This is a genomic window from Agromyces sp. Root81 (assembly GCF_001429165.1).
Lineage (GTDB): Bacteria > Actinomycetota > Actinomycetes > Actinomycetales > Microbacteriaceae > Agromyces.
The window spans coordinates 832,492-887,911 of record NZ_LMIR01000002.1; the positions used below are offsets into that span (position 1 = coordinate 832,492).

Annotated in this window: 58 protein-coding genes and 1 riboswitch (2 of these 59 running past the window's edge); of the genes, 29 read left to right on the forward strand and 29 right to left on the reverse strand. The window is 71.2% G+C overall.

Annotated features, from left to right (window positions below):
• From ASE14_RS08925 to ASE14_RS08940, 4 genes are all read left to right on the forward strand, one after another.
• Positions 1-88 carry the 3' end of a formate/nitrite transporter family protein gene (locus tag ASE14_RS08925; RefSeq protein WP_082600377.1) on the forward strand. Its footprint begins 824 nt before the window's first position, so the window shows 88 of its 912 coding nt (coding positions 825-912); its start codon lies off the left edge, out of view; it ends in the stop codon at positions 86-88.
• A 100-nt stretch (positions 89-188) separates the two neighbouring features.
• Positions 189-2,765 carry a nitrite reductase large subunit NirB gene (gene nirB / locus ASE14_RS08930; protein WP_200953298.1) on the forward strand — a complete coding sequence of 859 codons (2,577 nt, stop codon included), beginning with the start codon at positions 189-191 and terminating at the stop codon, positions 2,763-2,765.
• The gene (nirD, locus tag ASE14_RS08935) at positions 2,762-3,166 is read left to right on the forward strand and encodes a nitrite reductase small subunit NirD (protein WP_082600379.1); all 405 of its coding nucleotides are present in this window, start codon (positions 2,762-2,764) and stop codon (positions 3,164-3,166) included. The genes nirB and nirD overlap by 4 nt, the downstream gene beginning before the upstream one ends.
• The gene (locus ASE14_RS08940; protein ID WP_056653711.1) at positions 3,163-4,311 is read left to right on the forward strand and encodes a uroporphyrinogen-III synthase; all 1,149 of its coding nucleotides are present in this window, start codon (positions 3,163-3,165) and stop codon (positions 4,309-4,311) included. Before nirD ends, ASE14_RS08940 begins: the two co-directional genes overlap by 4 nt.
• 49 nt (positions 4,312-4,360) lie before the next feature.
• Here the strand turns inward: ASE14_RS08940 and ASE14_RS08945 are convergent, their stop codons facing one another.
• Positions 4,361-4,765, reverse strand: a complete 405-nt coding sequence (locus ASE14_RS08945; RefSeq protein ID WP_157372897.1) for a hypothetical protein — start codon at positions 4,763-4,765, stop codon at positions 4,361-4,363.
• Between the two features lie 22 nt (positions 4,766-4,787).
• Positions 4,788-5,153 (reverse strand): helix-turn-helix domain-containing protein, encoded by a 366-nt coding sequence (locus ASE14_RS08950; RefSeq protein WP_056653719.1) that lies wholly within the window; start codon positions 5,151-5,153, stop codon positions 4,788-4,790.
• A 100-nt stretch (positions 5,154-5,253) separates the two neighbouring features.
• On the opposite strand from ASE14_RS08950, the gene ASE14_RS08955 reads away from it, so the two are divergent.
• Together ASE14_RS08955 and ASE14_RS08960 are read left to right on the forward strand one after the other, a co-directional pair.
• On the forward strand, positions 5,254-6,132 hold the full coding sequence (locus ASE14_RS08955; protein WP_056653722.1) for an SDR family oxidoreductase: 879 nt from the start codon (positions 5,254-5,256) through the stop codon (positions 6,130-6,132).
• 108 nt (positions 6,133-6,240) lie between these two features.
• On the forward strand, positions 6,241-6,717 hold the full coding sequence (locus tag ASE14_RS08960) for a DUF4442 domain-containing protein (protein WP_056653725.1): 477 nt from the start codon (positions 6,241-6,243) through the stop codon (positions 6,715-6,717).
• Between the two features lie 57 nt (positions 6,718-6,774).
• On the opposite strand, the gene ASE14_RS08965 is transcribed toward ASE14_RS08960, so the two are convergent.
• From ASE14_RS08965 to ASE14_RS08975, 4 genes are all read right to left on the reverse strand, one after another.
• Positions 6,775-7,332 carry a dihydrofolate reductase family protein gene (locus ASE14_RS08965; protein WP_056656044.1) on the reverse strand — a complete coding sequence of 186 codons (558 nt, stop codon included), beginning with the start codon at positions 7,330-7,332 and terminating at the stop codon, positions 6,775-6,777.
• A gap of 123 nt (positions 7,333-7,455) precedes the next feature.
• The gene (locus ASE14_RS08970; protein WP_056653727.1) at positions 7,456-8,622 is read right to left on the reverse strand and encodes an RtcB family protein; all 1,167 of its coding nucleotides are present in this window, start codon (positions 8,620-8,622) and stop codon (positions 7,456-7,458) included.
• Positions 8,623-8,757: 135 nt separating this feature from the next.
• Positions 8,758-8,886 carry a hypothetical protein gene (locus ASE14_RS21340; RefSeq protein WP_255356078.1) on the reverse strand — a complete coding sequence of 43 codons (129 nt, stop codon included), beginning with the start codon at positions 8,884-8,886 and terminating at the stop codon, positions 8,758-8,760.
• Between the two features lie 111 nt (positions 8,887-8,997).
• Entirely contained in the window at positions 8,998-9,912 is a 915-nt protein-coding gene (locus tag ASE14_RS08975; RefSeq protein ID WP_157372898.1) for a DMT family transporter, read from the reverse strand.
• Between the two features lie 164 nt (positions 9,913-10,076).
• Here ASE14_RS08975 and ASE14_RS08980 point away from each other — a divergent pair, with 164 nt between their 5' ends.
• The 7 genes from ASE14_RS08980 to ASE14_RS09010 all read left to right on the forward strand — a co-directional run bounded on the left by ASE14_RS08980 (position 10,077) and on the right by ASE14_RS09010 (position 17,038).
• Positions 10,077-10,508, forward strand: a complete 432-nt coding sequence (locus ASE14_RS08980) for a hypothetical protein (RefSeq protein WP_157372899.1) — start codon at positions 10,077-10,079, stop codon at positions 10,506-10,508.
• A 147-nt stretch (positions 10,509-10,655) separates the two neighbouring features.
• Positions 10,656-11,633 (forward strand): fibronectin type III domain-containing protein, encoded by a 978-nt coding sequence (locus ASE14_RS08985; protein WP_056653732.1) that lies wholly within the window; start codon positions 10,656-10,658, stop codon positions 11,631-11,633.
• Between the two features lie 89 nt (positions 11,634-11,722).
• Positions 11,723-12,442, forward strand: coding sequence for a hypothetical protein (locus ASE14_RS08990; RefSeq protein WP_056653737.1), 720 nt, complete (start codon positions 11,723-11,725; stop codon positions 12,440-12,442).
• A gap of 62 nt (positions 12,443-12,504) precedes the next feature.
• Positions 12,505-12,617, forward strand: a riboswitch (TPP riboswitch).
• Complete coding sequence (gene thiM / locus ASE14_RS08995) at positions 12,608-13,492, forward strand: hydroxyethylthiazole kinase (protein ID WP_200953299.1); 885 nt, start codon at positions 12,608-12,610, stop codon at positions 13,490-13,492. It overlaps the preceding riboswitch by 10 nt.
• Positions 13,489-14,151 (forward strand): thiamine phosphate synthase, encoded by a 663-nt coding sequence (gene thiE, locus ASE14_RS21185; RefSeq protein ID WP_056653739.1) that lies wholly within the window; start codon positions 13,489-13,491, stop codon positions 14,149-14,151. The genes thiM and thiE overlap by 4 nt, the downstream gene beginning before the upstream one ends.
• Entirely contained in the window at positions 14,148-15,722 is a 1,575-nt protein-coding gene (locus ASE14_RS09005; RefSeq protein ID WP_235511154.1) for a bifunctional hydroxymethylpyrimidine kinase/phosphomethylpyrimidine kinase, read from the forward strand. The genes thiE and ASE14_RS09005 overlap by 4 nt, the downstream gene beginning before the upstream one ends.
• Entirely contained in the window at positions 15,719-17,038 is a 1,320-nt protein-coding gene (locus tag ASE14_RS09010) for an MFS transporter (protein ID WP_056653747.1), read from the forward strand. Before ASE14_RS09005 ends, ASE14_RS09010 begins: the two co-directional genes overlap by 4 nt.
• A 76-nt stretch (positions 17,039-17,114) precedes the next feature.
• Here ASE14_RS09010 and gap read toward each other — a convergent pair whose 3' ends face one another.
• The 3 genes from gap to ASE14_RS09025 all read right to left on the reverse strand — a co-directional run bounded on the left by gap (position 17,115) and on the right by ASE14_RS09025 (position 20,155).
• Positions 17,115-18,113, reverse strand: coding sequence for a type I glyceraldehyde-3-phosphate dehydrogenase (gene gap, locus ASE14_RS09015; protein ID WP_056653749.1), 999 nt, complete (start codon positions 18,111-18,113; stop codon positions 17,115-17,117).
• 159 nt (positions 18,114-18,272) lie between these two features.
• Positions 18,273-19,226 carry a GlxA family transcriptional regulator gene (locus tag ASE14_RS09020; protein ID WP_056653752.1) on the reverse strand — a complete coding sequence of 318 codons (954 nt, stop codon included), beginning with the start codon at positions 19,224-19,226 and terminating at the stop codon, positions 18,273-18,275.
• A complete protein-coding gene (locus ASE14_RS09025; protein WP_235511155.1) occupies positions 19,223-20,155 on the reverse strand; it encodes a 5'-3' exonuclease in 933 nt (310 codons plus the stop codon). Before ASE14_RS09025 ends, ASE14_RS09020 begins: the two co-directional genes overlap by 4 nt.
• Before the next feature lie 91 nt (positions 20,156-20,246).
• On the opposite strand from ASE14_RS09025, the gene ASE14_RS09030 reads away from it, so the two are divergent.
• Both ASE14_RS09030 and ASE14_RS09035 read left to right on the forward strand, forming a co-directional pair.
• On the forward strand, positions 20,247-22,154 hold the full coding sequence (locus ASE14_RS09030) for a BCCT family transporter (RefSeq protein WP_082600383.1): 1,908 nt from the start codon (positions 20,247-20,249) through the stop codon (positions 22,152-22,154).
• A 10-nt stretch (positions 22,155-22,164) separates the two neighbouring features.
• Positions 22,165-23,202: an aromatic acid exporter family protein gene (locus tag ASE14_RS09035; RefSeq protein ID WP_056653754.1), complete on the forward strand. Its 1,038-nt coding sequence runs from the start codon at positions 22,165-22,167 to the stop codon at positions 23,200-23,202.
• A 55-nt stretch (positions 23,203-23,257) separates the two neighbouring features.
• On the opposite strand, the gene ASE14_RS20485 is transcribed toward ASE14_RS09035, so the two are convergent.
• The 7 genes from ASE14_RS20485 to ASE14_RS09070 form a co-directional block, all read right to left on the reverse strand.
• A complete protein-coding gene (locus ASE14_RS20485; RefSeq protein WP_056653757.1) occupies positions 23,258-23,506 on the reverse strand; it encodes a hypothetical protein in 249 nt (82 codons plus the stop codon).
• Positions 23,507-23,639: 133 nt separating this feature from the next.
• Complete coding sequence (locus ASE14_RS09045) at positions 23,640-24,437, reverse strand: prolipoprotein diacylglyceryl transferase (protein WP_082600387.1); 798 nt, start codon at positions 24,435-24,437, stop codon at positions 23,640-23,642.
• A gap of 4 nt (positions 24,438-24,441) precedes the next feature.
• Positions 24,442-24,786, reverse strand: a complete 345-nt coding sequence (locus ASE14_RS09050) for a hypothetical protein (protein ID WP_082600389.1) — start codon at positions 24,784-24,786, stop codon at positions 24,442-24,444.
• A complete protein-coding gene (locus tag ASE14_RS09055; RefSeq protein WP_369816472.1) occupies positions 24,783-26,429 on the reverse strand; it encodes a radical SAM protein in 1,647 nt (548 codons plus the stop codon). Before ASE14_RS09055 ends, ASE14_RS09050 begins: the two co-directional genes overlap by 4 nt.
• Positions 26,430-26,461: 32 nt before the next feature.
• The gene (locus ASE14_RS09060; RefSeq protein ID WP_056653759.1) at positions 26,462-27,394 is read right to left on the reverse strand and encodes a phosphodiesterase; all 933 of its coding nucleotides are present in this window, start codon (positions 27,392-27,394) and stop codon (positions 26,462-26,464) included.
• Entirely contained in the window at positions 27,391-28,170 is a 780-nt protein-coding gene (locus ASE14_RS09065) for a tyrosine-protein phosphatase (protein WP_056653762.1), read from the reverse strand. The genes ASE14_RS09060 and ASE14_RS09065 overlap by 4 nt, the downstream gene beginning before the upstream one ends.
• Before the next feature lie 62 nt (positions 28,171-28,232).
• Entirely contained in the window at positions 28,233-29,669 is a 1,437-nt protein-coding gene (locus ASE14_RS09070; RefSeq protein WP_056653765.1) for an MFS transporter, read from the reverse strand.
• Between the two features lie 143 nt (positions 29,670-29,812).
• On the opposite strand from ASE14_RS09070, the gene ASE14_RS09075 reads away from it, so the two are divergent.
• Entirely contained in the window at positions 29,813-30,481 is a 669-nt protein-coding gene (locus tag ASE14_RS09075; protein WP_082600391.1) for a TetR/AcrR family transcriptional regulator, read from the forward strand.
• Here ASE14_RS09075 and ASE14_RS09080 read toward each other — a convergent pair.
• A complete protein-coding gene (locus ASE14_RS09080; RefSeq protein ID WP_157372900.1) occupies positions 30,478-30,699 on the reverse strand; it encodes a hypothetical protein in 222 nt (73 codons plus the stop codon). The genes ASE14_RS09075 and ASE14_RS09080 overlap by 4 nt on opposite strands.
• A gap of 115 nt (positions 30,700-30,814) precedes the next feature.
• On the opposite strand from ASE14_RS09080, the gene ASE14_RS09085 reads away from it, so the two are divergent.
• Together ASE14_RS09085 and ASE14_RS09090 are read left to right on the forward strand one after the other, a co-directional pair.
• Positions 30,815-31,864, forward strand: a complete 1,050-nt coding sequence (locus tag ASE14_RS09085; RefSeq protein ID WP_056653774.1) for a DUF2207 domain-containing protein — start codon at positions 30,815-30,817, stop codon at positions 31,862-31,864.
• A gap of 28 nt (positions 31,865-31,892) precedes the next feature.
• A complete protein-coding gene (locus tag ASE14_RS09090) occupies positions 31,893-32,588 on the forward strand; it encodes an alpha/beta family hydrolase (RefSeq protein ID WP_056653776.1) in 696 nt (231 codons plus the stop codon).
• Between the two features lie 22 nt (positions 32,589-32,610).
• Here ASE14_RS09090 and ASE14_RS09095 read toward each other — a convergent pair whose 3' ends face one another.
• Positions 32,611-32,844 carry a hypothetical protein gene (locus ASE14_RS09095; protein ID WP_157372901.1) on the reverse strand — a complete coding sequence of 78 codons (234 nt, stop codon included), beginning with the start codon at positions 32,842-32,844 and terminating at the stop codon, positions 32,611-32,613.
• 166 nt (positions 32,845-33,010) lie between these two features.
• Here ASE14_RS09095 and ASE14_RS09100 point away from each other — a divergent pair, with 166 nt between their 5' ends.
• From ASE14_RS09100 to ASE14_RS09110, 3 genes are read left to right on the forward strand one after another with little or no spacing between them, the layout of a single operon-like run.
• A complete protein-coding gene (locus ASE14_RS09100) occupies positions 33,011-33,415 on the forward strand; it encodes a group 1 truncated hemoglobin (RefSeq protein WP_056653781.1) in 405 nt (134 codons plus the stop codon).
• Between the two features lie 4 nt (positions 33,416-33,419).
• Positions 33,420-34,610 (forward strand): globin domain-containing protein, encoded by a 1,191-nt coding sequence (locus ASE14_RS09105; protein WP_056653784.1) that lies wholly within the window; start codon positions 33,420-33,422, stop codon positions 34,608-34,610.
• Positions 34,607-35,371 carry a DivIVA domain-containing protein gene (locus ASE14_RS09110; RefSeq protein WP_056653787.1) on the forward strand — a complete coding sequence of 255 codons (765 nt, stop codon included), beginning with the start codon at positions 34,607-34,609 and terminating at the stop codon, positions 35,369-35,371. The genes ASE14_RS09105 and ASE14_RS09110 overlap by 4 nt, the downstream gene beginning before the upstream one ends.
• 90 nt (positions 35,372-35,461) lie before the next feature.
• Here the strand turns inward: ASE14_RS09110 and ASE14_RS09115 are convergent, their stop codons facing one another.
• The 3 genes from ASE14_RS09115 to ASE14_RS09125 form a co-directional block, all read right to left on the reverse strand.
• Positions 35,462-36,262: an SDR family oxidoreductase gene (locus tag ASE14_RS09115; protein WP_056653790.1), complete on the reverse strand. Its 801-nt coding sequence runs from the start codon at positions 36,260-36,262 to the stop codon at positions 35,462-35,464.
• 178 nt (positions 36,263-36,440) lie between these two features.
• Positions 36,441-38,849 carry an excinuclease ABC subunit UvrA gene (locus ASE14_RS09120; protein ID WP_082600395.1) on the reverse strand — a complete coding sequence of 803 codons (2,409 nt, stop codon included), beginning with the start codon at positions 38,847-38,849 and terminating at the stop codon, positions 36,441-36,443.
• 135 nt (positions 38,850-38,984) lie between these two features.
• Positions 38,985-39,227 carry a hypothetical protein gene (locus ASE14_RS09125; RefSeq protein ID WP_056653793.1) on the reverse strand — a complete coding sequence of 81 codons (243 nt, stop codon included), beginning with the start codon at positions 39,225-39,227 and terminating at the stop codon, positions 38,985-38,987.
• Positions 39,228-39,347: 120 nt separating this feature from the next.
• Between ASE14_RS09125 and ASE14_RS09130 the strand changes: the two genes are divergently transcribed.
• Positions 39,348-39,692 (forward strand): PadR family transcriptional regulator, encoded by a 345-nt coding sequence (locus ASE14_RS09130; RefSeq protein ID WP_056653796.1) that lies wholly within the window; start codon positions 39,348-39,350, stop codon positions 39,690-39,692.
• Position 39,693: 1 nt separating this feature from the next.
• Positions 39,694-40,737, forward strand: a complete 1,044-nt coding sequence (locus ASE14_RS09135) for a hypothetical protein (protein ID WP_056653798.1) — start codon at positions 39,694-39,696, stop codon at positions 40,735-40,737.
• A gap of 20 nt (positions 40,738-40,757) precedes the next feature.
• Here ASE14_RS09135 and ASE14_RS09140 read toward each other — a convergent pair whose 3' ends face one another.
• From ASE14_RS09140 to ASE14_RS09150, 3 genes are read right to left on the reverse strand one after another with little or no spacing between them, the layout of a single operon-like run.
• On the reverse strand, positions 40,758-41,129 hold the full coding sequence (locus tag ASE14_RS09140; RefSeq protein ID WP_157372902.1) for an HNH endonuclease: 372 nt from the start codon (positions 41,127-41,129) through the stop codon (positions 40,758-40,760).
• A gap of 50 nt (positions 41,130-41,179) precedes the next feature.
• The gene (locus ASE14_RS09145; RefSeq protein WP_056653800.1) at positions 41,180-42,895 is read right to left on the reverse strand and encodes an amidase; all 1,716 of its coding nucleotides are present in this window, start codon (positions 42,893-42,895) and stop codon (positions 41,180-41,182) included.
• On the reverse strand, positions 42,895-43,926 hold the full coding sequence (locus ASE14_RS09150; RefSeq protein ID WP_056656070.1) for an agmatine/peptidylarginine deiminase: 1,032 nt from the start codon (positions 43,924-43,926) through the stop codon (positions 42,895-42,897). Before ASE14_RS09150 ends, ASE14_RS09145 begins: the two co-directional genes overlap by 1 nt.
• A gap of 111 nt (positions 43,927-44,037) precedes the next feature.
• Between ASE14_RS09150 and ASE14_RS09155 the strand changes: the two genes are divergently transcribed.
• Positions 44,038-44,664: a TetR/AcrR family transcriptional regulator gene (locus tag ASE14_RS09155; protein ID WP_056653803.1), complete on the forward strand. Its 627-nt coding sequence runs from the start codon at positions 44,038-44,040 to the stop codon at positions 44,662-44,664.
• Between the two features lie 49 nt (positions 44,665-44,713).
• Entirely contained in the window at positions 44,714-48,292 is a 3,579-nt protein-coding gene (locus tag ASE14_RS09160; RefSeq protein ID WP_056653806.1) for a bifunctional RecB family nuclease/DEAD/DEAH box helicase, read from the forward strand.
• 29 nt (positions 48,293-48,321) lie between these two features.
• Here ASE14_RS09160 and ASE14_RS09165 read toward each other — a convergent pair whose 3' ends face one another.
• Complete coding sequence (locus tag ASE14_RS09165; RefSeq protein WP_056653809.1) at positions 48,322-48,780, reverse strand: PPOX class F420-dependent oxidoreductase; 459 nt, start codon at positions 48,778-48,780, stop codon at positions 48,322-48,324.
• Between the two features lie 103 nt (positions 48,781-48,883).
• Positions 48,884-49,315, reverse strand: coding sequence for a YdeI/OmpD-associated family protein (locus tag ASE14_RS09170; protein WP_056653811.1), 432 nt, complete (start codon positions 49,313-49,315; stop codon positions 48,884-48,886).
• Positions 49,316-49,501: 186 nt separating this feature from the next.
• Between ASE14_RS09170 and ASE14_RS09175 the strand changes: the two genes are divergently transcribed.
• From ASE14_RS09175 to ASE14_RS09185, 3 genes are all read left to right on the forward strand, one after another.
• Positions 49,502-51,109: an HNH endonuclease signature motif containing protein gene (locus tag ASE14_RS09175; RefSeq protein ID WP_056653814.1), complete on the forward strand. Its 1,608-nt coding sequence runs from the start codon at positions 49,502-49,504 to the stop codon at positions 51,107-51,109.
• Positions 51,110-51,308: 199 nt separating this feature from the next.
• Positions 51,309-51,584 carry a glutaredoxin domain-containing protein gene (locus ASE14_RS09180; protein WP_056653817.1) on the forward strand — a complete coding sequence of 92 codons (276 nt, stop codon included), beginning with the start codon at positions 51,309-51,311 and terminating at the stop codon, positions 51,582-51,584.
• 173 nt (positions 51,585-51,757) lie between these two features.
• Entirely contained in the window at positions 51,758-52,354 is a 597-nt protein-coding gene (locus ASE14_RS09185; protein ID WP_056653819.1) for a hypothetical protein, read from the forward strand.
• Here ASE14_RS09185 and ASE14_RS09190 read toward each other — a convergent pair.
• Positions 52,297-53,295 carry an LLM class F420-dependent oxidoreductase gene (locus ASE14_RS09190; RefSeq protein WP_056656072.1) on the reverse strand — a complete coding sequence of 333 codons (999 nt, stop codon included), beginning with the start codon at positions 53,293-53,295 and terminating at the stop codon, positions 52,297-52,299. The two genes, ASE14_RS09185 and ASE14_RS09190, sit on opposite strands and share 58 nt — an antisense overlap.
• A gap of 133 nt (positions 53,296-53,428) precedes the next feature.
• On the opposite strand from ASE14_RS09190, the gene ASE14_RS09195 reads away from it, so the two are divergent.
• A complete protein-coding gene (locus ASE14_RS09195) occupies positions 53,429-53,776 on the forward strand; it encodes a hypothetical protein (protein ID WP_056653821.1) in 348 nt (115 codons plus the stop codon).
• Positions 53,777-53,828: 52 nt separating this feature from the next.
• Here ASE14_RS09195 and ASE14_RS09200 read toward each other — a convergent pair whose 3' ends face one another.
• Entirely contained in the window at positions 53,829-55,013 is a 1,185-nt protein-coding gene (locus tag ASE14_RS09200; protein ID WP_157372903.1) for a hypothetical protein, read from the reverse strand.
• A gap of 82 nt (positions 55,014-55,095) precedes the next feature.
• Positions 55,096-55,420, reverse strand: the final stretch of a protein-coding gene (locus tag ASE14_RS09205) for an FAD-binding oxidoreductase (protein ID WP_235511156.1). Its footprint extends 1,118 nt past the window's final position; the window shows 325 of its 1,443 coding nt (coding positions 1,119-1,443); the start codon falls outside the window, past its right edge — the gene reads right to left on this strand; it ends in the stop codon at positions 55,096-55,098.

A 55,420-nucleotide genomic window follows, 5' to 3' on the forward strand; every position in this document is an offset into this window, starting at 1 on the left:
GGGGTGGCGCCGCAAGGCCGCGCCGGTCGCGGAGCCGGCGCAGGTCGCAACGGCCGAGGTCCGCGAGACGACGCCCGTCGGCGCATAGCCGCGATTCGTTCGAGAGGAGCAGCAGCATGCGATTCACCGCAACCAGCCGGAAACACAACGCTGACGAGGGCGCAACACCGGACGCCTACGGTAACGCCATGACCACCGATGGCGACGACACGCGGATCGTCGTCGCCGGCGCCGGAATGGTCGCGCATCGCTTCCTCGAGAGCCTGCTCAGCCGGGGTGGCCCCGAATGGCGCGTCACCCTGATCGGCGATGAGCCGCGGCATCCGTACGACCGTGTGGGCCTGACCTCGTTCTTCGCCGGTTCGTCGCCCGACGACCTCGAGCTCGAGCGCGCTCACGTCGACGACGAACGCGTGCGGTTCCTCCGCGGCGACACGGTCGCGCGCATCGACCGGGCGGCAAGCCGCGTCACGACCCGCAGCGGCGTGAGCGTGGCCTACGACCACCTGGTGCTGGCGACCGGGTCGTACGCCGCCCGTCTCGCGGTCGACGGCTACGACCACGACGGATGCTTCGTCTACCGCACGCTCGACGATGTCGAGTCGCTCGAGGCGTTCGTCCGTCGCCGTTCGGCCGAGCTCGGCCGACCGCTCGTCGGCACGGTCATCGGCGGCGGCCTGCTCGGCCTCGAGGCGGCGGGCGCGCTGCAGGGCCTCGAGGTGGACTGCACGGTCGTGCAGTCGTCGGACCGGCTGATGTCGGCGCAGCTCGACCGCCCGGCGGGCGACGCGCTCCGACGATTGATCGAAGCACGCGGCATCCGTGTCGAGACCGAATCGGTCACGACCCGGCTCGACGCCGACCGCAGCGGCCAGGTCATCGGCCTGGAGTTCCGCGACGGCACGTACGCGCAGACCGACGTCGTCGTCTTCACCGTCGGCGTGCGCCCGCGCGACGAGCTCGCCCGGGGCGCCGAGCTCGACGTGCACCCGCGGGGCGGCGTGGTGATCGATGCCGCATGCCGCACCTCCGACCCGCGCATCTCGGCGATCGGCGAGGTCGCGAACTTCGACGGCATGTGCGTCGGCCTGGTGGCACCCGGGTACGCGATGGCCGAGGTCGCCGCGACCCGCCTTCTCGGCGGAGTGGCCGCGTTCCCCGGCTACGACCTCTCGACGAAGCTGAAGCTCTCGGGCGTCGACGTGGCGAGCTTCGGCGACGCGTTCGCCGAGACATCCGGTGCCCTCGATGTCGTCTACGCCGACCCGGTCGCGGGCGTCTACAAGAAGCTCGTACTCTCCGACGACGCGAAGACCCTGCTCGGCGGCATCCTCGTGGGCGACGCGTCGGCGTACGGGTCGCTCCGCCCACTCGTGGGCGGAGCGCTCGGCGGCGACCCCGTGGCGTACCTCGTGCCGTCGGGCGGCGTCGCGGCATCGACCGGCGAGCTCCCCGACGCCGCGCTCGTGTGCTCCTGCAACAGCGTCACCGCCGGCACGATCCGCACCGCGGTGCACGAGCAGGGCTGCACGGATGTCTCGGCGGTGAAGTCGTGCACGAAGGCCGGGGCGGCGTGCGGCTCGTGCGTGATGATGGTCAAGCAGATCGTCGGCGCGGAGCTGGCGAAGTCGGGGGCAGCGCTCAGCACCGCGCTCTGCGAGCACTTCGAACTGTCGCGCCGCGAGCTCTTCGACGCCGTGCGCGTCTCTGGCCTCTCGACGTTCAGCGCCGTCATCGCGCGGTTCGGCACCGGGCGCGGCTGCGATATCTGCAAGCCCGTGCTCGCCAGCATCCTGTCGACGCTCACCGGCACCCACGTGCTCGACGGCGAGAACGCGACCCTGCAGGACACGAACGACCACGTCATGGCGAACCTGCAGAAGGACGGCAGCTACTCGGTCGTCCCGCGCATCCCGGGCGGCGAGGTCACCCCCGAAGGGCTCCTCGTGATCGGCGAGGTCGCGCGGGACTTCGGGCTGTACACGAAGATCACGGGCGGTCAGCGCATCGACATGTTCGGTGCACGGCTGGAGCAGCTTCCCGACATCTGGCGGCGTCTCGTCGACGCCGGCTTCGAGTCCGGGCACGCGTACGGCAAGTCGCTGCGCACCGTGAAATCCTGCGTCGGTTCGACATGGTGCCGCTTCGGCGTGCAGGACGCTGTGGGCCTGGCGGTACAGCTCGAGCTGCGGTACCGCGGGCTGCGATCGCCGCACAAGCTCAAGCTCGGCGTCTCCGGCTGCGCCCGCGAGTGCGCCGAGGCGCGCGGCAAGGACGTGGGCGTCATCGCGACCGAGGCCGGCTGGAACATGTACATCGGCGGCAACGGCGGGTTCACGCCGCGTCACGCGGTGCTGCTCGCCGAGGGGCTGGACGACGACGAACTGCTCACCGCCATCGACCGGTTCCTGATGTACTACGTCTTCACGGCCGACCGGTTGCAGCGCACCGCACCGTGGTTCGAAGCACTCGATGGCGGCATCGACGGCCTGCGGGGCGTGATCTTCGACGATCGCCTCGGCATCTGCGCCGACCTCGACGCCGCGATGGCCCGCCACGTCGACACCTACGAAGACGAGTGGCGAGCCACGCTCGACGACCCCGAGAAGCTGCGCCGGTTCGCGTCGTTCGTGAACGCACCGACCACGCCCGACCCCTCGCTCGCGTACACCGCCGAGCGAGGGCAGCCCCGCCCGGCAACCGACGCCGAGCGCCTGGGCTCGGGCGTGCCCATCGCCGGAACGACACTGGAGGTACGCCGATGACGCTCATGGACTCCCCCACCCCGCTCGCGCCCGGGATCGGGCTCGCGTCGAGTGAGCCCGTGACCGACTGGGTGCGCGTGTGCGACGTCGCCGACCTCGAGGTCGAACGCGGCCGCGCGGCACTGCTCGGCGACGCGCAGATCGCGCTCTTCCTGCTGCACGACGGGCGCGTGCACGCGGTGTCGAACTTCGATCCCTACAGCCGGGCCAACGTCATCTCCCGCGGCATCGTCGGCTCCCGCGCGGATCGACCAACCGTCGCCTCGCCGATGTACAAGCAGGTCTTCGACCTCCGCACTGGAGCGTGTCTCGACACGCAGGGCAAGGAGCCGATGTCGCTGCCGACCTGGCCAGTGGCGGTGGACGGCCGCCGAGTGCTCGTGCAGTCGGTGTCGCAGTGACCTCTCCCGCACGTCCCGCCCTCTCGGCGACGCTCGCCGGCTGCACGATCGTCATCACCGTCGATCGTCGCTCCCTCGAGCTCGCCGCCGCCCTGGAGCGGCATGGCGCGAACGTGCGGCACGCACCCGCACTCACGATCGTTCCCCACATCGACGACGAGGCGCTGGTCGCGGCGACGTGGAGCCTCATCTCCCAGCCACCGGATGTCGTCGTCGTGACGACCGGCGTCGGCTTCCGCGGATGGATGGAGGCGGCCGACGAGGCGGGGCTGCTCGACGAGCTGCACACCGCGCTCTCGGGCGCGCAGCTCGTGGCGCGCGGGCCGAAGGCGCGCGGAGCGATCCAGCAGGCCGGGTTGACCGCTGACTGGGTCGCCGAGTCCGAGACGTCCGCCGAGCTCGGCGAGTTCCTGTTGGCCGAAGGCCTGGCCGGTCGCCGGGTCGCCGTGCAGCACCACGGTTCGGGCGCCGACGGGCTCGACGAGCTCTTCACGGGGGCTGGCGCCGACGTGGTCAGTCTCACGGTCTATCGCTGGGGCCCTCCGCCCGACCCCGCCGCGGTGTCGAAGTCGGTGGTCGCAACGGCTCAGGGCGAGGTCGACGTGGTGGTGTTCACCTCGGCCCCCGGCGCCGCCGAGTGGCTCACGGCCGCCGGGCGGGAAGGGGCGCTGCCCGACATCGTCGCCCGCTCCGACGCCGGGATGCTGCTGATCGCGGCCGTCGGTCCGATCACCGCGGGGCCCCTCGTCGTAGCGGGCATCACGCCGCTCGTGGCCGAGCGGGGCAGGCTGGGATCGCTCGTCCGCGCCGTCGTCACGTATTTCGGCGGCGGCCGGGCACCCGCGCTCGACACGACCGCCGGTCGACTCGAGATCCGAAGCACCGGTGTCGTGCTCGACGGCGGCTTCACCCCGCTCTCCCGCACCGGTGTCGCCGTGATCAGTCGGCTCTTCCAGGCGCAGGGTGATGTCGTCTCGCGACCGCAGCTCCTCTCGACCCTGCCGCGCTCCGGTGCGAATGCGCACGCGCTCGAGGTGGCGATCGCGCGCGTCAGGGAAGCGCTCGGCACGCCGTCGCTCATCAGGACCGTCGTCAAGCGCGGGTATCGGCTCGACGTCGACGACTCATTCGAGGACGCGCAGTGACCTCACGCGAATCGCGGGGCGTCGCGACGCTCCCGGCCGATACCGACGGTCAGCGTCCGAGTCGGTGCCGCTCCTGACCGATGAGCGACTGCAGGTACGTCACGCGGTTGAACACGTCCATGCGTTGGACCTCGTCGGCCACGGGGATGTTCTCGACATAGGACTGCCCGCCGGGCCCCCAGACGGTGACCGTGATGTACCCCGCGATGCGGCTCTCTCGTGCAAGGAGGAAGAGCAGGCTGAGGAGGAAGAACCAGATGAACAGCACCACCATGACGATCGCCCACGCCGGAGTGTGCGTCGTCACCTGCGTCTGATCCGCGGTCGAGACGTTGACCTCGGCGATCGGCCAGGTGCCACCCGGCGTCACCACATGGTGCTGCGTCGCATGGATGTTGCTGAGCGACACGAGGAAGGGAGCGGGCTGCTGCGGGGCGCCATGAGCAAGAGTCACGGTCACGACAGTACTGGTCGAGTCAGCGCTCGCGCACGATCCCGTCGGCCCGCATCGCCACCCACTGCACGAGCGGCAGCATGTGCTCCATGAGCTCCCGGCCGAGATCGGTGAGCGCGTACTCGACCCGCGGCGGCACCTCGGGATAGGAGGTGCGCACCACGATGCCGTCTGCCTCGAGGGTTCGCAGCGTCGAGGCGAGCATCTTCTCGCTGATGCCGTCGACCTCGCGGCGCAGCTCACCCCAGCGGTGCGTGCCATCGGTGAGTGCGAGCAGCACGAGCACGCCCCACTTGCTCATGATGTGGTCGAGCACGACGCGTGTGGGGCATCCGTCGGTGAAGACTTCGCCCGATGTTTCCCGGATCTCCGCAAGACTTACCACCATGTGGGTACCTTACTTCAAAGTGGGTACCACTGCGAGGGAAGGTTGGCGCGAGGCATCCGGTTGCCACTTGGTGACCGCAACCGGAAGGAACACCCGCACCATGACCATCCTCGTCACCGCCGCCTCGGGCCAGCTCGGCCGCCTCGTCGTCGACTCGCTGCTCGCCCGCGGCGCCGCCCCTGCCGACGTCGTGGCGAGCGCCCGCGACACCTCGAAGCTCGAGCAGTTCGCGGCCCGCGGCATCCGTACCGTCGAACTCGACTACGCGCGCCCCGAGACGATCGCCGCCGCCCTCGACGGGGTCGACACCGTGCTGCTCGTCTCCGGATCCGAGCCCGGCAACCGCGCCGCCCTGCACCAGAACGTCATCGACGCCGCGAAGGCCGCCGGCGTCACGAAGCTCGTGTACACGAGCGTGGCCGGGGCCGCGACCGCCGACTTCGTGCTCGCCCCCGACCACAAGGCCACCGAAGCGGCGATCGCCGCCTCGGGCGTTCCCGCCGTGATCGTGCGCCACAACTGGTACACCGAGAACTACGCAGCGGATGTCTCGCGCGCCGCCTCGACCGGCGTGATCGCCGCCTCCACGGCCGACGGGCGCGTCGCGAGCGCCACCCGCGCCGACCTCGCCGAGGGCGCCGCCGTCGTGCTGCTCGAAGACGGCCACCTCGGCCGGACCTACGAGTTCGGCGGCGACGTCGCCTGGAACTACGACGAGCTCGCGGCCGCGGCATCCGAGATCGTCGGCCGTGCCGTGACCTACACGCCGCTCACCACCGCGGAGCACGTGGCCGCGCTCGAGTCGGCCGGCCTCGACGCCGGCACCGCGGGCTTCGTCGCCGCGATCGACGACGGCATCGCGCGCGGTGTGCTGAGCGAGACGGATGGCACGCTCTCCCGCCTGCTCGGCCGCCCGACGACCTCCCTCGTCGACGGCCTGCGCGCGGTCGTCGCCGTCGAGGACGACGCCGCGGCCTGATCGCATCGTGGGGCGCACGACTCGTGGCGCCCCGCCGACGGGTCACTCGCTTGTCGATGCCCGACAAGCCGCTCGCGACATCCGGGCGGGCGCGCCAGACTCGTCTGCATGCCCGTGACACCTCGACGCCTCGCCATCGGCATGAGCCTGTGGATTCCGAACCTGTTCAGCGGCATCCGGGTGAAGCGATTCGCCCCCGACTGGACGAGCGCGACGGTGGAACTCCACATCAACGTCTTCACCCGCAATTACGTGAAGACCGCGTTCGGCGGCTCGATGTCGGCGATGACCGACCCCTACTTCTTCATGCTCGTGATGCACCAGATCGGACGCGACTACATCGTCTGGGACACCCGCGGCGAGATCGAGTTCGTCAAGCCTGGCCGAGGGGTGCTGACCGCGCAGTTCGCGGTGTCGCCCGAGAAGACGGCCGAGCTGCGCGAGCGCGCCCGCGGCGGAGCGAAGGTGCTCGAGTGGTTCGAGACCGAGATCACCGACCGGGACGGCGACGTCGTCGCACGGGTGCGCCGCGAGGTCTACGTGCGCGAGAAGAAGCGGGTGAGCGCAACCGACTCGGCCCCGTAGACGCTCGGACCGAGCGACCACGGGGCCGGAAGAGCTGACGGATGCCGCGGCATCCGCTCAGCGCTTGACGTCGTAGACCTGCTTGATGATGCCGTTCGAGTAGGCCTCGCACTCGACGAGGTCGAGGTGCGTGTACGGGTCGCCGTCGCCGAAGAGACGCTTGCCGTCGCCGAGCAGCACCGGGAAGACGAGCAGGTGGTACCGGTCGACGAGGCCGGCCGCTGCGAGGCCCTTCGCGAGGGTGGCGCTGCCGTGCACGATGATGGGCGCGCCGTCGCCCTCCTTGAGCTTCGCGACGTCGTCGAGCGAGCGCAGCACGTGCGTGTTGTTCCACTCGGGGTCGGACAGGGTGCTCGAGACGACGTACTTCGGCATCGCGTTGTACTCGGCGAAGTCGTCGACCATCGTGGGCCAGACCGGCGCGAACTCGTCGTAGCTGACGCGGCCGATGAGCATCGCGCCCGCCTCGAGCTGCTCCCGGCCCTTCAGCTCGTAGGCCTCCTCGACGAAGGGGACGTCCGTGAAAGTCCAGCCGGCCCGCGGGTGCGAGCCGCCGCCGGGCGAGTCGATGACGCCGTCGAGGCTGATGAACTCGGTGACGATGAGGGTGCGCATGATCGTGATTCCTTCCGAGTCGGTATCTCCGCTCTCATTCTGGCGTCGAACGGGAGTGCGTCGGATCGACATCGGGAAGAAAACGGATGTCCCGACTCTCGTCGAGCCGGGACATCCGGTGTTTCAGTCGCCCTTCACGTTGACGAGCTGCCGCAGTGTGTGACGGACCTTCACGAGCGACGCGGCATCCGTCATCACCCGGTCGATCGGCTTGTACGCCTGCGGGATCTCGTCGATGAACGCGTCGGTGTCACGGAACTCGATGCCCGTCATCGCCTCGCGCAACTGCTCATGCGTGAAGGTCTGCCGCGCCTTCGTCCGCGAGAACGAACGTCCAGCGCCGTGCGGCGAGGAGTTCAGCGACATCGGGTTGCCGAGTCCCTCGACGACGTACGACGCGGTGCCCATCGAGCCCGGGATGAGTCCGGGCCGACCGGCGTCCGCCTGGATGGCCCCCTTGCGCGACACCCACACCCGCTTGCCGAAGTGCTCCTCGCTCTCGGTGAAGTTGTGGTGGCAGTTGATGCGCTCCAGCTCCTGCACCGGTGCGCCGACCCACTCGCCGACCTGCCGGATGACGCGGTCCATCATCTCCTCGCGGTTGAGGAGGGCGAAGTGCTGCGCCCACCTGAGCTCGCGGATGTACTTCGTGAACTCGGGCGTGCCCTCGACGAGGTATGCGAGGTCGGGGTCGGGCAGGTCGATCCACCACTTCGTCGCGAGCCGTCGGGCGACCGCGATGTGATGCTGTGCGATCTTGTTGCCCACGCCCCGGCTGCCCGAGTGCAGGAACAACCACACCTGGTCGGTCTCGTCGACCGACACCTCGATGAAGTGGTTGCCGCTGCCGAGCGAACCGAGCTGCTCGCGCCAGTTGCCCGCGTAGGACGCCGGGTCGAAGCCCTTCGCCTCGGCGAGCGCCTCGAGCTCGGCGATGCGCGGCGCCGCCGTGGCGACGACCTTGCGGTTGTGCTTGCCCGCCGAGAGCGGAATGGCGCGCTCGATCTGCTCGCGCACCGGCCGCCGGTCGGCCGGCAGCTCCGCCCCGGTGAACTGCGTCTTGACCGCGATCATGCCGCAGCCGATGTCGACCCCGACGGCCGCGGGGATGATCGCCCCGAGGGTCGGGATGACCGAGCCGACCGTGGCGCCGAGCCCGAGGTGCGCATCGGGCATGAGCGCGAGGTGCGGGTAGATGAACGGCATCGTCGACGAGGTGCGGGCCTGCTCGACGGTCTTCTCGTCGATCAGGCTCGCCCACGAGACGAGCCGCTTCGTGATGGTCTCCATGTTCCTTTCCTGTCTTGCATGTGCGTTGCGTTGATCCGGGGGCCCGAGGCTCCCCGTCGCGCGCAGACAGAGAAACACCCCGGGCCTCGACGGGGCACGGGGTGACGAGATTCGCGAGCGGATGCCGCGTCGGCGTCAGTGTGCCGGGTCGAGAACCTGGTCGAGTTCGCGATTGAGCAGATAGCGCTGCGTGAACAGGGCCGGCTGCCCGGTGGCGGGCTCGACGAAGGAGGGCTTGCTCGTGCGCTGCAGAGACACGGTCATGGCCTTCCTTCCAGGTTCCGGGGATGCTGCGCGGAGTGCGCAGCCTTCGAACACTAGTGCTGCGGATGCCGCGAGGTCAATGCCTGGTCGAGGCATCCGACCCGCTGAGCGCTATGCACGCCGCTGCTCGGCCGACGCCTCCTCGGGCCCTTCGGCCGCGACCGGCTCACGCCTGCGGCGCGTCACGAGGTACGAGCCGGCGAGCACGAGGGTGAATCCAACGACCGTCCACACCGTGACCCGCTCGCCGAGCACGACCGCACCCGCGATGATCGCGACGGCGGGATTGACGTAGGTGATCGCGGTCGCCTTCACCGGACCGATCTCGGCGACCAGCCCCACCATCAACAGGAAGGCGAGCGCGCTGCAGACGACGGCGAGCACGACGATCGACACGATGACCGCCTGCGACGGCCACGCCGTCGGCCAGCCGCCCGTGAAGAGCACGAACGGCACGTAGACGACGGCCGTCGCCGCGAGCGACACGGCGACGACGCCGACGCCGGGCAGGTCGGACATCCACCGCGCCAGGATCGCCGGGCCGAGCGCGTAGCCCACCACGACGACCGCCATCTGCGCGACCGCGATCAGGTCGGAGCCCGCGATGTCGAGGCCGACGAGCGCCGCGACGCCGAGCATCCCGAGCGCGATGCCGAGCCAGTTCATACGCGAGAGGCGCTCGGGGCGCCCCATCGCGAACGCGATCGCCACCCCGGCGAGCGGCACGGTGGCGAGCAGCAGGCCAGCGGTCGAGCTGGGCAGGCGCTGCTCCGCCGAGCTCAGGAAGTACCACGGGAGGATGATCTCGACGATCGTGTAGGCGAGCATCGGCTTCCACCGGCGCACCACGACCGCCACCTCCCGGCGGAAGAACGCCAGCGGCAGCAGCAGGATCGCAGCCAGGGCGGACCGCCCCAGCACCACCATCGCCGGGTCCAGCTCGCTCACCGCCACCTTGATGAACAGGTACGGGATGCCCCAGGCGATGCCGAGCGCGGCGAACAGGATCAGCCCTCGACGAGTCACCGGATCATTCTGTCGCTCGGGCCGTGCGGCCGCGACGGATGCGCTGCCGAATCGCGGCGACATCCCGCCATCGGGCGCACTCGCGTGCAAGGCTCCGGTACTTCGGTACTTCGGTACCGACAGCGAGCAGGCGGATGCCGCGGCATCCGCTCTACGATCGCACCATGAGCGATGCACGACAGCCGGGCGAATCCGAGGAGCCGGACCGGCCCGACGGACCGTGGTGGACCGGCGAAGACGACGTCGGCGGCATCGGCTTCGCCCGCTTCTTCGCGTACACGGCTCTGCTCATCGCGATCGGCGCGCTCGTCATGGCCGTGGCCGCGCCGCTCGAGGGCGACGCGCTGCGCACCGTGTGGATCGCGGGCTTCGCCGCGACGGCGATGTGGATCGCGTTCATGGCCGTGCCCCGGTACCGCCGCGAGGGCGCGCGGGTCTCCCCCGCCGTGCCGATCACGATGGCCCTCGGCGGGCTCACGATCGCGATCATGATCTACGCGTTCGCCGCCATCGCCCTCGCGTCGACCGGCGTGCACCTGCCGGCGCCGGCGTACTGGTTCGGCGAGACGGTCGCGCCGAGCACCGTGAACGTCTGAGTCATCCGCTCGCTCGGCCCGAAGCCGCTCCGCTCGACGCAGAACGTCACGGGCGCGCCGCCCTGCGGCGTCACATGACGCAGCCGTGAGCCCTCGAACGGCGCCGAAGCCCCGGAACGGCGACATATGCAGTCATAGGCATTCACAGTGCGACACGAGGCGATCCGATGCCCGCGTCGCTCAATAGCGTCGGGCCATGCACCGAACCCCGTACCGTCGCCGCGCCGCTCGGAGCGCGACGGCAACTCGGGCAACGACCTGCACATCCGCGACACCGGCTCGGAGTTCGCGGACTTCTACAGCGACCTCGTCACGAAGTACCTGCCGAACCTCGTCACCCAGTACGTGCCCGGGGTCTCGGGCCAGGTCGACTACTTCCCGGGCGGAGACACCTCGAAGGCGCTCGCCACGGCGAAGAAGCTGCAGGTGCCCTACCTGCTCGAGTACGACCGCTCACGCAGCGTCGGCGGCCAGCCCGCGCCGATCGCGCAGCAGTGGATCCACGCCAACGGCGACGGCACCTACAAGGAGTACATGACCGAGTGGTGGTACGTGAACGACCTGCCCGGCCGGTACGCCGACCGACCCGACCCCGCAGGTCTCGCCGCGCAGCTCGCGTTCGCCGATGAGGCGATCGCCGCCCTCGGCACGTTCTTCGAGGCCCTGCCCTGCCATCCGGAGGTGGTCGCGACCGCTCCCGTCGCGCCCGACGCGCCGGTGGCGACGGTCGCCGGCACCGCCGTGACCGTCTCATGGACGGCGCCCTCCGACGGCGGCTCGCCGATCACGGAGTACCTCGTCTCGCTGAACGGCGGCGCCCCGGTCTCGGTGCCCGCCGGCACGACGACGCGTACCTTCACCGGCCTCGCGAGCGGCGAGTACACCGCGACGGTCGCCGCACGCAACGCGGCGGGCACCTCTGCGGCATCCGCCGCCTCGGCCGCCGTGACCGTCGTGGCGCCGCCCGCCGTCGACCCGACGACGGTGAAGGGCGCGGTCGCGGTGGCATCGGCGGGCTCCGGCACCGCGTTCGTGGACGTGCTCGGATGGCTCGCGCTCGCACTTCTCGCCGCCGGCGGGGCCGTCTACGCCGTCGTTCGGGTACGCGCCCGACACGCGAAGTAGCAACAGTTCGACCGATCGGGGGTGGATGCCACGCGGCATCCGCCCCCGTTCTCGTTGCCGAGAACGCCCTCGGCATGCTGGGATGAGGCATGAGCCTCACCGACCCGAGCGAGACCCGCCGCCTCCGCACCGAACGCCGCCGACCGGTCGTGCGCGGCATCGTCAGCGCCGTGCTCCTCGCCTCGTTCGCGGTGGCCGGCTTCGTCTGGGGCCGGTTGTTCGCCGACGGCATCGACACCGCGGATGCTGCACTGCAGGTCGTCGCCATCGTGAGCGGCATCATCGCCTGGGGCGGTTTCCTCATCTTCTCGATCGCGACGTTCGGCTCATGGCGCGGCGGGCCGCTCGTGCTCGGGCTCGCACTGTTCCTGCTCGGTGCCGGGCTGGTCTGGCCGGTGCTGCAGAGCGAGGCTTCGCTCCTCGACTTCCCGGGCTGGCTCGGGCTGCTGTTCATCGCGATCGGGGTGTTCATCTGGGTCATGACCGTCGTGGCCCGGGCCGGGCAGCGCCGCCGCGTCGTGCGCGAACTGCAGACGCTGTCGGACGGCGTCGAGACCACGGCGACGGTCACCCGCGTGCCGCCCGGGCCGAACCCGACGAGCCGCGGCCTGTGGGCGGCGGTGACCTTCACGTTCACGGATGCCTCGGGCGCCCAGCGCTGGGTCGAGCGCACGATGCTCATCCGCCGTGCCGGCGACGTGAAGGTCGGCGACACGACCCGGCTCTGGTACGACCGCGCCGACCCCGGCGCCGACCGGGGCATCGTCGTCGAACTCGCGCGCGACAACCCGTTGCGCATGGCGCGCTGAGGCGCATGTCCGCCTGAGACATCCGCTCGCTCGACCCGGCCTCGTCGGCCACTAGGCTCGACGGCAGTGACACGGGGTGCCGTGCGCCGCTTCACCCGAAGCGGGCATGGCTGAGAACACACCCGTCGAACCTGATCTAGTTCGAACTAGCGAAGGGATGTCGCGTTGAGCGATCGTCTGTCCATCGACCCTGCCCACTCGAGCGCACACCTGCTCGACCGACTCCGCGACCGAGCGCCACTCGTGCAGTGCATCACGAACACCGTGGTCTCGGGCTTCACCGCGAACGCGCTGCTCGCGATCGGCGCGGCCCCTGCCATGGTCGACATCGTCGGCGAGTCGGCCGCGTTCGCGCGAATCGCGAGCGGCCTCCTCGTGAACCTCGGCACGCCGTCGCCCGAGCAGCGCGCTGCTGCCCGCGAGGCCGTCGGCGCCGCCTATGAAGCGGGCACGCCGTGGGTGCTCGACCCGGTCGCCATCGGCGCCCTGCCCATCCGCACGGCGCTTGCGCATGAACTCGTCGAGCTGCGACCGGCTGTCATCCGCGGCAACGCGAGCGAGATCCTCGCCCTCGCCGGTGTCGGAGCGGGCGGCCGCGGCGTCGATGCCGCCGACTCGACGGAGGCCGCCGCCGAAGCCGCTGGGCTGCTCGCCGCCCGGTTCGGCTCGGTCGTCGCCGTGTCGGGCCCCGTCGACCTCATCACCGACGGACGCAGCACGGTGCGCATATCGAACGGCGACGCCCTGCTCACTCGCGTCACCGGCGGCGGGTGCGCCCTCGGGGCTGTGACGGCCGCGTTCGTCGCGATCGCCGACGACGCCTTCACCGGCGCGGTCGCCGCGACGCTCGTCTACACGGTGGCCGCGGAGTTGGCCGCGGCCGGCGCCGGGGGTCCCGGCACGTTCGCGCCGAGGTTCCTCGACGCGCTCGCGGCGGTCGGTCCGGCAGACGTGCAGGAGCGCGCACGTGTCTCCGGTGTGCTCGGAGACGCTGCCGGGGCGGCATCCGCCATCGCGGCATCCGCCGTCGCCTCCGGAGCCGACGCGTGAGCGCCCGCACGGCCCTCGACCTCTCGACCTACCTCGTCACCGACGCCGCGCTCTGCGGCGAGCGCGGCGTCGCCTCCGTGGTCGCCGCGGCCGTCGACGGCGGGGTGCGCGTCGTGCAACTGCGCGACAAGGTCGACAGCACGTCGAACCTGCTCCGCCTGCTCGAGGAGCTCGCGACCGCGATCGACGGCCGTGCCGTGCTGCTCGTGAACGATCGCCTCGACCTCGCGATCGCGGCGCGGGCGAGCGGCCTGCCCGTCGACGGCGTGCACCTCGGCCAGGGCGATGCCGCGGCGGCCATCGCCCGCGACCGGCTCGGCCCCGACGCCGTCGTCGGCCTCACTGCGAATGCGTCCGCCCATCTCGAGGCACTGCGTCGGATGCCGCGAGGCACCGTCGACTACCTCGGCGTCGGCGTCATCCGGCCGACGTCGACGAAGCCCGATCATCCGCCCGCACTCGGCATCGACGGCTTCGCGCGCTTCGCGGCCGAGGCGGAGCTGCCGTGCGTCGCGATCGGCGGCATCACGCTGTCCGACGTGGCACCGCTCCGCGAGGCCGGCGCCGCCGGCGTGGCGCTCGTGTCGGCGATCTGCACGGCCGACGACCCGCGAGCAGCGGCCCGAGAACTCACGGATCGATGGGAGGCGGCACGTTGACCGCACGAGTATTGAGCATCGCAGGCAGCGACCCCTCTGGCGGCGCCGGCATCCAGGCCGACCTGAAGTCGATCTCGGCCGTCGGCGGCTACGGCATGGCCGCGATCACCGCCCTCACCGCGCAGAACACGCGAGGGGTGCACGAGGTGCACGTGCCGCCGGCGAGCTTCCTCGCCGCACAGCTCGACGCGATCACCGACGACATCACAGTCGACGCGGTGAAGCTCGGCATGCTGGCGAACGCGGAGGTCATCCGCACCGTCGCCGAGTGGCTCGCACGCACCCGCCCGCCGATCGTCGTGCTCGACCCGGTCATGGTCGCCACGAGCGGCGACCGCCTGCTCGACGCGGACGCCGAGTCGGCGATGCGCGAGCTGCTGCCGCTCGCCGACCTCGTCACCCCGAACCTGGGCGAGCTGGCGGTGCTCGCGGGCTCCGGCGACGGGCCTCCGATCGTGGCGACGACATGGGCAGAGGCGATCGAGCAGGCCGAGAGCGTCTCGGCGCGATACGGCGTGCGGGTGCTCGCGAAGGGCGGCCACCTCGTCGGCGACGCCGCACCAGACGCCCTCGTCGACGCCGGCACCGCGACGATCGTCGACTTCGGCGGCGATCGCATCGCCACGACGGCGACGCACGGCACCGGGTGCTCGCTCTCCTCGGCGATCGCGACCCTCGCCGCCGAGCACGGCGACTGGCCGGCCGCGATCACCGAGGCCCGTCGCTGGCTGCGCGAGTCGCTGCGCCACGGCGAGGCCCTCGGGGTCGGCGGCGGGCACGGCCCGATCAACCATTTCGCCGGGCTCTGGGCGCGCGGCGGCACCCGCACCGCGCCGACGCCGACCGAGGTCGAGGCCGAGTGGTGGGGCGGCATCGCCGACGTGCGGCGAGACATCGACGAACTGCCGTTCATCCGCGGCCTCGCCGACGGTTCCCTCGCGCGCGAACCGTTCCTCGACTACCTCGCCCAGGATGCGCTCTACCTCCGCGATTACGCTCGCGTCCTCTCGGAGGCCGCGAGACTCGCACCGGATGCCCCGGCGCAGGCGTTCTGGGCGAACTCCGCGCACGGTTCGATCGTCGGCGAGTTCGAGCTGCACGAGAGCTGGCTCGGCCCGGCGGCCGGGCGCAGCGCGCGCGACGGGGCGGGCGCCGGCGACTTCCCGGTCGCTGAACCCGACGCCGCCACGACCGCCTATCTCGACCATCTGCTCGCGACCGCGGCCCGCGGCGACTACGCCGTGCTGGTCGCCGCGCTGCTGCCCTGCTTCTGGATCTACACCGACCTCGGCGCGCGCCTCGCCGCAGGCGAGTTCGGGGCGCAGGCGCTCGATCCGGAGCATCCGTACGCCTCATGGCTCGCGACCTACGCCGACCCGGCGTTCGCGATCGCGACCCGGGAGGCGATCGCGATCACGACCGCGGCCGCCTCGCGCGCGACGCCGGCGGTCCGTGAGCGGATGCACCGGGCGTTCCGCGTCTCGTCCGAGCACGAGCTGGCGTTCTTCGCAGCTCCCGTCGCGGCCGCGCCGGCGGCCGGGGCGGCGCCCTCTGGGGCGGTGATCGCGTGAGCGGCGCATCGACGGCGCTCGAGACCGCGCCCGCCGAGGGCGCGCCTGCCGACCCGGCCCGAAGCCGCCGTGCCGTCACCGCGGCGGCCTTCGGCACCGTGCTCGAGTGGTACGACTTCTTCCTCTACGGCACGGCCGCGGCGCTCGTCTTCCCGACGCTGTTCTTCCCCGCCGACGATCCGCTCACGAGCCTGCTGCTCTCGTTCGCCGTGTTCGCGACGGGCTTCGTCGCGCGCCCGCTCGGCGGGCTCGTCTCGGGGTACCTCGGCGACCGCTTCGGCCGGCGGCGCGTGCTCGTGGCGACGCTGCTCACGATGGGCGTCGCCACCGCCCTCATCGGCCTGCTGCCGACGCATGCGCAGATCGGAGCGCTCGCGCCCGTGCTGCTCGTCGCGCTGCGGCTCGTGCAGGGGCTCGCGACGGGCGGGGAGTGGAGCGGCGCAGTGCTGCTCGCCCTCGAGCAGTCGACCGAGCGACGTGGGTTCCGCGGGGCGTTCATCTCGAGCGCGGTGTACCTGGGGCTCATCCTCGGCAACCTCGCCTTCGTGGTGCTCGTCGCCGTGCTCGACGAGCAGGCGCTCTACGACTGGGGCTGGCGGGTGCCGTTCGTCGCGAGCCTCGTGCTCGTCGCGATCGGCTGGCGACTGCGCCGCCGGGTCGACGAGTCGCCCGAGTTCGTCGCGATGATCGAGGCTCGGCGGGAGGCCAGACGGCCGACCGCCGAGGTGCTGCGCCGGCCCCGCGGCATCCTCGCCGTCTTCCTCGTGCGCGTCGGGGTCAACACGACCTTCTACGTCGTCTCGGTGTTCTGCCTGAGCTACGCGACGACGGTCGTCGGAATGCCTCGCGAGGTCACCCTCACCGCCCTCCTCGTGGGGGCGGCCGTCGCCGCGGTGCTGTGCCCGTTCTGGGGCGCGCTCGGCGACCGCATCGGTCCGCGCAGCCTCGTGGTGTGGAGCCTCGTCGCCTTCGCCGTGCTGGCCGCGCCGCTCTTCCTCGTGCTCGACACGGGGTCGGCGGCGCTCGTCGTCGGCGTCGTGGTCGCCGCGATCGGCATCGTGAACTCGGCCTCCGACGGTGTGCAGCCCGCCTACTTCACCGCGATGTTCGACACGCGCGTGCGGTACTCGGGCATCTCGATCGGCCGCGAGGCGGGCGCGATCGTCGGCGGCGGGCTCGCGCCGCTCGCGGCGACCGCGCTGCTCGCCCAGGCTGGGCACTGGTGGCCGATCGCCGTCATGATGGCCGTCGCAGCGATCGTCGGGCTCGTCGGCACGGCGATCGCGCCACGCGAAGCGGGGCATCGCCCGGAGTGACCCCGGCGTCGACGACGTCACGCGAACGGGCCCGCCTCCATCGGAGACGGGCCCGTTCGGTGCACAGTGGCGAGTGTTACGCGCCGAGCAGCGACAGCGAGTCGATGACGCGGTTCGAGAAGCCCCACTCGTTGTCGTACCAGGCGACGACCTTGATGTGGCGGCCGTCGACACGGGTGAGGTCGGCGTCGAAGATCGACGAGTGCGGGTTGCCGACGATGTCGCTCGAGACGAGCGCCTCGTCGGAGTACTCGAGCACCCCCTTGAGCGGGCCGTCGGCCGCGGCCTTGTAGGCGGCGAGCACCTCCTCGAGGGTGACGTCCTTCGAGACGGTCGTGTTGAGCTCGACGATCGAGCCGACCGGCACGGGCACCCGCATCGAGTCGCCGTTGAGCTTGCCGTCGAGCTTCGGCAGCACGAGGCCGATGGCCTTCGCCGCACCGGTCGATGACGGCACGATGTTGACGGCCGCGGCGCGGGCACGACGCGCGTCGGAGTGGGGTGCGTCCTGGAGGTTCTGGTCCTGCGTGTAGGCGTGGATGGTCGTCATGAAGCCGTGCTCGATGCCGGCGAGGTCGTCGAGCACCTTCGCGAGCGGAGCGAGCGCGTTCGTGGTGCACGAGGCGTTCGAGACGATGACGTGCGAGTCGGCGTCGTAGGCCTCGGTGTTCACGCCGTAAGCGAGCGTGACGTCGGCACCCTTCGAGGGAGCCGAGACGAGCACCTTCCTGGCGCCCGCAGCGAGGTGCGCCTTCGCAGCCTCGGCGTCGGTGAAGCGGCCGGTCGACTCGAGCACGACGTCGACGTTCAGTTCACCCCAGGGCAGCTTCGCCGGGTCGCGCTCGGCGAGCACCGTGACGCGACGGCCGTCGATGACGAGCACATCACCGTCGACCTCGACGGAGTAGCCGAATCGGCCCGCGGTGCTGTCGTACTTCAGCAGGCGGGCGAGGCCGGCGGGGTCGGTGAGGTCGTTGACGGCGACGAGTTCGAGGTCGGCGCCGCGCTCGACGAGTGCGCGCACGACGTTGCGGCCGATGCGGCCGAAGCCGTTGATGGCGATGCGGGTGGTCATGGCAGAGGGGTTCCTTTCGATCCGTACCCCTCAACCCTCGCCGTGTCGGCCGTCTCACGGGAGTGGCGTGCAGGTCAGTATCCGCAAGGATCTCGCCAGATCTGTTCGGCGCGCTCCTCGCCCGCGCTCGCCTGCGCTCCTCGCCCGCGCTCGCCCGCGCTACTCCCCCGCGGCGAAGGTGTGCCGGTAGTCGCTCGGCGAGACGCCGAGGATCCGCTGGAAGTGCAGCCGCAGGTTCGCCCCGGTGCCGAGGCCGGCCCGCGCGGCGATCTGCTCCACCCCGAGGTCGCTGCGCTCGAGCAGCTCGCGAGCCATGTCGACCCTGGCCCGCAGCACCCACTGCATCGGCGTGTAGCCGGTGTCTTCCACGAAGCGGCGCGAGAAGGTGCGCGGCGAGACGTTGGCGTTGCGGGCGAGCGCGTCGAGCGTGAGAGGTTCTTCGAGCTGCCGCAGCGCCCACTCCCGCGTCGCCGCGAACACGGGCCCGAGCTCGGGAGGGAGGCTGCGCGGAACGTACTGCGCCTGCCCGCCGCTGCGGTACGGGGCGGCCACGAGCCGGCGGGCGGCGTGGTTGGCGACCGCGACGCCGTGATCGCGCCGCACGAGGTGCAGGCAGAGGTCGATGCCAGATGCCGCCCCTGCCGAGGTCAGCACCCCGCCCTCGTCGACGAACAGCACGTTCGTGTCGACCTTGACGAGCGGATGCCTCGTGGCCAGCGCCCGCGTGTAGTGCCAGTGCGTCGTGGCCCGGCGACCGTCGAGCAGTCCCGTCGCCGCGAGCGCGAACGCCCCGGTCGAGATCGCGGCGAGCCGCGCGCCGCGCGTATGCGCCGCTCGGAGCGCGTCGACGACCGCTGCCGGCGGCTCGTCCCGATCGGGATGCCGGTACCCCGGGATGAACACGGTCTCGGCCCATTCGAGCGCGTCGAGCCCGTCGGCCACGTGGTACGAGAGCCCGTCGCCGCCCGTGACGAGTCCGGGTGCCGCCCCGCACACGCGCACCTCGTACGGCATGCTCGCGCGCGTCGAGAACACCTGTGCCGGAATGCCGACGTCGAGCGGCTTCGCCCCCGGCAGCACGAGCACGGCGACGCGGTGGTTGCGACGGGTCATCCGGCCAGCGCGTCGAGGGCCGCGAGCACCCGCGGCACCGAGCCGCCGAGGTTCCAGTCCTCCGCGAGGGCTTCGAGCGCCTCGCGGCGCGCGCCGGTGACGGGTCGCAGCGTCGAGTCGAACTCCCCGAGGTCGAGATCGCGCACGACCTCGACGACGGTCGGCGCCACGGCGAGGTACGGGGCGGCGGCCGCGAACTTCGCGCGCACGCTCGCGGACATCGGCGCGGAGGCATCCGCTGCCGCCTCGATGATGCCGTCGAGGTCGACGAACTCCTGCAGCAGCGACGCGGCGGTCTTCTCGCCGACGCCCGCGACGCCGGGCAGCCCGTCGGAGCTGTCGCCCCGCATCACGGCGAAGTCCGCGTACTGCTGCGGCAGCACCCCGTACTTGCCGACGACTGAGGCGTCGGTCAGCACTTCGAGCCTGCTCATGCCGCGCGCCGTGTAGACGACCCGAACGGATGCCGCGTCGTCGACGAGCTGGAACAGGTCGCGGTCGCCCGTGACGACGTCGACGGGCAGGTCGGCGCCGGTGGCGAGCGTGCCGATGACATCGTCGGCCTCGTGCTCGGGAGCGCCGACGACGGCGATGCCGAGCAGCCCGAGCACCTCGCGGATGCGCGGGATCTGCACGATCAGTCCGGGCGGGGTCTCCTCGACGTCGACGCCGCCGGGCACGGCGCGCTCGACGCGGTGCGCCTTGTAGCTCGGAATGAGCTCGACCCGCCAGGCCGGGCGCCAGTCGTCGTCCCAGCAGGCGACGAGGTGCGTCGCCTCGAAGTCGGTGACGAGGCGCGCGATCATGTCGAGGAGGCCGCGCACCGCGTTCACGGGGGTGCCGTCGGGCGCCGTGATCGAGTCGGGCACGCCGTAGAACGCGCGGAAGTAGAGCGAGGCGGTGTCGAGGAGCATCAGTCGGTCGGCCACAGGCCGATCATGGCACGATGCCGTCTGCGCTCCTACCCCCGATGCGGCGCGGGGCGGTGCGGAGGCGCGCCCGCCTCGATACCGTGGGCGCATGAGCGGTACCCCGAACGAGCCGACCGACCACGCCGAACCGGGTGATCCCCCGGCGGCAGCGGATGCCGACGGGCACTTGCCGCACCGATCGCTCCCGCCGGTGCAGCGCTGGGTGTTCTGGCCCGCGGCGAGCGTCGTCGCGCTGTTCGTCGCCTTCGCCCTCATCTCGCCGAAGACGGCCGAGGCGATGTTCGGCGCGATCCAGACGAGCATCGTCAACACCTTCAACTGGTACTACGTGCTCATCGCGGCGTTCTTCGTGGCGTTCTGCCTGTTCGTCGGCTTCAGCCGGTTCGGCGACATCAAGCTCGGCCGCGATGACGACGAACCCGAGTTCTCGCTGCTCTCGTGGTTCTCGCTGCTCTTCGCCGCCGGCATGGGCATCGGACTCGTCTTCTACGGGGTCAGCGAGCCGCTCAGCCATTACGTCTCCCCCCGGCCGGGTGTGGTCGGCACCCCCGAGGCGCTCGCCCAGCAGGCGCTCAGCCAGACCTACCTGCACTGGGGGGTGCAGGCGTGGTCGATCTACGTCGTCGTCGGGCTCGGCCTCGCCTACGCGATCCACCGCCGGCGCCGGCCGATCTCCATCCGCTGGACGCTCGAGCCGCTGCTCGGCAAGCGCGTCGAGGGCGGCTGGGGCCACACGATCGACATCATCGCCCTCGTCGGCACCCTCTTCGGCGTCGCCACCTCGCTCGGGCTCGGCGTGCTGCAGATCAGCGCGGGCCTCGACATCGCGGGCATCCTCGAACCGAACGTGCTCACGCAGGTCATCCTGATCCTCATCATCTCGGTCTTCGTGCTCTGGTCGGTGCTCTCCGGGGTGACGAAGGGCATGAAGTGGCTCTCGACCGCGAACCTCGTGCTCGCCGGCATCCTCGTGCTGTACGTCCTCGTGATGGGCCCGACCGAGTACCTGCTGCGCGAGTTCGTGCAGTCGATCGGCAACTACATCCAGAACTTCGTCGGCCTCTCGTTCAACGTGAGCGCCTTCCAGGGCACCGAGGGCGAGGAGTGGCAGGCGTCGTGGACCTCGTTCTACTGGGGCTGGTGGATCTCGTGGGCGCCGTTCGTCGGCATCTTCATCGCGCGCGTGTCGAAGGGACGCACCGTGCGGCAGTTCGTCTCGGGCGTCATCCTCGTGCCCACGCTCATCGGCATCCTCTGGTTCGCGGTGCTCGGCGGCTCGGCGCTCGCGATCGAGCTCGCCGATCCGGGAGCGCTCACCCAGCCCGACGGCACGGTCAACATCGAGGGCGCGCTCTTCGAACTGCTCACCTACATTCCCGGCACCGCGGTGCTGACGGTCGGCGTGATCCTGCTCATCACGATCTTCTTCGTCACCTCGGCCGACTCGGGCGCCCTCGTGATGGGCATGATCGCCACCGGCGGCCAGCTGAACCCGAAGCGGTGGGTGCGCACCTTCTTCACCATGATCACGGCGCTGCTCGCGATCGCCCTGCTCCTCACCGGCGGCCTCAAAGCCCTGCAGACCGCGGCGATCCTCATCGCGCTGCCGTTCAGCATCGTCATGCTGCTGATCTGCTGGTCGACGATCATCGCCTTCACGCGTGAGCGGCGTGCCTACGCGAAGGCCGAGCGCGCGCAGTTCATCGACCACATCGGCGAGCACTACGGGCTCGAGGTCGAGGAGCCGCTCGAGCGCGGCCTCGTCGCAGGGCCGCCGAAGTGGGTGCGCGGGCTGCGCAAGCGACTGCGGCTGGGCACGGATGCCTCGGCGCCCCGTCGCGCGTCGCCGGCGACCCTCGCCGAGGAGAACGCCCTGCCCGATTCTGTGCCGACGGCCGACGTCGACGCGATCGTCGACCACGACCCGCTGGCGGACACCGACGACCCCGACATCCCCGAGCACGGCGAAGACGAGCCCCGCGGCATCCCGCAGTAACGTGGCTCGCATGGGCATCACCGGCACGTTCCGCGCCTCCAAACGCGTGCCGATCCTGCAGGTCGCGAAGGCCTCGGCCGCGACGATCGCGGCCTGGCTCATCGCCGGCTGGCTGATCCCGGGGCAGCTGCCCGTGTTCGCCGCGATCGCGGCGCTGCTCGTCGTGCAGCCGAGCGTGAACCAGTCGTTCGGCAAGGCGATCGAGCGGTCGATCGGCGTGATCCTCGGGGTGCTCGTCGCGACCGCGGCCTCGCTCGTCTTCGGGGTGAACAGCTGGATCATCCTCGTCACGATCGTGATCGCGATGCTCGTCGCGTGGGCGCTGAAGATGACGCCGGGCACATCGAACCAGGTCGCGATCAGCGCGATGCTCGTGCTCGCCCTCGGCTCCTCGTCGCCCGAGTACGCCGTCGACCGCATCCTCGAGACCCTCATCGGCGCCGCGATCGGCATCGTCGTCAACGCCCTCATCGTGCCGCCGGTGGCCGTCGAGCCGGCGCGGCGCGACCTGTCGCTGCTCGGCGGCGAGCTCGCGGCATCCCTCGACCGGCTCGCGAGCGCCCTCGAGAACCCGCAGACGCCCGGCGACCTGCAGCGGCTCATGGTCGAGGCGCGCCTCATGCGACCGATGCGCGATGCAGCGGATGCCTCGATCGCGACGGGCGAGGAATCGCTGACGCTGAATCCGCGGCGCTCCGCGCACCGCACCGAGCTCGGCGAGATGCGCACGCTGCTCGACCGGCTGGGCCCGATCGTCACGCAGGTGATCGGCATGACCCGGGCCTTCTTCGACCACTACGACGCGAAACTCGCCGACGAGCCCACCGTGCGCGCGATCGCCGAGCAGCTGCGCCGCGCCGCCCACGATGTGCGACTCGCGGTGCACCTCGCCGATGTCGACCCCGAACCGCTCACCTCGACGTTCCCGGCCCTGACGTCGCCGCTCGTGATCGCCCCACCGCGGTCGGGCCACTGGATCCTGATCGGCTCGCTCATGGAGGACCTGCGCCGCATCCGCGCCGAACTCGTCGAGGAGCAGCCGGGCTGAGGCGATCCGCCCACGCGCGGCACCCGAGGTCGCCGGCCGGCTCGCGGCCGACGCGTCACGGCACCAGCATGCCGAGGCACGGACCGAGCACGATGATCCACATCGCGGCCGAGACGATCAGAATGCCGGTGGCGAATCGCCGCCACTTCGGGAAGAACATCAGCGCGACCGCGGCGACCACCACCACCACCGACGGAATGAAGAACCCGATGACATTGGAGATGGTCAGGAGCGCCAGCCCGATGACGACGGCGAGCAGGTACGCGCCGCACCCGGTGACCGCTCCGAGTCCGATGCCGGGCATCCCGCCGACGGGTGGCGGGGCGAGCGGCTGACCTGGCGGCGGGGTGAGCTGACCCTCTGGCGGTCTCGGCTCTTCTGGCGGTCCCGGCTCTCCTGGCGGTCCCGGCTCTTCGGGCACCGGGGGCTCAGCCGGATCAACCATGCGACACCAACCTCTCGCGTGCACCGGTGAACTCGCCGCGGGACGCCTTCCAGGCGATCCGGCCGAGCACCAGTGGAATCGTGACCATCAGGAACATCTGGGGGCGGGTGAGCCCCATCCACGCGACCTCGTTGCCGCGCACGAACTCGATGAAGAACCGGAAGATCGCATACGCCGCCACGTAGAGCGTGAGCGTCTCGCCCGCCGCGATCGGCCGGTGCCGCAGCCAGAACCAGAGCACGGCGAAGGCCGCCGCCTGGAACACCACCTCGTAGAGAAAGCTCGGATGCAACGCAACCCCGGCCTGCCCGCCGACCCGCGCCGCCGCGTCCGTGTCGAGCACGATGCCCCAGTCGCCCCCGGTCGGCGTGCCCGGGAGCTCGGTGAACAAGCATCCGATTCTCCCGATGGCCATCGCGAGCGCCACCGCGGGCGCGAAGAGGTCGCCGGTTCGCAACGGGTAGCGCACGATCCGCTTGGCCACGTGCACCCCGAGCCACGCACCGACGAGCGCACTCAGCACCGATGCGTGGCCACGCGTGAGCTGCTCGACCAGGTCGAGGTTCCTGCTGAAGTCGAGGTGCTGCATCCACGTGCCGAGCCGGGCGGCGAGCGCGGCGCCGGCAAGGGCGCCGAGCACGAGGTACCCGATCCGCGGATCGGTCTGGCCGCGACGGCGCGACTCGACGATGAAGACGATTCCGGCGGCGGCCATGCCGAGCGCGACGAAGGCCGAGTGGGTGTCGATCGGCGGTCCCCAGCCGAGCAGGTCGGGCAGTGTCGGGAACACGGGGTCACCCCAGCCCGTTCAGCCAGAACATCACCCAGAACGGTGCGGCGACCGCAGCGAGCACGGCGATCACCGCGAGGTAGGCCAGCACGAGGCGCGTGTCGCCGAGCTTGCACTTCGAGCGCAGCAGGCCGGCCCGGCGCGCCTTCGCGTAGCCGGCGATCGCGATGAGCGCGAACCCGAGCACGGCGATCGGCCCGAGCACGCAGGCGATCACGGCGACGGTCGTGAACACGCACAGGCGGAGCGGATCGAACGGCGCCGGGTCGCCGACGGTCTCGTCGTACCGGTTCAGCCCCGTCAGGTCGAGCGCGGCGGCATCGCCCGCGCCGTCGCCGTCGCCGTTCATTTCGCCGTCACCGTCAACTCGCGCCGGGCGCCGGCGACCGTCGACAGCTTCGTGCGAGCGAGCGGCGCCCACGCCTGCACGGCGCAGAACGGCGCGCACTGGTGCGCCGAGGTCTCGGCGTTCACGGTCGCGACGTGCACGCAGCACTGCGTCAGGCGCTCCTCGATCATCGTGTTGATGTCCATGAAGGGCTTGACCGTGATGCGCAGCACCCGCTCGCCCATCATCGCGCGCAGGCGCTTGTGCTGGCCCGGCAGCGACGAGCTCGCGAGCGCGGCGAGGGTGCCGATGCCGAGGTCGCAGTTCTGGCAGATGTCCCGCCAGATCGACGCCATCGACGGATGGGACAGCGAGGACTGCTCGCTCAGCAGGTCGAGCAGCGACCCCTTGACGACCTCGCGCAGCGCCTGGTTGACATTGCTGTCGGCGATGCGGTTCGCGACGAGGTCGGGCTCGAGGTCGAGGAACTGCTTCAGCCGATCGTGGCCGATCAGCGCGGTCAGCGACTTCCACGCACCCGAGTCGTCGCGCAACAGGTACCCCACCGAGCAGCAGTGCGGGTGGCTGCACGGCAGTGCCGTGAGGTCGCGCCAGGTGACCTCGCCATCGGTCTGCGGCCCGAGGCGCGCGAGCACGCCCGTGTGCGTCAGCCGGTCGTTCGGGTCGATGCCCGCCGAGCGCCCCGAGCCGAACACCGGCTGGACGGTGACCCCTCCGACGTACGGCGTCGCCATCGCACGGCGGATCACCGCGCCGATCTCGTCGTCGTTGACGCCGAGCGCGGCCGTCATCGTCAGCGTCGTGAACACCCCAGCCGCCGAGAGCCGCTCGAGGGCGCGCTCCTTGAACCTGCGGATGTCAGCACCGCGGTGGAACGCCGACGCCTCGGCGCTCTCGCCGTCGTACTGCAGGTACACCTCGACCCGCTCGCGGTGCCGGCGCAGGGTCTCGACGAGCGCGTCGTCCTGGGCGATGCGCAGTCCGTTCGAGTTCAGCAGGATGCGCACGACCGGACGGGCGACGAGGTGATCGAGCAGCTGCTCGAGCCAGGGATAGAGGGTGGGCTCGCCGCCGCTCAGCATCAGCACGTCGATGCGACCGTTCTCCTTCGCGAGCCGCGCGTCGACCGAGGCGAGCACGTCGGCAAGCGGAGCCACGGCGCTCGCGGCCGGCCCCGACTCGGCGAAGCAGGTGGGGCAGCGCAGGTTGCAGTGATCGGTGAGGTCTTCGAGCAGGATGCAGGTGTGCTGCGTCTGCATCTCGGGCAGCCCGTCTTCGTAAGCGGACGGCACCGGCTTGAAGTTGCCCCTCGTGTCGGGGGCGTGCACCTTCGTCGGGGCGGTCCACTCCTCGAGGTAGGCGAGGATCTCGGCCGACTCGTCGTAGAGCGTGCTGACCAGTCCGTGCTCGCGGCATCCTCGCTCGAGCCAGACACGCCCGTCGCGCACCGCGAGCCAGCCCGAGAGCCGTGCGACCTCGGCGAGTGGACGGTCGGGGTCCTCTTCATGACAACGAGGGCAGAATGCGTTGACGTAGCGGTGGATGCGGTCGTCGCGAAGTGGCATTCCGGTTCCGGCATTCGGGTGCATCCGCCCACGATAGCGGTCGGCCGTGCGGCGCACGAGGCTCGACCGGGTGCTCATCGAAACCAGCTGAGCACCCGGCCGCGGGCCCGCTACTCGGGCAGCGTCGCACCGTCGGCGAGCGCGAGTTGCTCCTCCGGCGACAGCGACATGTAGTACTGCAGCTGCTCGGCGGTGACCTCGTACGCGGTCGGCCATTCGCCGAGCGGCACGATCGAGTGCACCACGCGGTCGCCGTACACGTGCACGAGGTTCACCGACTGCCCGCCGGCCTGGCCGCGCACGCCGGGGCCCGGCTGACGCAGGTCCATCGTGTAACACGTCGCCGACGCCACCGACACCGGGATGCCGGCGAACGTGCTCCACGTCGAGTAGTGCAGGTGCCCGGCGAGGATGCCGCGCACGTCGCTGCCCGCGAGCACCTCGGCGAGCGCCGCCTGGTCGCGCAGCTCGACGAGCGCCATGAGGCCGAGCGGCGTCGGCACCGGCGGGTGGTGCAGCGCGAGCAGGGTGCCGCGCGGCGCAGGCTCGGCCAGCACGCCGCGGAGCCACTCGAGCTGCTCCGGTGCGATCTCGCCGTGGTGGTGGCCGGGCACCGTCGAGTCGAGCACCACGATGCGAAGGCCGTCGACGTCGTGCACGCGGTCGACCGGGGCGGCGAGCGCCGCGGCATCCGTGCCGGCCTCGCCGAGCAGTACCTCGCGGAACGGCTCCCTCGTGTCGTGGTTGCCCATGACCCAGATCACCTCGGCGCCCATCGCCGCGGCGGCGGGCTCGACGGCGGCCTTCAGTCGCTCGTACGCATCGGCTGCCCCGGTGTCGGCGAGGTCGCCCGTGATCACGAGCGCCGCGGGACGCAGGGGAACGAGCCCCGCCAGCGCCTCGGCGAGGTTCGCGTCGGCGTCGACGCTGCCGTGCAGCGGTTCGGCGAGCGCGGTGAGGTGCGTGTCGCTGAGGTGCACGATGAGCTGCTCCGCCGGTGGGAACTGCGTGCCGGGCCGCCCTGGCTGCTGCGCGCCGCTCATCGGGCGACCTCCTCGACGAGCGCCGCCGCGAGTCGCCCGCGGTCGGCGGCGTCGAAGCCGATCGCGTCGAGGTAGCCCTCGACCGACCCGTGTTCGGCGGCGAGGTCGTCGAGCAGCGAGCGGATGACCCGCGCCGGGCTCTTCGTCACGAGTTCGACGATCCCGTCGCCGATGGGCATGCCGTAGGCCCGCACGCGCGCGAGCATCGCCTCGCTCCACGGTCCGTCGAGCAGCTGTTCGCTCGCCTCGTAGTCGCGGGCGATGTCGTCGAGGTCGGCTCCGGCCACCGCGAGCGCGAGCGCCACGACGACGCCCGTGCGGTCCTTGCCCGCGGTGCAGTGCACGAGCACCGGGCCGTCGGCGTCGGCGATCCTGCGCAGGGCTCGAGCGAACGCATCGCCGCCCTCGTCGGTCATGTGCCGGTACACCGAGGCGAGGTCGAGCGAGGCCGGGTCGAGCTGCGTCACCGAGCCGGCGATGATCGGCAGCGCGACGTGCTCGACGGGCGAACCGTCGGCGAGCACGAGGCCGTCGAGGTCGTCGGGCTGCGCGGCGGCCTCCTCGGCCGTGCGCAGGTCGAGCACCCGGCGCACGCCGAGCGTGGCGAGCGCCTCGCGCCCCGAGTCGCCGAGGCGGTCGATCGCGTCGGAGCGGAGCAGGCGGCCCGGGCGGATCCGCCCGTTCGGCACCTCGGCCGCGACGGCGCGGAAGTTGAACGTGCCGGGCACGGGGATGCGGTTCGGGATGCCGGTGCGGGCGGGTGTCTCGATGGACATGGGTTCCTCTCGGTGCGTGAGTGCGTGAGTTCGTGGATTCGTGGGTGCGTGGTGGGGACGGGTCAGGCGCCCGTGGTCGACGCCGTCACGGGGACCGGCGCCGCGACGGGCACCGGCTCGGGCGAGGCATCCGACACCGCACCGGCCGCGACCGCGGCGTCGGGGAGCTGGATCGGCGTGACGCCCGGCACGACGACGCCCGGCCGGAGCGCCGTGATGCGACGCAGCGGCAGCATCGAGGCGAGCACCACGAGGCCGGCGACGAGGTACAGCGCGAGGTAGTTGCCCTCACCGCCCGAGAGCGGGTCGACGTTGCCGCCGACGAGCAGGAAGAACGGCGCGACGGCCGGGGCGAGCGACTGCGGCAGCGTCTTGGCGATGTTGAACACGCCGAGGTAGCGACCGGCCTCGGCGGCGGGGATGGTGCGCATCACGAGCGCGAGGTCGACGGCGTAGTAGGTGCCGAGCGCGAAACCCGCGAGCACGTTGCCGATCCAGAACATCGCGAGTGACGCCGTGAACGCCTTCAGCAGGCACGCCGCGGCGAGCATGAGGATCGCGATGACCACGAACGGCGTGTAGTCGCCCTTGCGGGAGGCGAGGTAGCCGCCGGTGAACGCGGCCACGAGGCTGAGGAACGCCACGAGGAGCGAGGCGATCGAGGTGGTCGTCGTCGCGGCATCCGTGTCCATCTGCAGTCGGCTGAGCAGGTAGAAGAGGCCGAACGTGCCCATGATCATGTAGCCGAACTGCATCGAGAAGCGCTGCAGCCACACCCAGGCGAACTGCGGCATCTTCACCGGGTTGAACACGAGCGCGCCGAACACCCCGCGCAGGTGCACGGGACCCACCTGTGCGCGCGTCGTCGGCGCATCGGCGAGGAAGGGCACCGTCGCAAGCGTCACGACGAGGGCGACGGCCGGCATCACGGTGAAGGCGAGCACGAGGTCGTCCTTGAGCACGCCGGCGACGACGAGCGCCGGGACCATGCCGGCGAACGCACCGGCGCCGAAGATGCCCGACGCCTTCGCGCGCTGCCGGTCGGGCACCCGGTCGGAGAGCATGCCGTAGAGCGCGGCGAGCGTCGCGGCGTACGAGAGCTGCGCGAGGCCCCACCCGATGGCGAGCGTGACGAGGTCGCCGGCGGTCGCCACGAGCACGAGCGCCGGGGCCCCCGCGATGACGCCCGCGACGATCCAGGGGCGACGGCGGCCGAAGCGCGAGGCGGTGCGGTCGCTCAGGTGGCCGAACACCGGGGTCACGACGAGGGTCGCGAGCGCACCGACGACCGTCACGATCGACAGGGCGAACTCCTTGCCGATGGCGGGGTCGAGCGCCATCACCTTGAGCGACAGCAGCACGATGAGCGGCGCGATGAGCGCACCGGTGACGACGAACTCGATGAGCGTCATCGCGGAGATGACGCGGGTCCTCACCGGTTCGGTGGGCTGCGGCAATGCGGCGGGCGCCGCGGTGGGGGTGGCGGTCGGCTCGGCCATGGTGGTCCTCTCGGAGGCTTCGGGGGGTGACGGATGCCACTCCAGCGCCTCCGCACGAACGCCGCCGATTAACTGAGTGAACACTCAGTGAATGCGCGACGAGCGCTCGGGGCAGTGCACTCGCGCTGGGGCAGAGTGGAGTCATGCCACCTGTGGATGCCTCCGAGCCTGCGACGTCGACCCGGCTCCCCCGCCCGAGCGACGCCGGGACCACCGCCCGGCCGATGCGCGCGAACCGCGCCGGTGCCGCACGGCGAGCGATGGTCATCGACGTCGCCGTCGACCACTTCTCGCGCCACGGCTACCAGGGCGCGTCGCTCGCGGCGATCGCCGCCGACGCCGGCATCACCGACGCCGGGCTCCTGTACCACTTCCACACGAAGTCCGAGCTGTTCGCCGCCGTGATCGCCGCCCGCGAGGAACCGTTCGTCGAGGCCTTCACCAGCACCCCGGCGACCTTCGCCGAACTGCTCGACGGCTTCCGGCACGCCGTCGACGCGAGCCTCGCGCACCCGGAGCTCGTGCGGTTCCAGGCGGCACTGAGCGGTGAGATGGCGATGCCCGGGCATCCGTTCCACGACCACTACGTGGCGAACCAGCGCAGCGCCCTGGCATCGCTCACGGCCACGCTCACCCGGTTCATCGACGACGGACAGCTCTCATCGGGCACTGACGCGCGTCAGCTCGCCCGCGAACTCATCGCCCTGCACCGCGGACTTCGGGCCGAGTGGGCGATCACGCCCGACGAGATCGACCTCCCGGCCGCGCTCTCGGCGGCGCTGGATCGAGTGCTGCGGAGCGCGAGCAGCTAGCTCAGCAGGTCGCGCACCGCGGCGCCCCACTGGAACCCGCACTCGCGGCAGTCGAAGATGGGGGCCTCGTCGAGCGCGAGCGCGCCCGAGACGTCGTCGGCCTCGACCTCGAAGTCGAGGGGACCGTAGACGATCGCGCGCACCGCGAGGGAGTCGCAGCGCGGACACGGCTCGTCGATCACCAAGTGCGGTGCTGAGTGCTGCATCTGCTTCGTCATGGCTGTCACGGTACGCCGAGCCTCCGACATCCCCGGCACTGCGAGCGCGCGTCGCCGACGGCCACGCGTTCACGCCTCACCGGGTCGACACCCCGGAATCCCTAGACTTGGGCGCGTGCTGACCGCCGCGCTCGTCTTCGCGATCCTTCCCGCGTCCCTCATCCTGGGGCTCGGGCTGGTCGCGCGCGCGGTCGCCTCGCAGCGCCTGAAACCGCGAGTGGTGCAGTACGCCCCCGACCGCGATTCGACGGTGCTGCGCGACGCCCTGCTCGTCGATGCCGACCGGCGCGCGGCATCCGCCGCCCTCATCGACCTCGCCGTGAAGCGCAAGATCCGTCTCATGCCCGGCGCGGGCAAGCACGACCCCATCGGCGTCGAACTCGCCTCCGGCTCCGTGCTCACCGCCGAGGAGGCGGCGCTGCTCGAAGCGCTCTTCGGCCCCGAGCACACGGGCGCGCGCGTGCGCCGCTTCTCGGCCGACCGCCGTGCGCTCGCCGGGCGCCTGAAGAGCCTGCTGCTGAACACCGAGCACGCCCTCGCCCGCGACGGGCTCGTCGCCGAGCGTCGCGTGACCTGGCCGGGCGTCACCCTCACGGTCTTCGCCTACCTCGGCATGCTCGTCGAGGCGCTGTTCCTCGTCGTCACGATCGTCGACGGCGATTGGCCCGCCCTCATCGCGACGCTCATCGCCGTCGCCGCGACGATCGCCACGATCTTCGTGACCCCGTCGTCGTGGCGCAAATTCCTGCCCGCCGCCGACGACCGCCGCGAGCACCTCGCCGGCCTCGAGCAGTACATCGAGCTCGCCGAAGCCGACCGGCTGCGCGTGCTGCAGTCGCCGAGCGGCGCCGAACTGCGCACGACGGATGCCGCGACTCCCGAGTCGTCCGACCCGGTCACGCGCTTCCACCTGCACGAACGCCTGCTGCCCTACGCGGTGCTCTTCGGACTCGAACGCGAGTGGATCGCGAAGCTGAAGCTCGAGCACACCGAGCTCGGTCCGTCGAACCTCGAGACGCTCGGCGACCTCGCCGAGGTCACGGTCGACATCGCCGTCGCGATCGACGCCGCCGGCAGCGTCGTCGAACTGACCGCCGCAGTCGGCGACCTCGCCGACGGCGCGGGCAACGCCATCGGCGGGGTCTTCGAGCTGTTCAACCTGTAGCGGTGCCGCGATGCGGCAGCATGGAGGCATGACCACCGCCGAGGACTTCATCACGGTCGACGTCGACGGCGTGCCCGTCTCCGCCGTGTACGCCCGCCCGCCGGGCGCGACGGTCACGATGGTCGTCGCCCATGGCGCGGGCGCCGGCATGGAGCATCCGTTCATGACGGGCTTCACGCGTGCACTCGACGATGACGGCGTCGCGACCCTGCGCTTCAATTTCCCGTACCGCGAGGCCGGGCGCCGGTTCCCCGACCGGCCGCCGGTCGCGATCGCGACCTGGCGCGCGGTGATGGATGCCGCGGCCGCACGAGCCGCCGATGCGGGCCGCCCCGACGAGCCGATCTGGGCGGCGGGCAAGTCGTTCGGCGGGCGCATGGCGTCGATGGCCGTCGCCGAGGGCATGCCCGCATCGGGCCTCGTCTTCCTCGGCTACCCACTGCACGCCCCGGGCAAGCCCGAGAAGCCGCGCGACGAGCACCTGCCCGGCATCACCGTGCCGATGCTCTTCCTGCAGGGTCGCAACGACCCGTTCGCGAAGCCGAATGAGCAGCTCGACGAGGTCGTCGCCCGGGTCGGCTCGAATGCCGTGCTCGAGTGGATCACCGACGCGAACCACTCCTTCGAGGTGAAGGGCGCCAAGCGCCCGGCCGCCGAGATCGGCGCCGGGCTCGCGGCACCGGTCGCGACGTTCGTGCGCGGTCGCGCACCGGCGGGCGAGTAACAGAGGTCGTGGTCGGCGCGGATCAGAAGGCGGCCGAGGCCCACCAGACGATGATGAACAGGCCCATCGCGACGAAGGCCAGGCCGACGATCAGGAAGACGTTGGAGCTCGGGCCACGAGCTCCCGCGCGCGCCACGGTCGACTGACGCTCCGCCGTGATCGTCTCGGAGAGCCGGCGGCGATTGACGATGAGCACGGCGCCCGCGACGAGCGCGAGCACGGCCCATACGAGGGCGAAGGCCAAACCGAGTTCCACCCTGCCAGCCTATCCGCGGTGGCCGAAGCCGAGGAACGGAGTGTGCCAGACGGGACTGAACGCCCGCTCCGAACCGACGCGACATTGCAACAAAGGCTTTATCTGAGGGTGTGCGTTCTGCTAGGAAAGGGACGTCCTCACACCCCCCTACCGAACGGACACCCGAATGAACTCCCTCGATCTGCAGACCCAACCCGAAGCCCAGAGCGACTACGCAGCCGTCGGAGGTGCACCCGCGGTCACCGCCGTCGTCAACCGGTTCTACGAGCTGGTGCTCGGCGACGACCGACTGCTGAAGCACTTCGAGGGCATCGAGATGGTCCGACTCAAGCGACACCAGGTCGCGCTCGTCTCCCAGGTCATGGGCGGGCCGGTCGCCTACGAGGGACGCGACCTGCGTGCGGCCCACGCGAACATGGGCATCACGGCGGAGGAGTTCGGCGCCGTCGCCGAACACCTGATCGCTGCGCTGACCGAGGCCGGTGTTCCATCCGAGATCGTCGACCGCACCGTGACCGCCGTCGCCGCGACCCAACCCGACATCGTCGAGGTCAGCGCGACGCAAGACTGACGGCGTGGACACCGCTGCGCTGAAGCACACCTGGTCGCTGGCCGAGACGCTCGGCGACGAGGTGCCGCTCTTCTTCTACTCGCACCTCTTCTACACGCACCCCGAGCTCCGGGCGATGTTCCCGGTCGCGATGGCCACCCAACGCGACCGACTCGTCGGCGCGCTCGGGCGCATCGTGTCCAACGTCGATCAACTCGACGAGCTGACCGCGTTCATCGGGCAGCTCGGCCGTGACCACCGCAGGTTCGAGGTCATCGCCGAGCACTACGACGCGGTTGGCCTCTCCCTCCTCACCACGCTGCAGCACTTCCTCGGCGACCTCTGGACCGCAGAGCTCGCCGAGGACTGGGCCGGTGCGTACGGCGTCATCGCGACCGCGATGGTGCAGGCCGCCGAGGAGTCGGAACTGAGCAGTCCGGCCTCCTGGGCGGGTCAGGTCACCGCAGTCGAGCGCCGCAGCATGGACATCGCGATCGTGCATGTGCGCCCCGAACCCGACCTCCCGTTCGAGCCCGGGCAGTCGTTCGCCGTCGAGACGCCGTACGCCCCTCGCTTGTGGCGCTACTTCAGCGCCGCCAACGCGCCGCGGCAGGACGGCACGATCGAGTTCCACGTGCAACTGGTGCCGGGCGGGCAGGTCTCGGGCGCCGTGGTGCGGCGACTGAAGGCCGGTGACGTACTGCGGCTGGGCTCAGCGGTCGGGCAGGAGCTGACGCTCGGCGACGCCGACCGCGGTCGAGACCTCGTCATGGTCGCCGGCGGAACCGGCCTGGCCCCGCTCCGTGCGCATCTGGAACGCATCGACCTGCAGTGGCAGACGACCGGAGACGCCCCGCGCGTGCACCTGTTCCACGGCGCTCGAGTTCCGTGGAACCTGTACGAGAACCGCCTGATGCAGAGCCTGACCGGTCGGCCATGGTTCAGCTATACGCCCGTCGTGTCCGACGACCCGAGCTACCCCGGTCGCAAGGGGTTCGTGAGCGACGCGGTCGTCGAGGCCGGCGTCTCCCCCGGCGCCCTCGCGATGATCTGCGGGTCGCCGTCCATGGTGCGCCACACCGCCTCCCGGCTGCGCGAGCTCGGTGTGCCATCACCCGACATCCGTTTCGAACTGTTCGCCACACTCGATGAGGACGGCCTGCGTGACCCGCAGCCGTCGCCGCTCGTGGAAGAACCGATGGGAAGTGCCCGATGACCACTTGGGACGACGAAGACGAACTCCCGATCCCTCGACCGCCGGAACCCGAAGGCGGCCTCGTCGCCGCCGTCTCGCGTCTGCCCGAGTCGGGTACCGTGAAATTCGCCTCACGCCCGCTCGGCGGGTACGACCGCTCCGAAGTGGACGCGTACGTGGCGGACCTCGCACGCACGATCGGCGAGGTCCGGGCGGCACTCGCCGAGAACCGCCGCGAACACGCCGAGGACCGCCGCGAACTCGCCGAACTCCGTGCAGAGAACACGAAGCTCCGCATCACCGACTCCGCCGAGCTCGAGCGCGAGGTCACGCTGGGTGCCGTCGGTCTGCTCTCGCAGGCACAGGTGATCGCCGACAAGGCGGTCGCCGACGCCGAGGAGTACGCCCGCGATCTCGTGCTCACCGCCCGCACGCAGTATCGCGAGGCACAGGAGCGCACCGCAGCGACCGCAGCTGCCGCGCCGACCGAGCCGGCGACGACGACGGCGAGCATCCCGCTGCCGTCGATGCCCGAGATCGAGTACGTGCGCACCTACGCGCAGGTCGCCCAGATCCAATTGCGCTCGGTGCTCGACGCGCTCACCGAGCAGGTCGATCGCCTCGGCACGCTGCCGCTGCCCGACGCGGCGGAGGTGGCCGAGGTGGCCGAGTCGGCGGTGCATGCGGCGCCCGACGACGAGTTCCCCGACGAGGAACCGGATTGGCTCCCGGCGGTGCCGCCGCAGCCGACGATCCAGCGGCAGACGTACGTCAGTCCGTGATCCCGCCGGACGGCCCGACGACCCCGATCCTCGCTCTCTCGCTGCACGAGCGATGCGAGGCTCCCGGGTCGTCGGGCCCAAGCCCGGAACTCAGCTCGGGTCGGCCCAGCTCCAGATGTCGTCGCCGCGGAGCGTGGCGTCGGCGCCGCCGTCGATGTAGATCGTCTGACCGGTGACGTGCGTGTTCTCCTCGCTCGTGAGCCAGGCGAGCAGCTCGGCGATCACGAGGGCGTCGGAGTGCCCGTTGAGCGGCATCGGCACGGCCGCGTCGACCATCGCCCGACCCTCTTCGGTCGCGAGCAGCGGCGCGGTCATCGGCGTGACGACCGTGCCGGGTGCGACGGCGTTCACGGGAATGCCGGCAGTCGCGTAGCGCGGTGCGATCGACTCGCGGCGCACCCAGCGGCTGAGCGCTCGCTTCGACGACGGGTAGTTGAGGTAGCCGGTCTCTGGCCCCTGCTCGGCGAGCGCCCCGCCGAGCTCGAGCGCCTTGGCCTCGTCGCCCGCGAGCAGCGCCTCGACGAGCGCGGTCGAGTTCGGCTGCAGGCTCGCCATCGAGCTCACTACGGCGATGCGCGGGGCATCCGCCTTCGCGAGCGTCGGGGCGAGGGCGTCGAGGAACTCGGTCACGCCGAAGAAGTTCACGGCCACGGTCAGCGCGATCGGCGCGGAGATGCCGGCCGCCGCGATGACGGCGTCGATCTGCCCGCCGGAGGCCTCGACGACGGCTGCCGCGGCATCCGCTCGGCCCTCGGGCTTCGAGAGGTCGGCGGTGATGTCGGCCCCCTTCAGGTCGACGCCGATGACGCGGTGGCCGCGCTCGGCGAGGAGCGCCGCGGTGGCCGCTCCGATGCCTGATCCTGCTCCGGTGATGACATACGTTCTGCTCATGTCTTCGACGTTACGCCTGCCGACGGCACGCCCGCTCGAAGATCAGATCGACCTGATTTCCGGCTGTGAATCGGCGAGCGGATGCCGCGGCCGACGCCGGGCTCGAGCGCCGGGTCACTGATCGAAGAGAGGTTTCGAGACGGCCGCGAGCGGCCTCCTCAACCCGCGGCTCGCCGGCTCAGGCCCCGACGTACGCGCGCAGGTGCGTGCCCGTGAGCGTCGCGGCATCCGTCGCGGCAGCATCGACGAGGGCCTTGGGGGTGCCCTCGAAGACGATGAGTCCCCCGTCGTGGCCGGCTCCGGGGCCGAGGTCGATGATCCAGTCGGCGTGCGCCATCACGGCCTGGTGGTGCTCGATGACGATGACGGAGTTGCCGTCTTCGACGAGGCGATCGAGCAGGCCGAGCAGCTTGTCGACATCGGCCAGGTGCAGCCCGGTCGTGGGCTCGTCGAGGATGTAGACCGACCCCTTCTTGGCCATCTTGATCGCGAGCTTCAGCCGCTGGCGTTCGCCGCCGGAGAGGGTGTTGAGTGCCTGGCCGATGCCCAGATAGCCGAGCCCGACATCGGAGAGCCGGGTGAGGATCGCCCGCGCCGGCTTCTCCTCGAAGAAGGCGAGCGCGTCGTCGACGGGCAGGTCGAGCACCTCGCTGATGTTCTTGCCGCGCAGCGTGTACTCGAGCACCTCGGCGGTGAATCGCTTGCCGCCGCACTCCTCGCACACGCTCGAGACGGTCGACAGCGGGCCGAGGTCGGTGAACACTCGGCCGAGGCCCTTGCAGGTGGGACACGCGCCGGCCGAGTTCGCACTGAACAGCGCGGGCTTGACCCCGTTGGCCTTCGCGAACGCCGTGCGGATCGTGTCGAGGAGCCCGGTGTAGGTCGCCGGATTCGATCGGCTCGATCCGCGGATCGCCGACTGGTCGACCACGACGACCTCGTCGAGGTTCGCGAGGTTGCCGTGGATGAGCGAGGACTTGCCCGACCCGGCGACACCCGTGACGACCGTGAGCACGCCGAGCGGTACGTCGACGTCGACACCCTTCAGGTTGTGCTGGCGGGCATCCCGGATCGGCAGCGACCGCGACGACTGCCGCACTTCGTCACGCAGTCGCGCCCGGTCGTCGAGATGCCTGCCGGTGATCGTGCCCGAGGAGCGCAGTTCTTCGACGGTGCCGGTGAAGCAGACGGTGCCGCCCGCCGTGCCGGCGCCCGGACCGAGGTCGACGATGTGGTCGGCGATCTCGATGACCTCGGGCTTGTGCTCGACGACGAGCACGGTGTTGCCCTTGTCGCGCAGGTTCACGAGCAGCTCGTTCATGCGCTGGATGTCGTGCGGGTGCAGGCCGACACTCGGTTCGTCGAAGACGTAGGTGATGTCGGTGAGCGCCGAGCCGAGGTGGCGGATCATCTTGACCCGCTGCGCCTCGCCGCCGGAGAGCGTTCCCGATGCCCGATCGAGGCTGAGGTAGCCGAGGCCGATGTCGACGAACGAGTCGGCGAGCGCCCGCAGGTTGGCGATGAGCGGCGCGACCGACGGATCGGTCACCCCGGCCAGCCACTCGGCGAGGTCGGAGACCTGCATCGCCGCGGCATCCGCGATGTTGATGCCGTCGATCCTCGACGACAGGGCGGCCCGGCTGAGGCGGGTGCCGCCGCATTCGGGGCATGTTGTGAACGCGACCGCGCGATCGACGAAGGCGCGGATGTGCGGCTGCATCGCGTCGCGATCCTTCGAGAGCATGCTCTTCTGCACCTTCGGCACGAGACCCTCGTAGGTCATGTTGATGCCGGAGACCTTGACCTTGACCGGCTCCTTGTAGAGCAGGTCGGCGAACTCCTCGTCGGAGTAGTCGCGGATCTTCTTCGCGGGGTCGAGGAAGCCGGACTCCGCGTAGATGCGCACGGACCAGCCGTCGGCGGTGTAGCCGGGGATCGTGATGGCACCCTCGGCGAGGGACTTGTCACGGTCGACGAGCTGGTCGACGTCGATGTCGTTGACCTGCCCCATGCCCTCGCAGCGCGGGCACATGCCGCCGAGCATCGTGAAGCTGTCTTCGAGCTTCTTGCTGTCGGCGCCCTTGTCGATCGTCACGGCGCGACTGCCCGACACGGACGGCACGTTGAACGAGAACGCGTTCGACGAGCCGATGTGCGGGTCGCCGAGCCGGGAGAACAGGATGCGCAGCATCGCGTGCGCATCGGTCACCGTGCCGACGGTCGACCGGGAGTTCGCGCCCATGCGCTCCTGGTCGACGAGGATCGCCGCCGAGACGTTGCGCAGGGTGTCGACGTCGGGCCGGGACGGCGAGCCCATGAACGACTGCACGAAGGACGGGTAGGTCTCGTTGATGAGCCGCTGCGACTCGGCCGCGATCGTGCCGAACACGAGGCTCGACTTGCCGGAGCCCGAGACGCCGGTGAACACCGAGAGCCGGCGCTTCGGGATGTCGAGCGAGACGTCCTTCAGGTTGTTCTCGCGCGCCCCGCGCACCTGGATGAGGTCGTGCCCATCGGCGATGTGTCGGCTGGTGGCGGTCTCCCCCGTGGCGGTCGGGTCGGTGACGGTCTCGTCGGTCGCGGTCATTCGGCTGCTCCCCTCGTCGCGGGCGCGCGCCCGCGACTCACGATTCTGACACGCGGAACCGACATCCGGCAGAGCGGATGCCTCGGCCGACGGATGCCCCGCGCGACGCGACTCTCGTGGAGGTCGGGTCGGCGTTCAGGAGTTCCCGGTCGCACGGCCGATCGACGCGACCAGCAGGCAGACGCCGACGATGATCCACACCGAGCCGATGACAAACATGGTGCCCGGCGTCATGTTCTTGGCAGCGGTTTCCGCACCCCAGCCGCCGGTGATCCGATACATGCGAGCCTGCCACCGTGCGACCCGAACGCGATGACGAATGATGAGGATGCCCGCGACGAACGTCGTGAGGCCGGCGATGAACTGGAACAGCCACACTGTCGACGCCCGGTCCTTCCGCTCGAGGCACGTCATCGGAGAATAGCGGAGGCGACCGCTCTGAGACATCCGTTCACATCGACGTTGACGTACTGTGCAGGCCTATGTAGTGTGGCGCGCATGGTAGACGAGCGCGACCGGCAGACGGGCAAGCTCGAGCAGGACCTGCGCAAGGGCGTGCTCGTGCTCGCCGTGCTCTCGCAGCTGCGCACGCCGCAGTACGGCTACTCGCTGCGACAGGCGCTCGCCGAGCGCGGAATGCCGATCGAAGAGGGCACGCTCTACCCGCTGCTCAGGCGGCTCGAGGGGCAGGGCCTGCTCGTGTCCGAGTGGCGCATCGACGACGGCCCGCCTCGCCGCTATTACGCGCTGAGTCCCGATGGGGCCGACAGCTACCGGGATCTGACCGCGGCCTGGGGGTCGTTGGCCTCGGTCGTCGACCGCCTGCTGAACGAGGAGAGCTGAGATGGACCCGAACGTCATCATCGAGAGCTACGTCGCCGACGTCGTCGGCCGACTCCCCCGGCGTCAGCGTGCCGATGTCGGATTCGAGCTCCGATCACTGCTGCGCGAGGAGCTCGCGGGTCGAGCCGAAGACACCGGTCGCCCCACCGACGAGACCATGGCCATGGCGTTGCTCGGTGCGTTCGGCCGCCCGCAGGACGTCGCCGACCGCTATCGACCGGCGGGCTTCACGATCATCAGGCCTGCGGATGCGCCGAAGTTCGCGTGGATCGCGCTCGGCGGCGTCGCGCTGCAGTGGGCGATCACGCTGCCCGCGGCCTACCTCGACCCGACCATCGCGATCTGGGCGGCCTCCGCCGGTGTCGCGGGCGCGTGGTGGGCTCCCCTGCCCGCCTGGTGGCTCACCTGGGGACTCGGCGCGTTCTGGTGGCCGGGCTTCCTGATCACGATCACGATCATCGCGGCCGCGATCCGCCACCGTCGCAGTGAGAAGGAGTCCCCGGCAGGATCGGCCGCACCGATGGAGTGGGCCGCCGAGCCCGCGCCGGCCGCGACGTCGACTGCAGCGCGACGTATCCCCCCGCACGTGCTCGACCGCGACCGCGTCAACCGCCCGGGACTCGTGCTCGCCCTCGCGTTCTGGATGCTCGGCGCCACCATCCTGATCGCGCTGCCGTGGCTCCCCCAGCTCGCGCCGGGCCTGCCGCAACCCCTGCTCGACGCCTTCGCGTTCGACCCCGAGTTCCTGCAGTGGCGGGCGCCATGGGTGCTCGTGCTCTGGGCGGTGAGCTTCGCCGTCGTCTTCGCGGAACTCGTGGCCGGGCGATCCAACCGGACCACCCGGCTGGTCTCCGTCGTGGGCGATGCCGCCTGGCTCGTGCTGCTCACCTGGTGCCTCGCGGCCGGGCCGATCTTCACGGCGCCCGCCACCGACGAGGTCGTGCGCCTCTGCCTCGTCGGCATCATGGTGATCACGGCGATCGACCTCGTCGTCACACTGCGACGCGGCGTCGCACCGATGCGCGCGCCGGTCGTCGGGCGCTGAGGACACTGCCGCGGCGGGACTCAGTCCGACGCGGCATCCTCGGCCGGGAACCGGAGTGCCAGCGCCGTGCCGATCTCGTGGTGGCGCAGCAGGAAGGCGCGCTCGTCGAGCTTCTTGCGCCGCAGCCACGAGGTGACCTCGTCGTTGGACTTGCTCGCGTTGCACGAACCGCACGCCGGCACGACGTTGCCGATCGTGTAGCGGCCGCCGCGCGAGATGGGCTGCACGCAGTCGCGCTGCAGCGGCCGATCGCTCGCGCCGCAGTAGGCGCAGCCCTGCCACTCGGACGTGAGCGCGGCCCACTGCTCGTCGCTGAGGTCGTGCGTGTGCTGCGCCATGCGACGCTTGCGCCGACGCGCGTAGACCGCGGTACGGGTCCGACTGACCGCCATGGCGTCAGACTAACCCGGGCCGCGCCGAGACGCGGGCCGCCGCGCCCCGTTCAGAGCCGAGGCGTGCGCGGCGGCGGGAAGCGGCGTGCGCCCGTCGCCTCGAACGCCGCGGCGAGCGCGAGCAGGGCCGAGTCGTCGTAGGCGCGTCCGGCGAAGGTGAGGCCCACCGGCATCCGGATGTCGGCCGTGACGCCCATCGGCACCGTGACGGTCGGGATGCCGAGGTGGCGCGGCACGAGGTTGCCGTTGGCGACCCACACGCCGTTGCGCCAGCCGAGATCGGCGGATGCCTCGTTCACGTCCATGTCGGCGGGGCCGATGTCGGCCACCGCCGGGAAGGCGACGGCGTCGAGGCCGAGCCCGTCCATCCACTGCTCGAGGTCGATGCGCCGCGTCTCCTCGAGGCCGCGGAGGCCGGCCTCGAGTTCCGGCATGTCGGCGAAGGATGCGCCCGGGTGCGTGCGCGCCCACTCGGGGTACTCGGCGATGTCGTCGTCGAATCCCGCGTACCGGTCGGGCAGGGTGCCCTCGGGGTGCGGGAAGATGCGCGCGCCGTCGACGTCGGCGAGCGCGTGCAGCGCGGGGTCGCCGTTGGCGTCGAGGAAGTCGTTCCACGCCCAGGCCGAGAGGTCGACGATCTCGCGGCGCAGGTACTCGGGGCCGACGAGGCCGCGGGTCGCGATCGTCGGCGAGCCCGGGCGGTCGCCCTCGTAGTTCGACACGACCGGGAAGTCGACGAGCACGACCTCGGCGCCCGCCGCCTCGAGGTCGCTGCGGGCCGCCTCCCAGAGCTCGATGACCGAGGCCCGGGTCTCGATGCGCTGACCCGTCGCGCCGCCGATGCCCGGCGTGCGGCCGGGCTCGGCGGTGCCGGCCTCGGGGTCGGCGTTCACGTACATGCGCGGCACCCCGATGCGCGCGCCCGCGAGCGGGCGGGAGCCGACCAGTGCCGGGTACGAGGCGGGACGGATCGCGGATGCCGCGGGGACCCCGATCCACGGCTGCACCCGCCAGAAGTCGCCGCGAGTCTCCTCGTCGTCGGCGACGATCACGTCGAGCACCTCGAGGAGGTCGGCCATCGTTCGGGTGTGCGGCACGACGACGTCCATCGTCGGCACGAGCGGCCAGTTGCCGCGCACCGAGATCACGCCGCGCGACGGCGTGTACGCGCAGAGCCCGTTGTTCGAGGCGGGTGCGCGGCCCGACGACCAGGTCTCCTCGCCAAGGCCGAAGGCCGCGAACGAGGCGGCCGTCGCAGTGCCCGAGCCGTTCGAGGAACCCGAGCCGAATGCGGCGGTCAGGTACTCGGCGTTGTACGGGCTCTCGGCCCGGCCGTAGACGCCGCGCTGCATGCCGCCGTTCGCCATCGGCGGCATGTTGGTGAGGCCGATGAGCACGGCTCCCGCGCTGCGCAGGCGCTCGATCGTGAACGCGTCGCGCTGGGCGACGAGGTGCTCGAACGCCGGCGAGCCCGCCGCCGCGGTGAGGCCCTCGGCGAGGTAGCTGTCCTTCGCGGTGTACGGGATGCCGTCGAGCGGTCCGAGGGTTTCACCGCGGGAGCGTCGCGCGTCGGATGCCTCGGCATCAGCCCGGGCGCCGGGGTTCATCACGACGAGCGCGTTCAGTGCGGTCGACGTCTCGGGCCCGTCGAACGCCGCGATGCGCGCGAGGTAGGCATCGAGGAGGCCGACCGAGGTCGCGGCGCCCGACTCGAGCGCGGCGCGAAGCTCGGCGATCGACGCCTCGACGACGTCGAACCCGCTCATCAGCCGACCGCCGGCTGCTGCTGCGTGATGCAGTGGATGCCGCCGCCTCCGGCGAAGATCTGCCGTGCGTCGACCGTCACGGCACGCCGACCGGGGTAGGCCGCCTCGAGGATCTCGCGCGCCGCGGCATCCGCCTCGTCGTCGCCGAAGCCGCACGCGATGACGCCGCCGTTCACGACCAGGTGGTTGACGTAGCTGTAGTCGACGAAGCCCTCGTCGTCGCGGATCACCGCGGGCGCCGGCAGCTCGGTGACCTCGAGGGTGCGGCCCGCGGCATCCGTCGACTCGGCGAGCAGCGCCGCGATCTCACGACCGACCTCGAAGTCGGGGTGCTCGGGGTTGCGCTGCGAGTGCACGAGCACGCGGCCCGGCGAGGTGAGGGTCGCCACGATGTCGACATGTCCGTTCGTGCCGAGCTCGTCGTAGTCGCGGGTGAGGCCGCGCGGCAGCCAGATGGCCGTCGTCGCCCCGATCGTGCGGGCCATCTCGGCCTCGACGCGCCGCTTGTCGGCGTACGGGTTGCGGCGCGGATCGAGCTGCACGGTCTCGGTGAGGAGCACCGTGCCCTCGCCGTCGACGTGGATGCCGCCGCCCTCGTTCACGAGTGCGCTCGAGACGAGCTCGGCACCGACGCGGTCGGCGATGAAGCGGGCGTGCTCGGCCGACTTCTCCCAGCTGGCCCAGCTGGGCGCGCCCCAGCCGTTGAACGTCCAGTCGACCGCACCGAGCACGCCGGGGCGCTCGTCGTCGACGACGAAGGTGGGGCCGTGGTCGCGCATCCAGAACTCGTCGACCGGGCATTCGACGATCTCGACCGCGGGGTCGAGCAGGCGCCGCGCGTTCTCCAGCTCGCTCGGGTCGACAAGGATCGAGACGGGTTCGAACTCGGCGATCGTGTTCGCGACCTCGGCCCATGCGGCGAAGGTGCGCTCGACGCCACCGGGCGTCTCGTCGGCGACGTTGTCGGCGACCGGGAACGCCATCCAGGTGCGCTCGTGGGGTGCGGTCTCGGACGGCATGCGCCAGCTCATCGGTTCCTCCGTGCGTCGCGTCGGTGCGTCGGTCGTGCCGAGCGGCATCCGTCGATTCATATTGATCTAATGATCAATAACTGACCCGACCGTACATAGACTGGGCGCACCATGTCAAGCACGCCACGCAAGCGCGCCGAGCGCAAGACCCCGGCCGAGCGCCGAGCCGAGATCGCCGCCGCAGCGCGGTCGCTCGCACTCGGCGAGGGCCTCGCCGCCGTGACCTTGCGCGCCGTGGCCGCCCGTGCGGGGGTGACACCCGCCCTCGTGGCGCACTACCAGCCGAGCATGGACGCCCTCATCGCCGAGACCTTCGACGCGATCGTCGCCGTCGAGATCGAAGAGGTCGGCGCGCTCCTCGCCGAACGGCGCGACCCGTCCGAACGCCTCTCGGCCCTCATCGGCACCCTGCTCGACGGCTCCCGCGAGGACGTCACCGTGGTCTGGGTCGAGGCCTGGGCGCTCGGCCGGCGCAACGAGTCGCTCGCCGCGAGCGTGCGGCATCGCATGGACGCCTGGCAGTCGGTCATCGTGGGGGTCATCGACGACGGCGTCGAGACCGGCGACTTCGGACCCGTCGATGCGGCAGCCGCCGCGTGGCAGCTCCTCGGTATGATCGACGGCCTCAACGCGCAGGCGCTCGTGCGCTGGGACGGCGCCGGCGAGCGCGACGCACTGACGACCCGGAGCGTCGAAGGCCTGCTGGGGCTCCGCCCCGGCGCGCTCGCCCCGCGCTGATGTCGGCGGCCCCGACTACCGTGGGAGCACGCCGACTCGAAGGAGCCCGATGTACCTGGTTGACGGTTCGGTCGTCACGAGCGCGAGCGACCTGAAGAAGGCGTCCGAGTGCGAGTTCGCGTTCCTCCGCGCGCTCGACGCGAAGCTCGGCCGCATCGAGAAGGTGCCCGACCCCGAAGACGCGATGCTCGAGCGCTCGGGCCGCCTCGGCGACCAGCACGAGTTGCGGGTGCTCGAGGACTACCGCGCCGCACTCGGCGACGGCGTCGTCGAGATCGAACGGCCCGATGTGCGCGACCCCGCCGCAGTCGCCGCCGCCGTCGAGGCGACGCAGGCGGCGTTCGCCGCCGGCGCCGCGGTCGTCTTCCAGGCGACGTTCGCCGACGAGGGCTTCATCGGCTTCGCCGACTTCATCGTGCGCCAGCCCGACGGCCGCTACCTGGTGCAAGACTCCAAGCTCGCGCGCCGGGCTCGGGTCACCGCGCTCCTCCAGCTCGCCGCCTACGCCGAGCAACTCGATCGCACGGGCGTGCCCTGCGCCGACACCGTCGAGCTGCTGCTCGGCGACGGCACCACGAGCGTGCACCGCCTCGACGACATCGCCCCGGTCTACCGCCTCCGCCGCGAGCGGCTCGAGCAGATCGTCGCCGACCGGCTCGCCGACGACGGCCCGGTCGAGTGGGGCGACCCGCGCTACGCACTCGACGGACGCTGCCCCACGTGCGATCTCGAAGTGCAGGCGCATCGCGACGTGCTGCTCGTCGCGGGTCTCCGGGTCACGCAACGAGCCGCCCTGTTCGACGCGGGCATCACGACGATCGACGAGCTCGCGGCATCCTTCGGGCCGGTGCCCGGCGTGCTCGACGCGACGATCGAGAACCTGCGCGTGCAGGCGCGCCTGCAGCTCGAGGCCGAGGGCGCCGAGCTGGCCGCGGATGCTGCGGACCTCCGCTCCCCCGACGACCCGCCACTGCCCCCGCCCGTCGTCGTGCGCGACGCCGCATCGCTCGCCGCGATCCCCGAACCCGACGCCGGTGACCTCTTCTTCGACTTCGAGGGCGACCCGCTCTACACCGAGGGCGCGGCCGACGACTGGGGCCTCGACTACCTCTTCGGCATGGTCGACGACGCGGAGCAGTTCACCCCGCTCTGGGCGCACTCATTCGCCGAGGAGCGCGTGGCGCTCGAGCAGTTCCTCGAGCTCGTGGCGCTGCGCCGGGCGACCCATCCGCACATGCACATCTACCACTACGCGAGCTACGAGCGCACGCACCTGCTCTCGATGGCCGCGCGGCACGGCGTCGGCGAAGCCGCCGTCGACCAGCTGCTCGCCGACGGCGTGTTCGTCGACCTCTACCCGATCGTGAAGCGCGCGGTGCGCGTGGGCAGCCGCTCGTACTCGATCAAGAAGCTCGAGCCGCTCTACATGGGCACCGAGCTGCGCGAGGCCGACGTGAAGTCGGGCGGCGACTCGATCCTCGAGTACGTGCGCGCCCGCGAGCTCGCGGCCACCGGCGAGACCGACCCCGTCACGGGGCTCGTCGGGGCGGCGGCCGCCCAGTACGTGCTCGACGACCTCGCCGACTACAACCGCTACGACTGCGTCTCGACCCTTCGGCTCCGCGACTGGCTGCTCGGGCTCGCCCGCGAAGCCGGGGTCGATCCTGTGCCCGAGTCGCTCATCGTCGAGGCGGCCAGGGCCGCGGGCAAGGTCTACGAGCCCACCCCGCTCGCCGTGCACCTGCAGTCCATCGCGGGCCTGCCCGACGACCCCGATCGCGACGCCGACCACACCGCGATCGCCCTCGCCGCGGCCGCGATCGACTACCACGACCGCGAGGCGAAGAGCTTCTGGTGGTCGCACTACTTCCGCGTCGAGCAGCCCCTCGAGGCGTGGGAGGACCATCGCGACGTGCTCGTCGTCGACCCGGCGAGATCCGCCGTGGTGCAGCGCTGGTACCGCGAAGACCACCACCGCGTCGACCGCCGGCACGTGCTGCTGCGCGGCCGCATCGCGCCCGGGTCGCGCTTCAGCGTCGGCGGCGAGCCGATCGCGCTCTACGAGCCGCCGGCGCCGTTCCCGAGCCACTCGCTGCGGCCCGGTTCGCGGGCATGGCACTCGGTGCGGGTGCTCGAGGTGCTCGACGACGGCGTGCTCGTCGAGGAGACCGCGGTCGCCGGGGTCGCCTGGCACGAGCTGCCCTTCGCCATCGCCCCCGGCACTCCCCCGCAGGCCGGCCGTCAGCAGGGCGCGATCCTCGAGTGGGCGCAGCGCCTCGAACGCGCCTTCCCGCGCTGGTCCGCGAACCCCTCGATCGACGTGCTCCGGCGCATCCCGCCGCGCACGCGCAGCGGCGACGGGCTCGTACCGATCGGCCCCGACCACGACTACGTCGCCGCGGTCACCGCGTCGCTCCGCGACCTCGACGACTCCTACCTCGCGGTGCAGGGCCCGCCCGGCACCGGCAAGACCTACCTCGCCTCCCACGTGATCACCGAGCTCGTCGGCCGGCACGCGTGGAAGATCGGCGTCGTCGCGCAGTCGCACGCCGTCGTCGAGAACGTGCTCGACGCCGTCGTCAGGGCGGGCCTCGATCCCGAGCTCGTCGCGAAGGCGCCCAAAGACGCGAAGGAGCCCGGCGACCACGGGTACACCTTCATCCCGAAGAACGGCGTCGCCGAGTACACGGCCGCGCACGAGACCTCGGGGTACGTCATCGGCGGCACCGCGTGGGACTTCTCGAACGACAACCGGGTGCCGCGCGGCTCGCTCGACCTGCTCGTCATCGACGAGGCCGGCCAGTTCTCGCTCGCCTCGACCATCGCCTCGGCGGTCGGCGCGCGCAACCTGCTGCTGCTCGGCGACCCGCAGCAGCTGCCGCAGGTGAGCCAGGGCAACCATCCCGAGCCGATCGACACCTCGGCTCTCGGCTGGATCACCGACGGCCACGACGTGCTGCCCGCCGAGTTCGGCTACTTCCTCGCCGAGAGCCGGCGCATGCACCCCGCAGTGGCCGGGCCGGTGTCGCGCCTCTCGTACGAGGGCGAGCTGCACTCGCACGACGTCGCATCGCATCGTTCGCTCGACGGCGTCGCGCCGGGCCTCACGGCCCTGCCGATCGAACACGTCGGCAACACGACGTCCTCGCCCGAAGAGGCGCTCGCGGCCGTCGACCTGGCTCGCTCGCTGCTCGGTCGCGGCTGGGTCGAGGAGGCCGCTGCTGGCGAGGCGACGGATGCCGCGGCATCCGCTCGCCCGCTGACGCAGCGCGACCTCATCGTCGTGACGCCCTACAACGCCCAGCTCACGGTCGTGCGCGCCGCGCTCGACGCGGCCGGCCTCACCGAGGTGCCGGTCGGCACGGTCGACAAGTTCCAGGGCCAGGAGGCGGCCGTCGCGATCGTGTCGCTCGCCGCGTCCTCGGCGGCGGCGGCGCCGCGCGGCGTGGAGTTCCTGCTGCTGAAGAACCGCCTGAACGTGGCGATCTCACGGGCGAAGTGGGCGGCGTACCTGCTCTACTCGCCCGGGTTGCTCGACGCCCTGCCGTACACGCCCGACGGCGTTGCCCAGCTCAGCGCGTTCATCAGGCTCGTCGGAGTCCCGACGGCCGTCCCCGTGCACAGCTGACCGTCGACTCCACGCCGCCGAGTGCCGACTCAGTCGCCGAAGTCGAGCCGGGTGCCGCCGATGCGGTCGGCGCTCAGCCGAACCACGACCCGGCCCTCGGCGACGGCCTCGGCGAAGAACGCGGTGGGGTCGACCGGCCGCAGCTCCGGTGCCAGCATCCCGAGCAGTTCGCGCCCGACCTCGTCGCCCGGTTCCTCGGACGGCGCAGTCACCTCGGCCCGACCTTCGAGCGTCGCGTACGACCAGGCGTCGTCGCCCGAGACGTGCAGCGTCGCTCGGGGATCGTGCCGGAGGTGAACGGCCTTCAGGCGGGTGGCGGTCGTCGAGAAGCGAGCGATCCGCTCCGGGGTGTTCCAGGCGTACAGCATGGTCGTGAGGTGCGGCTGACCGTCGCGCTTGAGCGTGGCGAGCACCCCGAACTGCTGTGCGGCGAGCAGCTCCGATGCTTCGGCCTCGGTGAGTGGGACGGGTCCGGCGTTCTTCGTCATGGTGTTCCGAACCGGCCAGGCGACGCCCGCATTCCGCCGGCGTCACACACCGCCCGACGGCATCGCACCCGGCGCCGGCGTGCGCCGACCGCTGCCGCTCTCGTCACCCGGCGAGCTTCGCCACGATCCCGTCGACGCGACGCTGTCGGGTCTCGGCCGCCTTCGCGCCCTCGACGGCCGTGACGTGCGCCTTCCTCGCGCTCGGCGAGAGCGCGTCGAAGGCCGCTCGCACCCCGGCGGCATCGAGAGCGGCCGAGAGATCGGCCGGCACCTCGACCGTGCGCGGCGCCGTGTCGACCTCGAGGTCGACGACGATCGGATCGCCGCCGCCGATGCCCGTCGCCGCACGTTTGTCGGAGCTGAACGAGATCATGAACCGGCCGCCCATGACCGCGACGGTGCTGCGGTACTCGTAGCCGTTCACGACCACGACGACCGGCGGCTTCTTGCCCGCCCCGAGTGCGTCGATCACCCCGGGTGGCACCTCGATGCCGGTGTTGTTGCCGACCTGGGACATCCTCGTCTCGAATCGCATGCGCTCGAGTCTGCCACGTTCCACGCATGAAGCTCCGTCTGAACTCTCCCCTCACGCGCGCGACGGCTGACCCTGTGGAGAACTTCCGCATGACGGCTCTTGTGGAGGATGAGTCCGACAGAAAGCGCAGTTCAACGGACATTTCTCAGCGATCCGGATGTCGGTGGGTGGCGGCAGAATCGAAGTATGGCACGCATCCACGACGCACTCGACGAGGTCGGGGCGATGCTTGCCGTGGCGTTCCCGGGCGACGTGCCGCGCGGTCTGGGTGACGACGAACTGCTGCTCACCGCGGGTGCGCTCGAGGCCCTCGGCCGATTGGTCGACGCGCAGCGCACGGTCGTCGCCGGCGAAGTCGCCGAACGCAGCCGGGTCGAGCTCGGCACCGATCGGCTCTCGGCGCGCAAGGGCTGCCGCTCAGCCGTCGAACTGCTCGAACGGGTCACGCAGATCTCAGGCGCCGAGGCGCGTCGCAGAATGACGGTCGGCAGCGCGACCCGCTCGCGCACCGCGTTCACGGGTGAGCCGCTCGTCGCGGAGCATCCGCATGTCGCGGCCGCCCTGTCCACCGGTGATCTCGGACTCGATACCGCATACACGATCGTGCACGAGCTCGGCCGCACCCGCACGGTCGCCGACCCGGCCAGCTTCGACGCGGCAGAACGCGCCCTCGTCGACCAGGCGGTCGGTGCAGGCGACGGCGCGCCGATTCGCTGCACGGCCGACGAGGTGACCGTGCAGGCCCGCGCCTGGGCGGCATTCCTCGACCAAGACGGGCCCGAACCCGACGACGAACGGGCCATGCGACGCCGCGGGGTCCGACTCGGCCGCTCTCGCGACGGACTCGTCGCCATGTCGGGCGAGCTGCTGCCCGAGATCGCGGCGAAGCTGAAGCGACTCTTCGACGCGCATCTGTCGCCGCGCAGCGGCGGCGGGTTCCTCACCGACGAACAACGAGCCGACCTCGCGGTGCAGGCCGAGACCCGCACGACCGATCAGCAACGACACGATGCCCTCGCCGCGATCATCGACACCGCCGCCCGCTCCGGCGAACACCCCAGCATCGGCGGGGCGGCGCCGACGGTGCTCGTCAGCGTCCGGGCCGCCGACCTCGAGGCCGGCCGCGGCGCCGCCCACGCCGACGGCATCGAAACCCCGATCACCCTCCGAGCCGCACGCCACATGATCTGCACCGGCGGCATCCAGGCCGTGGTGCTCGACGATGCCGGCCGCATCCTCCACCTCGGCTCGCCCGAGCGCTGCTTCACCCCGCACCAGCGGCGCGCGATCACCCTCCGCGACGGCGGATGCCTCATCCCCGGCTGCAGCGTTCCCGCCGCCTGGTGCGAAATCCACCACGTCGTGCCCGACGCTCACGGCGGCCCGACCCACACCGACAACGGCGTGCTCCTCTGCTGGTTCCATCACCGCTCGATCGACACCTCAGGATGGGGCATCCGCATGAGCAGAGGTACGCCCCAAATCCGCCCACCAATCTGGCTCGACCCCAACGGCGACTGGAGACCCGTGACGACCTCGCCGACCAGACTCGCCGACCTCCACGACCTGAACGACCGGCACGACCTGAACGACCGGCACGACCTGAACGACCGGCACGACCTGAACGACCGGCGCGACCTGAACGACCGGCGCGACCTGAACGACCGGCGCGACCTGAACGACCGGCGCGACCTGAACGACCTGAACGACCGGCGCGACCTGAACGACCGGCGCGACCTGAACGACCGGCGCGACCGGCGCGACCTGCGACAGGATCGGCGCGACTCGGCGTAGGAGTGCGCGACGTGGAGGGCCGACGTGGAGAGCTCCCCTTCGGACTGCCCTGACACGGCGCAGAAGACAGGCGCGGGTTCGGAACGGTTGCGGCGCAGGTTCCGGAACGACGCGAGCACGGGTACCGGTAGGAGGTGGTGCAGCTTCCGGCACGACGGGCCCGGGAATATTCCACAGGGTACCCACGTAGGTTATTGGTATGACTTCCCCTGCCACGGACCTCAACCCCGCCCGCGTCACGATGTACGGCGCCGAGTGGTGCAGCGACTGCCGCCGCTCGAAGGCCCTGCTCGACCGCCGCGGCGTCGAGTACGACTACGTCGACCTCGAGGTCGTCGTCGACGGCGCCGACCGAGCTAAGGCGATCAGCGGCCGCACGCAGATCCCCGTGGTCGTCTTCCCCGACGGTACGCACTTCACCGAGCCGACCGACGCCGAGCTCGCAGCGAAGCTCGACGAGGCCATCGCGGCATAGGCGACCGTCGCCGTGTGAGCAGGGCATGAGCGATCGGCCGCTGGGCGTTCGGATCGCGTAACAAACGAGCGATGGCGGCCCGGCCCGGCGTAGAACTGAGTCATGCCTCCGACCACCGGCCCGACTGCGGGTCTCGGACACCGACTCAGCACTCCCGCGACGGCGGGCGGCCGATGACGCTCACGCGCATCCTGCCGACGCTGCGGCGTTCGATCCCCGACCCCATCTCGATGGACCGGTGGCCGGAGGCGACCAGTGTCTCGACCACCGACGTCTCCGTGGGCGGCGTCTCGCTCCTGCGCCTCGCCGAACTGTGCGGCACGCCGGCGGTGCACGTCGGCCGCGCCGTCGAGCCCGGCACCGGCGGCCGGCTGCCGTCGACCACGATGCACACCGGCGTCGTCGTCGTGCGGGTGCTCGAGGCATCCGCTCGCCACGAAGGCGGGTGCGCCATCGCGATCGACGCCGACCTCTCCGAGCTCGACCCGGCCTGGACCGAGGCGCGGCTCATCGGGCGCGCATCGGTGGCGCGGGCCGTGCCGACGACGCTCACGGCCCAGTCGAGCGGATGCCTCGCGCCCGTGCCGATCGCACTGCCCGGCGACCTCTGCATCGGCGACCTGCTCGCGCTGCCCTACGCCGCCGTCACCGACGACGCCGGCATCGCCCGCCCGGCGAGCGGCTGGGCCGACGGCCGAGAACCAGCGCCCGCCTACCGCAGCGCGGGGATGACCTCGGCCGCGAAGAGCTCGAGCCCCGAGCGGTCGTAGGCCGCCTCGGGGAAGTAGTGGATCGCGTAGCCGAGGCCGAACTCGCGGCGCTCGGCGAGCTTGGCCGCCACCTGTGCTGGGGTGCCGACCGCGGCATTCGGCGAGTGGAAGTCGGCGATGTACGTCGCGGTCTTCTCGGGCCCGAGGAAGGGCGCGACCCGCGCCTCGATGACGGCCAGGCGCCGCGCGACATCCGCTTCGTCGAGGCCGACGACCGTGTGGAAGTTCGACGATCGCGTGATGGCCTCGAAGTCGGTGCCGAGGTTCTCGCAGTGCGCGCGCAGGACCTCGCTCTTGTGTGCGAACTCCTCGGGGGTGCCGGTGAAGTTCGTGTACGACGCGTACTTCGCCGCGATGCGGAGGGTCACCTTCTCGCCGCCGCCTGCGATCCAGAACGGGATGCCGCCGGGCTGCACCGGTTGCGGCTGCACGACCGCGCCGTCGACTTGGTAGTAGGCGCCGTCGAGCGTCGCGCTGCCGGTCGTCCACGCCTGGTGCATGATTTCGACGCCCTCGCGGAGACGGCCGAGACGTTCGGGGATCGAGGGGAAGCCGTAGCCGTAGGCCCGCCACTCGTGCTCGTACCAGCCGCCGCCGATGCCCATCTCGACGCGACCGCCCGACACGATGTCGACCGTCGCAGCGACCTTCGCGAGGTAGGCGGGGTTGCGGTAGCTCATGCACGTGCACATCTGGCCGAGCCGCACGCGTGAGGTCGACGCGGCGTAGGCCGCCATGAGGCTCCACGCCTCATGCGTCGCCTCGGTCGCCGACGGGGTCGGCACGGTGTGGAAGTGGTCGTAGACCCAGATCGACTCCCATGCCGAATCGGGGGCATCGGCGTACTCGGCGAGCGAGCGCATCGTCTGCCAATGCTCGGCCGGCTCGATGCCGACGAGATCGTGACGCCAACCCTGGGGAACGAACATTCCGAATCGCATGCGTTCCACCATATGGGCGGTCGCTGCCGCTGCCGCGCCACCCCGCAGCTCATGCGCCTCGGGGGCACCCCGCCCGTCGGCCTCAGCGCCAGCACTGAGGACGACTCAGCTTCAAGTCGTTAGATTCAGCGGAATGAACGGACTGCAGCACTGCGAATACTCTGCCGCCGACTTCCGCGCGACCGTCATCGAGACCACTGACACCCGACTGATCCACGTCACCGGCTACGGCCTCTGCGCGAGCCCCGGCTGGACCCTCGAACTCGTCGCCGCGAACCCCGGCGTCGTGCCCCACCCCGAGAGCCTCTGGCTCGAGATCCGCGAGACCCCGCCGTCGAGCGACGCACCCGCCCGCGTCCTCACCGAAGCCGGCGTCGAGGCCATGATCGAAGACGCCCACGCGAAGCAGGTCGTCATCCGGTTCCGCTGGCGCGAGGGCTTCGTGCTTCCGCTCCGCGAGCGCATGGGCGCCCTGCGCTGAGTGAGCGGATGTCCCGGCGCGCAACGTGAGCGCCGGGGCATCCGCTCGCCGTCTACGCCAGTGCGAACCTCAGTTCGGCCATCGCGGGCCCCGACCAGACCGTGCCGTCGAGGTCGTCGCTGCGCACGGTGACGACCTTGCCGCCCTTCGACATGACGAGCAGCGCGAGCTGCGGCAGCAGGTCGCCGGCGTGCGTGCCGTCGCTGAGCTGCTCGTCGGCGCCGTGCCCGCTCGCGAACTCGATGGCACCCGACTCACGGTCGAGCGTGCCGTTCACGGAGGTCGTGAAGTCGAACCAGAACACCTCGACGGCGCCGTCGGCCGCCTCCCGGGCGATCGCAGCGAGGTCGCGCTCGACGCGCCCGGCCGTGCCCTCGGTGAGCTCTCGAAGCGCACCGTCGGCCTCGGCGACGTTCAGCCTGCCGAGCTGCACGCGCAGCGCCACGTCGATCTCGGCGGCACCGAGCCGGTCGGGCGCCCCGGGCACGGCGACGATGCGCCGCCCGTTGCGGATGCGGTCGATGAAGAGGCTGAGCATCGGCTCGGCCGCGAAGACGAAGAGCGGCACGTGGTCGTCGGGGTCGCGCTGCATGAGCTCGTGGCGGGTGGCGTCGGCGACGCGCTTCGCGTAGAGCTCGGAGAAGGCCTTGCGTCGCTCGTCGCCGCTCACGCCGCGGTCGCCGTGCTTGCCGCCGCGCGGCTTGTCGTCGTTCTCGGGGTCGCGGTTGATCGCGTCGTCGAGGCTCTTGTCATGCGACTCGTCGACGTCGAGGCGCACCGCACGATCGGTCGGCGTCGCGTGCCACAGCGACCATTCGTTTGCGGACAGGGTGATCGCGAACGCCTCCTGATCCTGGCTCGGCGCCCGCAGCAGCTGGCCGAGGGTGAAGTGCGAGCCGACGTGCACGGCGTCGTCGAGACGGTTGGGCAGCACGAAGACCTCGTTGAACCCCGGGGCGACGAAGATCGCGATCGACCGGGCGAGGCCGGCCCAGATCTGCTGATCGCCGATCACGGCGTCGCGCTCGCGGCGCAGCGCCTCGAGCTCGGCGCTCGGAGCGCCCGACGCCTTCACCTGTTCGATCGCCTCGTCGAACGAGCTCTTCACGGCGACCTCGGCGCGCTCCCGTTCGCTCACGACCGGCGAGGTCGAGGCGTAGATGGTGATCGACGGGTGATGGGCCCCGGCGAGCGCGGTGAAGTCGGCTGCGGTGGGCAATTGGTAATGAACGGTCATCGTTCCTCCCCCAGGTCGTGCGACGACGATGTCGCTCGTACTCCAGCCTATGAAGGCCGGGGCACGAGCGACAGTCCCCCACTCAACCGACCGGGTGGTTCGAACGGATCACCTTGGTCGGGTCGACGGCCTGCTTGACCGCGCGCAGCCGCTCGAGGTCGTCGCCGAAGAAGCGCTCCGGAAGGCGGCTGTGTTCGGCGAAGTTCAGGTAGTCGGTGCCGGCACGCCACGGCTCGACGCGCGCGAGCAGGCGGCCGAGCGACTCGGCGAGCGCGTCGGCATTGCCCGGCATCGCGATGCCGACCCCGAACACGAGGTAGCCGGCGTCGATCCCCGCGGTGACGCCGGGTTCCGGCCTGCCCTGAGCGGATGCCGCGGCGCGCGCGACGCCCGGCCGCATCATGGCC

Bases quoted from the DNA above. Each gene is read 5' to 3' on its own strand.
- ASE14_RS09190 (WP_056656072.1), bottom strand. From the start codon at position 53,295: ATGCGATTCGGAATGTTCGTTCCCCAGGGTTGGCGTCACGATCTCGTC.
- ASE14_RS09120 (WP_082600395.1), bottom strand. From the start codon at position 38,849: ATGACCGCGACCGACGAGACCGTCACCGACCCGACCGCCACGGGGGAG.
- ASE14_RS09145 (WP_056653800.1), bottom strand. From the start codon at position 42,895: ATGAGCGGGTTCGACGTCGTCGAGGCGTCGATCGCCGAGCTTCGCGCC.
- ASE14_RS09100 (WP_056653781.1), top strand. From the start codon at position 33,011: ATGAACTCCCTCGATCTGCAGACCCAACCCGAAGCCCAGAGCGACTAC.
- ASE14_RS09180 (WP_056653817.1), top strand. From the start codon at position 51,309: ATGACTTCCCCTGCCACGGACCTCAACCCCGCCCGCGTCACGATGTAC.
- ASE14_RS09135 (WP_056653798.1), top strand. From the start codon at position 39,694: ATGGACCCGAACGTCATCATCGAGAGCTACGTCGCCGACGTCGTCGGC.
- ASE14_RS09035 (WP_056653754.1), top strand. From the start codon at position 22,165: ATGGGCATCACCGGCACGTTCCGCGCCTCCAAACGCGTGCCGATCCTG.
- gap (WP_056653749.1), bottom strand. From the start codon at position 18,113: ATGACCACCCGCATCGCCATCAACGGCTTCGGCCGCATCGGCCGCAAC.
- ASE14_RS09020 (WP_056653752.1), bottom strand. From the start codon at position 19,226: ATGACCCGTCGCAACCACCGCGTCGCCGTGCTCGTGCTGCCGGGGGCG.
- ASE14_RS09030 (WP_082600383.1), top strand. From the start codon at position 20,247: ATGAGCGGTACCCCGAACGAGCCGACCGACCACGCCGAACCGGGTGAT.
- ASE14_RS08990 (WP_056653737.1), top strand. From the start codon at position 11,723: ATGAGCCTCACCGACCCGAGCGAGACCCGCCGCCTCCGCACCGAACGC.
- ASE14_RS09130 (WP_056653796.1), top strand. From the start codon at position 39,348: ATGGTAGACGAGCGCGACCGGCAGACGGGCAAGCTCGAGCAGGACCTG.
- ASE14_RS08950 (WP_056653719.1), bottom strand. From the start codon at position 5,153: ATGGTGGTAAGTCTTGCGGAGATCCGGGAAACATCGGGCGAAGTCTTC.
- ASE14_RS09160 (WP_056653806.1), top strand. From the start codon at position 44,714: ATGTACCTGGTTGACGGTTCGGTCGTCACGAGCGCGAGCGACCTGAAG.
- ASE14_RS09050 (WP_082600389.1), bottom strand. From the start codon at position 24,786: ATGAACGGCGACGGCGACGGCGCGGGCGATGCCGCCGCGCTCGACCTG.
- ASE14_RS21340 (WP_255356078.1), bottom strand. From the start codon at position 8,886: ATGACCGTGTCTCTGCAGCGCACGAGCAAGCCCTCCTTCGTCGAGCCC.
- ASE14_RS09200 (WP_157372903.1), bottom strand. From the start codon at position 55,013: ATGACCGTTCATTACCAATTGCCCACCGCAGCCGACTTCACCGCGCTC.
- ASE14_RS09110 (WP_056653787.1), top strand. From the start codon at position 34,607: ATGACCACTTGGGACGACGAAGACGAACTCCCGATCCCTCGACCGCCG.
- ASE14_RS09175 (WP_056653814.1), top strand. From the start codon at position 49,502: ATGGCACGCATCCACGACGCACTCGACGAGGTCGGGGCGATGCTTGCC.
- ASE14_RS09150 (WP_056656070.1), bottom strand. From the start codon at position 43,926: ATGAGCTGGCGCATGCCGTCCGAGACCGCACCCCACGAGCGCACCTGG.
- ASE14_RS09155 (WP_056653803.1), top strand. From the start codon at position 44,038: ATGTCAAGCACGCCACGCAAGCGCGCCGAGCGCAAGACCCCGGCCGAG.
- nirD (WP_082600379.1), top strand. From the start codon at position 2,762: ATGACGCTCATGGACTCCCCCACCCCGCTCGCGCCCGGGATCGGGCTC.
- ASE14_RS09055 (WP_369816472.1), bottom strand. From the start codon at position 26,429: ATGAGCACCCGGTCGAGCCTCGTGCGCCGCACGGCCGACCGCTATCGT.
- ASE14_RS09080 (WP_157372900.1), bottom strand. From the start codon at position 30,699: ATGACGAAGCAGATGCAGCACTCAGCACCGCACTTGGTGATCGACGAG.
- ASE14_RS08960 (WP_056653725.1), top strand. From the start codon at position 6,241: ATGCCCGTGACACCTCGACGCCTCGCCATCGGCATGAGCCTGTGGATT.
- ASE14_RS09060 (WP_056653759.1), bottom strand. From the start codon at position 27,394: ATGAGCGGCGCGCAGCAGCCAGGGCGGCCCGGCACGCAGTTCCCACCG.
- ASE14_RS09070 (WP_056653765.1), bottom strand. From the start codon at position 29,669: ATGGCCGAGCCGACCGCCACCCCCACCGCGGCGCCCGCCGCATTGCCG.
- ASE14_RS09165 (WP_056653809.1), bottom strand. From the start codon at position 48,780: ATGACGAAGAACGCCGGACCCGTCCCACTCACCGAGGCCGAAGCATCG.
- ASE14_RS09065 (WP_056653762.1), bottom strand. From the start codon at position 28,170: ATGTCCATCGAGACACCCGCCCGCACCGGCATCCCGAACCGCATCCCC.
- ASE14_RS09075 (WP_082600391.1), top strand. From the start codon at position 29,813: ATGCCACCTGTGGATGCCTCCGAGCCTGCGACGTCGACCCGGCTCCCC.
- ASE14_RS08965 (WP_056656044.1), bottom strand. From the start codon at position 7,332: ATGCGCACCCTCATCGTCACCGAGTTCATCAGCCTCGACGGCGTCATC.
- ASE14_RS08970 (WP_056653727.1), bottom strand. From the start codon at position 8,622: ATGGAGACCATCACGAAGCGGCTCGTCTCGTGGGCGAGCCTGATCGAC.
- ASE14_RS09090 (WP_056653776.1), top strand. From the start codon at position 31,893: ATGACCACCGCCGAGGACTTCATCACGGTCGACGTCGACGGCGTGCCC.
- ASE14_RS09195 (WP_056653821.1), top strand. From the start codon at position 53,429: ATGAACGGACTGCAGCACTGCGAATACTCTGCCGCCGACTTCCGCGCG.
- ASE14_RS20485 (WP_056653757.1), bottom strand. From the start codon at position 23,506: ATGCCCGGCATCGGACTCGGAGCGGTCACCGGGTGCGGCGCGTACCTG.
- ASE14_RS09140 (WP_157372902.1), bottom strand. From the start codon at position 41,129: ATGGCGGTCAGTCGGACCCGTACCGCGGTCTACGCGCGTCGGCGCAAG.
- nirB (WP_200953298.1), top strand. From the start codon at position 189: ATGACCACCGATGGCGACGACACGCGGATCGTCGTCGCCGGCGCCGGA.
- ASE14_RS09115 (WP_056653790.1), bottom strand. From the start codon at position 36,262: ATGAGCAGAACGTATGTCATCACCGGAGCAGGATCAGGCATCGGAGCG.
- ASE14_RS09170 (WP_056653811.1), bottom strand. From the start codon at position 49,315: ATGCGATTCGAGACGAGGATGTCCCAGGTCGGCAACAACACCGGCATC.
- ASE14_RS09185 (WP_056653819.1), top strand. From the start codon at position 51,758: ATGACGCTCACGCGCATCCTGCCGACGCTGCGGCGTTCGATCCCCGAC.
- ASE14_RS08955 (WP_056653722.1), top strand. From the start codon at position 5,254: ATGACCATCCTCGTCACCGCCGCCTCGGGCCAGCTCGGCCGCCTCGTC.
- ASE14_RS08980 (WP_157372899.1), top strand. From the start codon at position 10,077: ATGAGCGATGCACGACAGCCGGGCGAATCCGAGGAGCCGGACCGGCCC.